Origin of the sequence: Bradyrhizobium sp. BRP56 (assembly GCF_020194035.1) — a bacterium.
Lineage (GTDB): Bacteria > Pseudomonadota > Alphaproteobacteria > Rhizobiales > Xanthobacteraceae > Bradyrhizobium > Bradyrhizobium australafricanum.
In genome coordinates this window covers 1-41,813 of record NZ_JADYVV010000083.1, presented here as the reverse complement: position 1 = coordinate 41,813, position 41,813 = coordinate 1, and the positions used below count along the sequence as shown (strand labels likewise).

Annotated in this window: 38 protein-coding genes, 1 other RNA gene and 1 pseudogene; 25 read left to right on the top strand and 15 right to left on the bottom strand. The window is 64.9% G+C overall.

Features of this window, described 5'->3' with window-relative positions:
• Positions 1–319: 319 nt before the first annotated feature.
• Together I6F38_RS37895 and I6F38_RS37890 are read right to left on the bottom strand one after the other, a co-directional pair.
• Positions 320–1,348, bottom strand: coding sequence for a peptidoglycan -binding protein (locus tag I6F38_RS37895; RefSeq protein ID WP_057016193.1), 1,029 nt, complete (start codon positions 1,346–1,348; stop codon positions 320–322).
• Positions 1,349–1,375: 27 nt separating this feature from the next.
• Positions 1,376–2,362 (bottom strand): flagellar motor protein MotA, encoded by a 987-nt coding sequence (locus I6F38_RS37890; RefSeq protein ID WP_092087987.1) that lies wholly within the window; start codon positions 2,360–2,362, stop codon positions 1,376–1,378.
• A gap of 541 nt (positions 2,363–2,903) precedes the next feature.
• Here I6F38_RS37890 and I6F38_RS37885 point away from each other — a divergent pair.
• The 3 genes from I6F38_RS37885 (at position 2,904) to I6F38_RS37875 (ending at position 8,531) form a co-directional block, all read left to right on the top strand.
• Positions 2,904–4,109 (top strand): efflux RND transporter periplasmic adaptor subunit, encoded by a 1,206-nt coding sequence (locus tag I6F38_RS37885; RefSeq protein ID WP_225163995.1) that lies wholly within the window; start codon positions 2,904–2,906, stop codon positions 4,107–4,109.
• Positions 4,110–4,115: 6 nt separating this feature from the next.
• Complete coding sequence (locus tag I6F38_RS37880) at positions 4,116–7,271, top strand: multidrug efflux RND transporter permease subunit (protein ID WP_225163994.1); 3,156 nt, start codon at positions 4,116–4,118, stop codon at positions 7,269–7,271.
• Between the two features lie 117 nt (positions 7,272–7,388).
• Positions 7,389–8,531, top strand: coding sequence for an AAA family ATPase (locus tag I6F38_RS37875; protein WP_225163993.1), 1,143 nt, complete (start codon positions 7,389–7,391; stop codon positions 8,529–8,531).
• 14 nt (positions 8,532–8,545) lie between these two features.
• Here the strand turns inward: I6F38_RS37875 and I6F38_RS37870 are convergent, their stop codons facing one another.
• The 8 genes from I6F38_RS37870 to tkt all read right to left on the bottom strand — a co-directional run bounded on the left by I6F38_RS37870 (position 8,546) and on the right by tkt (position 18,417).
• The gene (locus I6F38_RS37870; protein WP_225163992.1) at positions 8,546–9,340 is read right to left on the bottom strand and encodes an inositol monophosphatase family protein; all 795 of its coding nucleotides are present in this window, start codon (positions 9,338–9,340) and stop codon (positions 8,546–8,548) included.
• Positions 9,341–9,569: 229 nt separating this feature from the next.
• Complete coding sequence (locus I6F38_RS37865) at positions 9,570–10,652, bottom strand: HcpA family protein (RefSeq protein WP_225163991.1); 1,083 nt, start codon at positions 10,650–10,652, stop codon at positions 9,570–9,572.
• A gap of 7 nt (positions 10,653–10,659) precedes the next feature.
• Positions 10,660–11,349 carry a thiamine phosphate synthase gene (locus I6F38_RS37860; RefSeq protein WP_225163990.1) on the bottom strand — a complete coding sequence of 230 codons (690 nt, stop codon included), beginning with the start codon at positions 11,347–11,349 and terminating at the stop codon, positions 10,660–10,662.
• Positions 11,350–12,375: a class I fructose-bisphosphate aldolase gene (locus tag I6F38_RS37855; RefSeq protein ID WP_225163989.1), complete on the bottom strand. Its 1,026-nt coding sequence runs from the start codon at positions 12,373–12,375 to the stop codon at positions 11,350–11,352.
• A gap of 316 nt (positions 12,376–12,691) precedes the next feature.
• Positions 12,692–13,759: a class II fructose-bisphosphate aldolase gene (gene fba, locus I6F38_RS37850; RefSeq protein ID WP_057016199.1), complete on the bottom strand. Its 1,068-nt coding sequence runs from the start codon at positions 13,757–13,759 to the stop codon at positions 12,692–12,694.
• Positions 13,760–13,890: 131 nt separating this feature from the next.
• Positions 13,891–15,087, bottom strand: coding sequence for a phosphoglycerate kinase (locus tag I6F38_RS37845; protein ID WP_225163988.1), 1,197 nt, complete (start codon positions 15,085–15,087; stop codon positions 13,891–13,893).
• A gap of 179 nt (positions 15,088–15,266) precedes the next feature.
• Entirely contained in the window at positions 15,267–16,274 is a 1,008-nt protein-coding gene (gene gap, locus I6F38_RS37840) for a type I glyceraldehyde-3-phosphate dehydrogenase (RefSeq protein WP_016842563.1), read from the bottom strand.
• A gap of 160 nt (positions 16,275–16,434) precedes the next feature.
• Positions 16,435–18,417 carry a transketolase gene (tkt, locus tag I6F38_RS37835; protein WP_225163987.1) on the bottom strand — a complete coding sequence of 661 codons (1,983 nt, stop codon included), beginning with the start codon at positions 18,415–18,417 and terminating at the stop codon, positions 16,435–16,437.
• Between the two features lie 335 nt (positions 18,418–18,752).
• Between tkt and I6F38_RS37830 the strand changes: the two genes are divergently transcribed.
• The 5 genes from I6F38_RS37830 to I6F38_RS37810 all read left to right on the top strand — a co-directional run bounded on the left by I6F38_RS37830 (position 18,753) and on the right by I6F38_RS37810 (position 21,395).
• Positions 18,753–19,073, top strand: coding sequence for a DUF4164 domain-containing protein (locus I6F38_RS37830; RefSeq protein ID WP_018269681.1), 321 nt, complete (start codon positions 18,753–18,755; stop codon positions 19,071–19,073).
• The gene (gene zapA, locus I6F38_RS37825) at positions 19,070–19,453 is read left to right on the top strand and encodes a cell division protein ZapA (protein WP_028332812.1); all 384 of its coding nucleotides are present in this window, start codon (positions 19,070–19,072) and stop codon (positions 19,451–19,453) included. The genes I6F38_RS37830 and zapA overlap by 4 nt, the downstream gene beginning before the upstream one ends.
• A 201-nt stretch (positions 19,454–19,654) precedes the next feature.
• Positions 19,655–19,815: non-coding RNA, 6S RNA (ssrS, locus tag I6F38_RS37820), on the top strand.
• 171 nt (positions 19,816–19,986) lie between these two features.
• On the top strand, positions 19,987–20,565 hold the full coding sequence (locus tag I6F38_RS37815) for a 5-formyltetrahydrofolate cyclo-ligase (protein WP_137476855.1): 579 nt from the start codon (positions 19,987–19,989) through the stop codon (positions 20,563–20,565).
• A 2-nt stretch (positions 20,566–20,567) separates the two neighbouring features.
• Positions 20,568–21,395: a TIGR00282 family metallophosphoesterase gene (locus tag I6F38_RS37810; RefSeq protein WP_092087611.1), complete on the top strand. Its 828-nt coding sequence runs from the start codon at positions 20,568–20,570 to the stop codon at positions 21,393–21,395.
• Between the two features lie 299 nt (positions 21,396–21,694).
• Here the strand turns inward: I6F38_RS37810 and I6F38_RS37805 are convergent, their stop codons facing one another.
• Both I6F38_RS37805 and I6F38_RS37800 read right to left on the bottom strand, forming a co-directional pair.
• Positions 21,695–23,119, bottom strand: a complete 1,425-nt coding sequence (locus tag I6F38_RS37805) for a methyl-accepting chemotaxis protein (protein ID WP_225163986.1) — start codon at positions 23,117–23,119, stop codon at positions 21,695–21,697.
• A gap of 197 nt (positions 23,120–23,316) precedes the next feature.
• Positions 23,317–25,095: a methyl-accepting chemotaxis protein gene (locus tag I6F38_RS37800; protein ID WP_225163985.1), complete on the bottom strand. Its 1,779-nt coding sequence runs from the start codon at positions 25,093–25,095 to the stop codon at positions 23,317–23,319.
• A gap of 213 nt (positions 25,096–25,308) precedes the next feature.
• On the opposite strand from I6F38_RS37800, the gene I6F38_RS37795 reads away from it, so the two are divergent.
• From I6F38_RS37795 to I6F38_RS37755, 9 genes are all read left to right on the top strand, one after another.
• Positions 25,309–26,055, top strand: coding sequence for a YebC/PmpR family DNA-binding transcriptional regulator (locus tag I6F38_RS37795; RefSeq protein ID WP_225163984.1), 747 nt, complete (start codon positions 25,309–25,311; stop codon positions 26,053–26,055).
• Positions 26,056–26,227: 172 nt separating this feature from the next.
• Positions 26,228–26,755 carry a crossover junction endodeoxyribonuclease RuvC gene (ruvC, locus tag I6F38_RS37790; RefSeq protein WP_225163983.1) on the top strand — a complete coding sequence of 176 codons (528 nt, stop codon included), beginning with the start codon at positions 26,228–26,230 and terminating at the stop codon, positions 26,753–26,755.
• Complete coding sequence (ruvA, locus tag I6F38_RS37785) at positions 26,752–27,369, top strand: Holliday junction branch migration protein RuvA (protein ID WP_038386561.1); 618 nt, start codon at positions 26,752–26,754, stop codon at positions 27,367–27,369. Before ruvC ends, ruvA begins: the two co-directional genes overlap by 4 nt.
• 193 nt (positions 27,370–27,562) lie before the next feature.
• Positions 27,563–28,612, top strand: a complete 1,050-nt coding sequence (ruvB, locus tag I6F38_RS37780) for a Holliday junction branch migration DNA helicase RuvB (RefSeq protein ID WP_092087605.1) — start codon at positions 27,563–27,565, stop codon at positions 28,610–28,612.
• Positions 28,613–28,851: 239 nt separating this feature from the next.
• Entirely contained in the window at positions 28,852–29,769 is a 918-nt protein-coding gene (locus tag I6F38_RS37775; protein ID WP_225163982.1) for a metallophosphoesterase, read from the top strand.
• Positions 29,770–29,960: 191 nt separating this feature from the next.
• The gene (locus I6F38_RS37770; protein ID WP_076825032.1) at positions 29,961–30,578 is read left to right on the top strand and encodes a hypothetical protein; all 618 of its coding nucleotides are present in this window, start codon (positions 29,961–29,963) and stop codon (positions 30,576–30,578) included.
• Positions 30,579–30,678: 100 nt separating this feature from the next.
• A complete protein-coding gene (gene ybgC / locus I6F38_RS37765) occupies positions 30,679–31,128 on the top strand; it encodes a tol-pal system-associated acyl-CoA thioesterase (RefSeq protein WP_028332822.1) in 450 nt (149 codons plus the stop codon).
• Positions 31,129–31,399: 271 nt separating this feature from the next.
• Positions 31,400–31,867 (top strand): nuclear transport factor 2 family protein, encoded by a 468-nt coding sequence (locus tag I6F38_RS37760; protein WP_225163981.1) that lies wholly within the window; start codon positions 31,400–31,402, stop codon positions 31,865–31,867.
• Positions 31,868–32,066: 199 nt separating this feature from the next.
• Positions 32,067–32,540 (top strand): hypothetical protein, encoded by a 474-nt coding sequence (locus tag I6F38_RS37755; RefSeq protein ID WP_225163980.1) that lies wholly within the window; start codon positions 32,067–32,069, stop codon positions 32,538–32,540.
• Positions 32,541–32,626: 86 nt separating this feature from the next.
• Here the strand turns inward: I6F38_RS37755 and I6F38_RS37750 are convergent, their stop codons facing one another.
• A complete protein-coding gene (locus I6F38_RS37750) occupies positions 32,627–33,271 on the bottom strand; it encodes a glutathione binding-like protein (RefSeq protein ID WP_038386557.1) in 645 nt (214 codons plus the stop codon).
• A gap of 93 nt (positions 33,272–33,364) precedes the next feature.
• Between I6F38_RS37750 and I6F38_RS37745 the strand changes: the two genes are divergently transcribed.
• Together I6F38_RS37745 and I6F38_RS37740 are read left to right on the top strand one after the other, a co-directional pair.
• The gene (locus I6F38_RS37745) at positions 33,365–34,024 is read left to right on the top strand and encodes a TetR/AcrR family transcriptional regulator (protein WP_225163979.1); all 660 of its coding nucleotides are present in this window, start codon (positions 33,365–33,367) and stop codon (positions 34,022–34,024) included.
• A 90-nt stretch (positions 34,025–34,114) separates the two neighbouring features.
• A complete protein-coding gene (locus I6F38_RS37740; RefSeq protein ID WP_225163978.1) occupies positions 34,115–34,768 on the top strand; it encodes a dihydrofolate reductase family protein in 654 nt (217 codons plus the stop codon).
• A 178-nt stretch (positions 34,769–34,946) separates the two neighbouring features.
• Here the strand turns inward: I6F38_RS37740 and I6F38_RS37735 are convergent, their stop codons facing one another.
• Positions 34,947–35,912, bottom strand: coding sequence for a glyoxylate/hydroxypyruvate reductase A (locus I6F38_RS37735; RefSeq protein ID WP_225163977.1), 966 nt, complete (start codon positions 35,910–35,912; stop codon positions 34,947–34,949).
• Positions 35,913–36,439: 527 nt separating this feature from the next.
• Here I6F38_RS37735 and I6F38_RS37730 point away from each other — a divergent pair.
• The 6 genes from I6F38_RS37730 to I6F38_RS37705 all read left to right on the top strand — a co-directional run bounded on the left by I6F38_RS37730 (position 36,440) and on the right by I6F38_RS37705 (position 41,511).
• Positions 36,440–36,808: a YciI family protein gene (locus I6F38_RS37730; protein ID WP_028332829.1), complete on the top strand. Its 369-nt coding sequence runs from the start codon at positions 36,440–36,442 to the stop codon at positions 36,806–36,808.
• Complete coding sequence (locus tag I6F38_RS37725; RefSeq protein WP_225163976.1) at positions 36,805–38,085, top strand: RNA polymerase sigma factor; 1,281 nt, start codon at positions 36,805–36,807, stop codon at positions 38,083–38,085. Before I6F38_RS37730 ends, I6F38_RS37725 begins: the two co-directional genes overlap by 4 nt.
• A gap of 200 nt (positions 38,086–38,285) precedes the next feature.
• Positions 38,286–39,803: an arylsulfatase gene (locus tag I6F38_RS37720; RefSeq protein WP_225163975.1), complete on the top strand. Its 1,518-nt coding sequence runs from the start codon at positions 38,286–38,288 to the stop codon at positions 39,801–39,803.
• A gap of 198 nt (positions 39,804–40,001) precedes the next feature.
• On the top strand, positions 40,002–40,412 hold the full coding sequence (locus I6F38_RS37715; RefSeq protein ID WP_225163974.1) for a DoxX family protein: 411 nt from the start codon (positions 40,002–40,004) through the stop codon (positions 40,410–40,412).
• A gap of 33 nt (positions 40,413–40,445) precedes the next feature.
• On the top strand, positions 40,446–40,982 hold the full coding sequence (locus tag I6F38_RS37710; RefSeq protein ID WP_225163973.1) for an SRPBCC family protein: 537 nt from the start codon (positions 40,446–40,448) through the stop codon (positions 40,980–40,982).
• A gap of 118 nt (positions 40,983–41,100) precedes the next feature.
• A complete protein-coding gene (locus tag I6F38_RS37705) occupies positions 41,101–41,511 on the top strand; it encodes a VOC family protein (protein ID WP_225163972.1) in 411 nt (136 codons plus the stop codon).
• 166 nt (positions 41,512–41,677) lie between these two features.
• Here I6F38_RS37705 and I6F38_RS37700 read toward each other — a convergent pair.
• Positions 41,678–41,813, bottom strand: a pseudogene (locus I6F38_RS37700) (IS110 family transposase); the annotation flags it as partial.

The following is a 41,813-nucleotide window of genomic DNA, read 5'->3' as shown; positions in this document are numbered from 1 at the left end:
CGGACCGAGCTGCCATTGGCCGATAGGCAGGCAATCTCGCATCGGTCGTCCAGAGAGAGCTGCTTGTAAGTCCGCCCCATGGCAACACCTCCTCAAGGAAGTGTTGCACTTCGTTTGTGAACTCAGGGGACCCATTACCTCAAATCCCAATTGATGCGCGACGCTGGGGCCACGATCCCGTTCATCAACAAATGCGGTGGTTATAGGTCCCGGCATTCGCCAGGACGACGAACGGATAGTGCCGTGTGCCCGTCCTCACGGGTTCACGCAAACACAGTCGAGCCCGGCAATGACGACTGGTTGGCCAGGCGCCTGCCGCCTAGCGTTCCGTCAGCTTCAGCTCGATGCGGCGGTTGCGCTTGTAGGCCTCTTCGGTCTGCGCGGTGTCGAGCGGCTGGAATTCGGCAAAGCCGGCGGCGACCAGGCGCTGCGCCGGCACGCCGAGCGAGACCAGGTACTGCACCACCGAGATCGCGCGCGCCGAGGACAGCTCCCAGTTGGACTTGAACAGCGGGCTGTTGATCGGCCGCACGTCGGTGTGGCCGTCGACGCGCAGCACCCAGGCGATCTCGGGCGGAATCTGCTTATCGAGATCGATCAGCGCGCTCGCGACCGTTTCGAGCTCGGTCTTGCCCTCGGGCAACAGCGTCGCCTGGCCGGTGTCGAAGAACACTTCCGACTGGAACACGAAGCGGTCGCCGACGACGCGGATATCGGGACGGTTGCCGAGGATCGCACGCAGCCGGCCGAAGAATTCCGAGCGGTATTTCGACAGTTCCTGCACCCGCTGCGCCAGCGCGACGTTGAGGCGCTGGCCGAGATCGGCGATGCGGTTCTGCGATTCCTTGTCGCGCTTCTCGGAGGCGTCGAGCGCCTCTTCGAGCGCAGCGAGCTGGCGGCGCAGCGCGCTGATCTGCTGGTTCAGCAGCTCGATCTGCGCCAGTGCGCGCGACGATACGGCCTTCTCGGATTCCAGCGCCTTGTTGAGCTCGTTGGCGCGGCCCTGCGCGTCGCTGCCGGAACTCGCGAGCCCCTCATAGAGCCCCTTCATGCGGTCGCGCTCGCCTTCCGCGGAGGCGAGGCCGGCGCGCAGCTGCGCCACCTGGTCGTCGAGCGTCAGCTTGGAGAGCTTCTCCAGCGACAACAGGTCGTTGAGCTGGGCGATCTTGGCGGTGAGCTGTTCCAGTGCCTTGTCCTTGCCGGTGACCTCCTGCGACAGGAAGAACTGCACGACGAGGAACACCGACAGCAGGAACACGATCGACAGCACCAGCGTCGACAATGCGTCGACAAAGCCGGGCCAGTAGTTGAAGCCGGATTCGCTGCGGCGCGAGCGGGCGAGGGCCATGGGTGTCTCCTTGAGCTTGCTCCCCGGCTAGCTTTTCTCGGGCTGGCGGGCGAGGCGTTCGAGCAGCCGCTTGATCTCGCGGTTCTGCTCGCCCTGGCCGTCGGCCCATTCGCGGATCATCTGCTGCTCGGTGCGCATATGCGCAACCAGCCCCTGGATCGCCTCGGCAAGATTGGCCATCGCGGCCGTGGTGCTGCGGCCGCCGCCGCCTTCCTCGAGCGCGGTGCGGAGCCGATCGATCGCACCCTGCATGTTACCGGAAACGCCGGCTTCATCGCCGGAAATGCCGCGCACGGTGCCGGCGAGCCAGTCCTCGAGGTCGGTGTAGAAGCGGTTCTGGGCCTGGCTCGACTGCAGGTCGAGGAAACCGAGGATCAGCGAGCCGGCGAGGCCGAACAGCGAGGACGAGAACGAGATGCCCATGCCGCCGAGCGGCGCGGCGAGGCCCTCCTTCAGCGTATCGAACAGCGCGCCGGAGTCGCCGCCGACCTTGAGCCCGTCGATCACCTTGCCGACCGAGCCCACCGTCTCGATCAGGCCCCAGAAAGTACCGAGCAGGCCGAGGAACACCAACAGGCCGGTCATGTAGCGCGAGATGTCGCGGGCTTCATCGAGGCGGGTTGCGATCGAATCGAGCAGATGTCGCATGGTCTGCTGCGAGATCGACATCCGCCCCGAGCGTTCGCCGCCGAGGATCGCGGCCATCGGGGCAAGCAGCGTCGGGCGGCGCTCGACCGCAAGGCCGGGATCGGCGATGCGGAAATTGTTGACCCAGGCGACCTCGGGATAGAGCCGGATCACCTGGCGGAACGCCAGGATGATTCCGATCAGCAGCACCGCCCCGATCAGGGCGTTCAGCCCCGGATTGGCAAAGAAGGCGGTGACGATCTGCTTGTACAGCACGACCCCGACCAGGCCGCAGAGCACCAGGAACACCAGCATCCGCACCAGGAAGATACGAGGCGAGGACAGCTTGCTCAATTCGATCTCCATGTCGGAGCGGGAAGGAGGCATTGCCGGGTCATCCGTTCGCGAAGGCCGCATCTGCGAGCAATATGGCACAGCGGCGGAGTGAGGAAAGCCGATTCCAGGGGCAGCAAACAGGACCTTGAGTTGGAATCTCGTGGGCCGTTGCCGCTTTGCACGGCTTTCCGACCGCTCTGCGCATCACCATCCGCTGAACTGCACACCCCACCCGCAGATCGCGAAATGAGGTCGGCTTGCACGCGTCGTTCGGTGAGGCGAACGCGACGATGGTGATTCGGTCCGATGGTCTCGGTGTTGCGAGGTGCGGCATTCCGCGCAGGCAAAATGGCGGGGTTCCCGCTCACGCAGACCTTAATGCATTCCCACAGCCTGCGATGGAACCCGCTCACAATGCGGTGACAAGACAAAAGATGCCGCGAAATCAGAGTGATAGCGTTCTGTGACATTGAGCCGCCCAAAAACGCATTGCGTCGCAGCAAGCAGATTTTATTTTCATCGCAGCAACGCGAGCGGTGTCGCCGTGACACCGCCGTTCGTTTGTTCAAACCTTTCAGGGGCGATTATCTCAATGTCTGGACTTCGCGCGCAATCGGCATGCATTGCTCTGATGCTGGCCGTGACGGCGCCACTGCTTGCAGGCTGCGACGAGCCGAACACCGCAACCGCCGCCGTGCAAGCACCCGAGCCGGACGTCAGTGTCGTCACCGTGAAGCCGCAGGCGCGCGCGATGCTGCGCGAGCTGCCGGGCCGCATCGCGCCGACCCGTGTTTCCGAGGTGCGTCCGCGCGTCTCGGGCATCATCGTCAACCGTATGTTCCATCAGGGCACCGAGGTGAAGGCCGGCGATCCCTTGTACCAGATCGATCCGCGCCCGTTCGAAGTCGAATTGCAGTCGACCGAGGCGGCGCTGGCGCGCGCCAAGGCCGTGCTCGAGCAGTCCGCGCTGCAGGCTCGCCGCATCGCCACCTTGACCAGCCAGCGCGCGGCGCCGGAAGCCGAGAACGAAAAGGCGATCGCGACGCTGAAGCAGGCCGAGGCCGACGTGCAGGGCCGCGAGGCCGACGTGGCGCGTGCCAAGCTCAATCTGGATTATGCGACGATCCGCGCGCCGATCGACGGCACCATCGGCGCGGCGCTGGTCAGCGAGGGCGCGCTCGTCGTGCAGAACGACGCCGCGAGCCTTGCGACCATCCAGCAGCTCGATCCGATCTACGCCGACTTCCAGCAGTCGGTGACCGAGATGAACCAGCTCCGCCGTGCCTTCGAGAGCGGCGATCTCGACCGCATCGCGCCCGACGCGATGAAGGTGCGCCTCGTGCTCGACGATGGCTCGATCTACCCGCTGCCGGGCAAGCTGCTGTTCTCCGACGCCAAGGTCGACGCCTATACCGGGCAGGTGACGTTGCGCGGCGAGTTCCCGAACCCGCATCGCATCCTGCTGCCGGGCATGTATGTGCGCGTGCTGATCGAGCAGGGCATCGACAGCGATGCGATTGCCGTGCCGCAGCAGGCGATCCAGCGCAATGGCGGCGGCGGCAGCGAGGTGTTCGTCGTCAAGGCCGACAATCACGTCGCGGTGCAGCCGGTGCGCACCGGCTCGCTGCAGGGTGGTTCCTGGTTCGTGACCGATGGCCTGAAGGCCGGCGACAAGGTCGTCGTCGAGGGGTTCCAGAAATTCGCCGCCGGCGACAAGGTCCGGCCGCAAGCCTGGCGCGAGGTCGACGCAGCTGCAGCACCGACGGATTCGCACCAGACCGCGCACGCAGTGCGGTGATCCGACATGCCTAGCTTCTTCATCGACAGGCCGATCTTCGCCTGGGTCGTCGCGCTGTTCATCTGTCTGATCGGCGCGATCTCGATTCCGCTGCTCGCGGTCGCGCAATATCCGATCATCGCGCCGCCCTCGATCTCGATCTCGACCAGCTATCCCGGCGCGTCGCCGGAGAACCTCTACAACAGCGTGACGCGGCTGATCGAGGAGGAGCTCAACGGCGCCGCCAACATCCTGAACTTCGAATCGACCTCCGACTCGCTTGGCCAGGTCGAGATCATCGCCAACTTCAAGCCGGGCACCGACACCAGCCAGGCTTCGGTCGAGGTGCAGAACCGCCTCAAGCGCGTCGAGGCGCGGCTGCCGCGCGCCGTGATCCAGCAGGGCATCCTGGTCGAGGAAGCCTCGTCCGCCGTGCTGCAGATCATCACGCTGAACTCGACCGACGGCTCGCTGGATGAAGTGGGCCTCGGCGACTTCATGATCCGCAACGTGCTGGGCGAGGTGCGCCGCATCCCCGGCGTCGGCCGCGCCACGCTGTATTCGACCGAGCGGTCCTTGCGGATCTGGATCGATCCGGCCAAGCTGGTCGGCTACGGCCTGTCCGCCGACGACGTCAACAAGGCGATCACGGCGCAGAACGCCCAGGTCGCCTCCGGCAGCATCGGCGCCGAGCCGAGCACCGATACCCAGAAGATTTCCGCGCAGGTGCTGGTGAAGGGCCAGCTGTCCTCTCCCGACGAGTTCGGCGCCATCATCCTGCGCGCCAACGCCGACGGCTCGACGGTCCGCCTGCGCGACGTCGCGCGGATCGAGATCGGCGGCCTCAGCTACCAGTTCAACACCCGCCTCGACGGCAAGCCGACCGCCGGCCTCTCGGTGCTGCTGTCGCCGAAGGGCAATGCGCTGGCGACCGCGAGCGCGGTCGAAGCCAAGATGAAGGAGCTGTCGCGCTTCTTCCCGGCCAATATCTCCTACGAAATCCCCTACAACATCACGCCGGTGGTCGAGGCTTCGATCAAGAAGGTGTTGACGACGCTGGTCGAGGCCGTCGTACTGGTGTTCGTCGTGATGTTCCTGTTTCTGCAGAACATCCGCTACACCATCATTCCGACGATCGTGGTTCCGGTGGCGCTGCTTGGCGCCTGCGCCACGCTGATGATCGCGGGCTTCTCGATCAACATGCTGACCATGTTCGGCATGGTGCTGGCGGTCGGCATCCTCGTCGACGACGCCATCGTCGTGGTCGAGAACGTCGAACGCATCATGGCGGAGGAGGGCCTGCCGCCGAAGGAAGCCACCAAGAAGGCGATGTCGCAGATCACCGGCGCCATCATCGGCATCACGCTGGTGCTGATGGCGGTGTTCGTGCCGATGGCGTTCTTCCCCGGCTCGGTCGGCATCATCTACCGGCAGTTCTCGGTCACCATGGTGGCGGCGATCGCGTTCTCGGCGCTGCTCGCGCTGTCGCTGACGCCGGCGCTGTGCGCGACCTTGCTCAAGCCGGTCAAGAAGGGCCACGGCCATGCCAGCAAGGGCGTGTTCGGCTGGTTCAACCGCGTGCTCGACACCAGCCGCGCCGGCTATGTCAGCACGGTGCAGGCCGGGCTGAAGCGCACCGGCCGCCTGATGCTGATCTACCTCGTGCTGTTCCTCGGCGTCGCCTACGGCTTCGTCCGGCTGCCCGGCGGCTTCCTGCCGGTCGACGACCAGGGCTTCATCACGACCGACGTGCAGACGCCGTCGGAGTCGTCCTATGCCCGGACCGAAGCCGCGGTCGAGCAGGTTGAGAAGTACCTGAAGGATCGCGCCGGTATCGAGAACGTCACGTTCCTCACCGGCTTCAGCTTCCTCGGCCAGGGCATGAACACCGCGCAGGCCTTCATCACGCTAAAGGACTGGTCGGAGCGCGGCCCGAAGGATTCGGCCGCCGCCATCGTCGCCGATATCAACCGCGACCTGTCGTCGATCCGCGACGCCAGGATCTCGGCGTTGCAGCCGCCGCCGATCGACAACCTCGGCAACTCCTCGGGCTTCTCGTTCCGCCTGCAGGATCGCGGCCAGAAGGGTTACTCGGCGCTGATCGCCGCGTCCGATCGCCTGATCGCGGAGGCCAATGCCAGCCCGATCCTGCAGAAGGTCTATGTCGAAGGCCTGCCGCCGGCGCCGCAGGTCAATCTGATGATCGACCGCGAGAAGGCGGGCGCGTTCGGCGTCACCTTCGAGGACATCAACAACACGATCTCGACCAATCTCGGCTCGAACTACATCAATGACTTCCCGAACCGCGGGCGCATGCAGCGCGTCATCGTGCAGGCCGACAAGACCAGCCGCATGAACGCGGACGACATCCTCAACTACAACGTCAAGAACAGCCGCGGCCAGCTGGTGCCGTTCTCGGCCTTCGCCACCATCGAGTGGTCGAAGGGACCGACGCAGATCGCGGGCTTCAACTACTATCCGGCGGTGCGCATCTCCGGCGAGGCGCGGCCGGGCTTCACCTCGGGCGATGCGATCGCCGAGATGGAGCGGCTTGCCGACAAGCTGCCGCGCGGCTTCGGCTACGAATGGACCGGCCAGTCGCTGCAGGAGAAGCTGTCGGGCTCGCAGGCGCCGTTTCTGCTCGCGCTCTCGGTGCTGGTGGTGTTCCTGCTGCTTGCCGCGCTCTATGAGAGCTGGACCATTCCGCTCGCGGTGCTGCTCACCATTCCGCTCGGCATTCTCGGTGCGGTGGTGGCGGCGACGATGCGCGGGCTGTCCAACGACGTCTATTTCACCGTCGGCCTGATCACCATCATCGGTCTTGCCGCCAAGGACGCGATCCTGATCATCGAGTTTGCCAAGGATCTGCGCGCGCAGGGCAAGCCGCTGGTCGAGGCGACAATCGAGGCGTGCAGCCTCAGATTCCGCCCGATCCTGATGACCGGTCTTGCCTTCGTCTGCGGCGTGCTGCCGATGGCGATCGCGACCGGCGCCGGCGGCGCCAGCCAGCAGGCGCTCGGCACGTCAGTGATGGGCGGCATGATCGCGGTGGTGATCCTCGCGCTGCTCCTGGTCCCGGTGTTCTTCGTCAGCGTGCAGCGCGTGCTGGCCGGTGACCGCGAGAAGGCGCCGGGGCAGGGTGAGGTGTATGGCCCGCCCGCGCCGGCAAGGATCGGTCACTGATATCAGGGATCGGTGCTGCTCAGATCAGCGGCTTGCTTTCGCGAGCCGACCAATCCAGATTGCAGCTCTGGATTGAACGGGAAGCGTTTGGGCAACCCCCGGGATTGAGGGCATGCGATGCGGCCGAGCGATATTGCGATCTCGAATTATCGCTCGATCCGGCGGCTCTTCATGCCGATCCAGCCGCTGTCCGTGTTCGTCGGCGAGAACGGGGTCGGCAAATCCAATCTCTACAAGTCGCTGTCGCTGCTGCGCGACGCGGCAACCGGCCGGATCACGCGCACGATCGCTGACGAGGGCGGGCTGAAGTCGGTCTGCTGGTCGGGCCTGCGCAAGCGCGGCGAGGATGCAAGGCTGCGGTTGGAGGTCAGGTTCGATCACGTCAAATACGCCATCGAGCTCGGGCATCCCGGCCCGCTCGAGGCGGCATTTCCCGGCGAGCCGATGATCAAGTCCGAACGCATCGAGGCGATCCACGGCAAGCGCAAAGTCCTGATGATGGAGCGGACCAATTCACACGTCAGCGTCCGCGGCGAGAGCGGCGCCTGGAGCGAGCACAAGGATGCGGTGCTGCCGTCGGAGACCGCGCTCGCGGATTTCCTAGACGGCAAGGCGTGTCCCGAAATCGACCTGATCCGAAACTCGCTGCAGAGCTGGCGCTTCTATCACGATTTTCGCACCGATCCGGGCTCGCCGATTCGAAAGCCCTGTCTCGCCATCACGACGCCCTCGCTGAGCGCCGATGGGAGCGACCTGGCCGCCGCCTTGGCAACGCTCAGCGCGATCAGGCAGGATGCGGTCGACTTGCAGGATGCGATCGAGGATGCGTTCCCGGGCGCCGAGCTCCAGGCATGGGCGGACAACGGACGGTGCGAATTCGAGCTGCTGCAGGCGGACATGCCGCGGCCGTTCAAGGCGCACGAACTATCCGACGGCACGCTGAAATATATCTGCCTGCTCGCCGTGTTCATGGGCTATCGGCTGCCGCCGTTCATCGCGCTGAACGAACCCGAGACCAGCCTGCATCCGTCGCTACTGGCGCCATTGGCGCGGCTGATCGCCAAGGCGTCGCGCCGCGCCGACATCTGGATCGTCACCCATTCGGAGCCTCTGATGGAGGCGCTGCGGAGCGAAAGTTCGGTCCCGCTGCGCCGGGTGATCAAGGCGAAGGGCGCCACCACCATCGAGGGCCTGACCGCCGGCGGTGAATTTCGCGACCGCGAGGATGACGATGACGATGATGACGGCGACGACGACTAGATCGCGCCGTCGCGTTACTGCCCGAGCGGCTTCAGGATCTTGATCAGCTCGCCGTGCACGAACTCGTTGCCGCAGACGATGTGGCCGGTCTGCAGCGGGTCGTCATTGCCCTGGATGCCGGAGACGGTGCCGCCGGCTTCGCGCACCATCAACAGGCCGGCCGCGACGTCCCAGGCCTGCAGATTGCGCTCCCAATAGCCGTCGAGCCGGCCGGCGGCGACGAAGGCGAGGTCGAGCGAGGCGGCGCCGAAGCGGCGGAAGCCCGCGACCTTGGTCTGCAGCGCAGCCATCTCCTGCAGCGCCAGCTGGTGACTACCGCGGCCGATATGCGGCAGGCCGCAGGCCACAACGCATTCGTTGAGCTGGCGGCGGCCGGCGACGCGCAGCCGCTGGTCGTTGAGGAAGGCGCCCTTGCCGCGCTCGGCGATGTAGAGCTCGTCATTGGCGGGATTGTAGATCACGCCGGCGATCACGGTGTCCTCGCGCTTGAGCCCGATCGAGATCGCGAATTGCGGGATGCCGTGCAGGAAGTTGGTGGTGCCGTCCAGGGGATCGACGATCCACGTGTGGCTCTTGTCGCTGCCTTCGCGCTTGCCGCCTTCCTCGCCGAGGAAGCCGTAGCCGGGGCGGGCCTTCTCGAGGTCGGTGTAGAGCATCTCCTCGGCACGCTTGTCGGCGAGCGAGACGAAGTTCGCCGGCCCCTTCAGCGACACCTGGAGATGTTCGATCTCGCCGAGGTCGCGCTTAAGGCTGCGGCCGGCGCGGCGCGCGGCCTTGACCATGACATTGATGAGAGCGGAATAGAGCATGATGAGAACTTGTGACCCGAGAAATGTGAAAGTCGATCAGGCGGCGCACGCAAATCCGTCATCCTGAGGTGCGAGCGGAGCGAGCCTCGAAGGGTGCACGGCCCCGGACCGGGCCGTTCATCCCTCGAGACGCGCTTTCGCGCTCCTCAGGATGACGGATCAGGAGGGAGCGACCTAGCCGCCCGAGTTTCCGGACTGGGTGCCCTCTGGAAGTGGCGCCGTCAAGGCGTCATTTGACGTTGTTTCCGATCCATTTTCGCGCGGCTGCCTCGGCCTTGGCGCGGTCTTCCGGGCTCATATCGGCGAGGATGTCGTCGAGATCGGGGTCGCCCTTGCCGGCGGTCTTGGCGACCGTGTGCCATTTCAGCGCCTCGACCTTGTCCACCGGGGCGCCGGCGCCGGTCGCCAGCACATGGGCGAGGCGGTTTTGCGCGATCGCGCTGTTCTGCCGGGCCGCCTTGCGCAGCAGCGCCACCGCCGCCGGCACGTTCCGCGGGGTGCCGGAGCCGTTGTAGAGCGCGATGGCATATTCGACCTCGGCATCGACATTGTCGGCCACCGAGGCAGCCTGCAGCAGCCGCGCCGCCTTCTCGAGGTCCTTCGGCACGCCGGTCCCTTCCTTGTAGAAGGTCGCGAGCGCGTATTGCGCCTCGGGGCTGCCGGCGTCGGCGGCCATGCGCAAGAGCTCGGCGGAGCGGCGAAGGTCCTGCGGCAGGGTCTGGCCGTCGAGATAGAGCAGCGCAAGATTATAGGCCGCCTTGGGCTCGCCGAGCTTGGCCGACGACGCCAGCAGCTTGACCGCGGCATCCTTGTCGACCGTGCCGCCGCGGCCCGCGATCTTCATCATGGCGAGCGCGAACATCGCCTCGCGGTCGCCGGCATCGGAGGCGCGCTTGTACCACTCGTCGGCCTTGACGTAGTCGCGCTTGACGCCGAGCCCATTGGCATAGAGCTCGCCCAGCATCGTCATGGCCTTGGCATCGTTGTTGTTCTGCGCGCGCGCGGTCGCGAGATCGAACGCGGTCTTGTACATGCCGCGCTGATAGGCGCCGTAGACGAGGTCGACATTGGGGTCGTCGACGGCCTGGGTCGGGGTCGGCGAGGGCGTCGGAGATGCGGCAGGCTTCGGCGTCGCGGAGGCGGCGGGCTTCGGCGTCGGCTTCTTCGCGACCGGCGAATGCACCTTCGGCTTCGGAGCCTCCTTCTTCGCGGGCGGCGTCTGTGCCGGCGGCGTGATCGAGAGCTGCGCCATCGCGCCGCTCGCCAGCATCGTGCAGCCGAGCGCAACACCTATCGGACGCAGGCATTTCATTCCGGCGTCATCCCTCGGCCTTTCCGTCGGCCTTGGCCTTGCCGAATGTGCCGGCATGCGCCCGCGCAATCGCATCGCCGATCTCGGCGAGCGCCGCCTTGGCGCCGCGCGGATCGGACCAGATGGAGTCTCCGACCAGCACGAAATCCGCACCGGCCGCCGCAAACGCCTCGGCTTCCTCGCGCGAGGTTGCAAAGCCGATGCAGGGCGGCTCGAACAATTCGTCCCACCATTCCAGCCGCTCGGCGATGGCTTCGCGCGAGGGCCGCTGTCCGTTGGCGTCGGGCTCGCCGAACAGCACATAGTCGGCACCGGCTTCGCCCGCGGCCATGGAATCGTGGCGGGTCGCGAGCCCGCCAACGCCGACAATGCGGTCAGGTTTCAGCGACGGCGCCGCCTCTTCCATCGCGGCGACGCCGGTCAGATGCGCGCCGTCGGCGCCGGCGCGGGCCACGATATCGGGATGACCGTCGATCAGCAGCGCCGCGCCGGCGTTCTGGATCGCGGGCGCCAGCGCCTTGATGGTGGAGATCATGCTGCGCGGATCGCTCTCGCGCAGCCGCACCAGCACGGCCGCGACATCGGCCGCGGCAAGCAGCTCGGTGAGCTCGGCCGCAAGCCGCGCAGGCTCATCGACCGCCGGCGTTGCCAGATAGAGGCGCGGCGTCGGCCGCGGCGGAACGGGCTTGGTCGCCAACTATGCCGCCTGTTTCTCGAGGCCGGCGTCCCAATTGCCGGTGCTCGCGAGCCCGTTCATCCGGGCGCGATGCGAGAAGGCGCGCTGGCCCGCGGGGACGTTGTCGGGCTTGCCGGACCACGCCTTCTGCGGCGCCGCCTGCAGCGCACGGCCATAGGAGAAGGTCAGCCGCCAGGGCAAATTGCCGATCTTGTTCATGGCGTCGAGATGCGCGGTCGCTTCCTCGTCGCTCTGGCCGCCGGAGAGGAAGGCGATGCCGGGCACCGCGGCCGGTACGCAGCTCTTGAGCAGGCGGATGGTCTTCTCGGCGACTTCCTGCACCGGCGCCTGCTTCGGGCACTTCTTGCCCGAGATCGCCATGTTCGGCTTCAGGATCATGCCTTCGAGCGCGACGCGCTGCACCCGCAATTCCTGGAAGGTGCGGTTCAGCACGCGCTGCGTCACCTCGTAGCAGCGGTCGATGTCGTGATCGCCGTCCATCAGCACCTCCGGCTCGACGATCGGGACGATCTGCGCGGCCTGGCACAGCGCGGCGTAGCGCGCCAGCGCATGGGCGTTGGCACGGATCGCGGTCTGGGTCGGGATTCGCGGTCCGATATCGATCACCGCCCGCCACTTCGCAAAGCGCGCACCGCGCTCGTAATATTTCTTCAGCCGCTCGGCGAGCTTGTCGAGGCCGACGGTGACGAGTTCGCCTGGGCAGTTCGGCAGCGCCTGCGTGCCCTCGTCGACCTTGATGCCGGGGATCGCGCCGGCCTGCTCGATGAGCTTGACCAGCGGCGTGCCGTCCTTGGCATTCTGCCAGATCGTCTCGTCGTAAAGGATGACGCCGGAGATGTACTTGCTCATCGCCTCCTGCGAGCGGAACAGCATCTCGCGATAGTCACGGCGATTGTCCTCGGTCGAATCGACCTTGATGGCGTCGAACCGCTTCTTGATGGTGCCGGAGGATTCGTCGGCGGCGAGAATGCCCTTGCCCGGGGTGACCATGGCAAGCGCGATTTTGTTGAGGTCGGAGAGGTTCATCGGGGCGTCCTCCAGAGCCATTGCCTTTGCAAACCAAAATAGGCGGTTCTCGGGCAAATGCCTAGAAAACGTTCGTCGCGGCTGAGATCGCGCTTAGATTTGGCTTGTTCTGTTCACCTCGCCCCGCTTGCGGGGAGAGGCACAGGCCGCCTTCGGCGGCCGTCGGCAAAGAACGCCGAAGTCGAGCTTCGGCTATGTTGCATCGCTGGATGCAATCCGGGTGAGAGGGTACAGGTCTAACCGCGTTCGCCGCTCGTGGAAGCAGCCCCTCACCCCAACCCTCTCCCCGCGAAGGGCGGGGAGAGGGAGAGATACGTCAGGCGACCTTGGGGTCGAGCTGGCCCGCGGCGTAGCGCTTGGCCATTTCCGCCGTGGTCAGCACCTTCTTGATCTTGCTGGCCTGGCCCGCGGTGTTGAACTCCTGCAGGCGCTGCTTGCACAGCTTGGTCATCGCCTCCATCGCGGGCTTCAGGTACTTGCGCGGATCGAACTCTTCCGGATTGTCCTTCAGCACCTTGCGGATCTGGCCGGTCATCGCCATCCGGTTGTCGGTGTCGATGTTGATCTTGCGCACGCCGTTCTTGATGCCGCGCTGGATCTCGGCGACCGGCACACCCCAGGTCGGCTTCATCTTGCCGCCATTGGCGTTGATGATCTCCTGCAGCTCCTGCGGCACCGACGAGGAGCCGTGCATGACGAGATGCGTGTTCGGCAGCTTGCGATGGATTTCCTCGATCACGTTCATGGCGAGGATGTTGCCGTCGGGCTTGCGGGTGAACTTGTAGGCGCCGTGCGAGGTGCCCATCGCGATCGCCAGCGCGTCGACCTTGGTCTCCTTGACGAACTTCACGGCCTCGTCCGGGTTGGTCAGCAGCTGGTCGTGCGACAGCTTGCCCTCCGCGCCATGGCCGTCTTCCTTGTCGCCCATGCCGGTCTCGAGCGAGCCGAGCACGCCGAGCTCGCCTTCCACCGAGATGCCGCCGAGATGGGCCATGCCGGTCACGGTCTTGGTGACGCCGACATTGTAGTCCCAGTCGCCGGGGGTCTTGCCGTCGGCCTTCAGCGAGCCGTCCATCATGACCGAGGTGAAGCCGGCCTGGATCGCGGTCATGCAGGTCGCGGGCTCGTTGCCGTGGTCGAGATGCACGCAGACCGGGATCTGCGGGTAGATCTCGGTGACGGCGTCCATCATGTGCTTGAGCATGACGTCGTTGGCGTAGGACCGCGCGCCGCGCGAAGCCTGGATGATGACGGGCGCGTCGACCTCGGAGGCTGCCGCCATGATCGACAGCGCCTGTTCCATGTTGTTGATGTTGAAGGCAGGTACGCCGTAATCATGCTCGGCCGCGTGGTCGAGCAGTTGCCGCAACGTTATGCGAGCCATTCCATTTCTCCCTGTAGTGCAAGTTCGCGGATGTGAAGCGCGATGAGCTCATTTTCATCGCGCTTTTGCTCTTTGTTTGAGCATGATCTTTTCGGAAAACCGCTTCACACTTTTCCGGATCATGCTCTGGATCAACGGTTTTTCAGAACTTCGACGCCCGGCAGCGGCTTGCCTTCCATCCATTCAAGAAACGCGCCGCCCGCGGTCGAGACGTAGGAAAAATCGCCGCCCACGCCCGCCTGGTTCAGCGCCGCGACGGTGTCGCCGCCGCCGGCGACCGAGATCAGCTTCCTGGCCTTGGTGCGTTCGGCGGCATGTTTGGCCGATACCACGGTGCCGCGGTCGAACGGCGTCAGCTCGAAGGCGCCGAGCGGGCCGTTCCAGACCAGCGTCGCCGCGTCGTCGATCGCGGCATGGATGCGCGCGATCGATTGCGGACCGACGTCGAGGATCATGCCGTCGGCCGGGATCGCATCGAGGCCATAGGCATGGGACGGCGCGTTGGCGGCGAACTGGTTGGCGACGACAGCGTCGACGGGGAGGATGATGGCGCAGTTGGCGGCGTTGGCCTTCTCCATGATCCGCAGCGCGGTCGGGGCAAGATCCTTTTCGGCGAGCGACTTGCCGACGGCGACGCCCTGCGCGTGCAGGAAGGTGTTGGCCATGCCGCCGCCGATCACCAGCGCGTCGACCTTGCTCACGAGATTTTCCAAGAGGTCGATCTTGGTCGAGACCTTGGCGCCGCCGATGATCGCGACCACCGGCTTGGTCGGCGCTTCCAGCGCCTTGCCGAGCGCATCGAGCTCGGCCTGCATGGTGCGGCCGGCATAGGCCGGAAGCTTGTGGCCGAGGCCTTCGGTCGAGGCGTGGGCGCGATGCGCGGCGGAGAAGGCGTCGTTGACCCAGATGTCGCCGAGCTTGGCGAGCTCAGCGACGAAGCCGGCGTCGTTCTTCTCCTCCTCTTTATGGAAACGCGTGTTTTCCAGGCAGAGGATGTCGCCGTCCTTGAGGGCCGCGACAGCGGCGGCCGCGGGCTCGCCGATGCAGTCCTCGGCGAAGGCCACCGGGCGCTTGATCACTTTCGACAGCGCTTCAGCGACCGGCTTCAGCGATTCCTTGGGATCGCGTCCCTTGGGGCGGCCGAAATGGGCGAGCAGGATCACCTTGCCGCCCTTGTCGGAAATTTCGGTGATGGTGGGGGCCACACGCTCGAGCCGGGTGGCGTCGGTGACGCGGCCATTTTCCATGGGGACGTTGAGGTCGACGCGCAGCAGCACGCGCTTGCCCTTCACGTTGACGTCGTCGAGGGTGCGGAACGATTTTGTCATGGGGGGTGTCGAACTCCTGGGGTCATTCCGGGGCGGTGCGGAGCATCGAACCTCAGATGTGCAATTGCGCATCGGGGAATCTCGAGATTCCGGGTCTGGTCCTGCGGACCATCCCGGAATGACGGAGCGGCAAACGCGCAGATGCCCGGCGGTGAGCCGGGCATCGCGAACAGTCGAACTTAAACCAGCTTGCCGATCGCGACGGCGGTGTCCGCCATACGGTTCGAGAAGCCCCACTCATTGTCGTACCAGGACATCACGCGCACGAAGTTGCCGTTCTGCACCTTGGTCTGGTCCATGTGGAAGGTCGACGAGTGCGGATCGTGGTTGAAGTCGATCGAGACGTTCGGCGCGTTGGTGTAGCCGAGGATGCCCTTGAGCTGCTGCTCGGACGCACGCTTCATCGCCTCGTTGATCTCCTTGACGTCGGTTGCGCGCTTGGCGACGATCTTGAGGTCGATCACGGAAACGTTCGGGGTCGGAACGCGGACCGAGACGCCGTCGAGCTTGCCCTTCAGCTCGGGCAGCACGAGGCCGATCGCCTTCGCGGCACCGGTCGAGGTCGGGATCATCGACATCGCCGCGGCGCGGCCGCGATAGAGATCCTTGTGCAGGGTGTCGAGCGTCGGCTGGTCGCCGGTATAGGCATGGATCGTGGTCATGAAGCCGGTCTCGATGCCGACGGTGTCGTTCAGGACCTTGGCGACCGGCGCGAGGCAGTTGGTGGTGCAGGAGCCGTTCGAGATCACCAGGTGATCCTTGGTCAGCGTGTCGTGGTTGACGCCGTAGACGATGGTGGCGTCAGCACCGTCGGCGGGCGCCGACACCAGCACGCGCTTGGCGCCGGCGGTGAGGTGCGCGGAGGCCTTGTCCTTCGCGGTGAAGATGCCGGTGCATTCCAGCGCGACGTCGACGCCGAGCGCCTTCCACGGCAGCTTGGAGGGATCGCGCTCGGCGGAAACCTTGATCTTGTTGTCGCCGAGGCTGATCGTGTCGCCGTCGACGGTGACGGTGCCGGGGAAGCGGCCGTGCACGGAATCGAAGCGCAGCAGGTGTGCGTTGGTCTCGACCGGGCCGAGGTCGTTGATGCCGACCACCTCGATGTCCTTGCGGCCGGACTCGGCGATGGCGCGCAGAATGTTGCGGCCGATACGCCCAAACCCGTTGATCGCGACGCGGATTGCCATGCTCGTCTCCTCTAATGCTGTTGTCAGCCCCGCGGGAGCGCTCCCACGAGGTTTTTACGGCGGAACGCCCGGTTCGGCCGGGCGCGTACGGAAAAGATGAAGCTTAGGTAATCCTTTTTTGCGACAAGCTCAACCTTGGCCGACGGGTGTCAGGCCAGCGTCAGACGCGCTTCGTGGCAGCGTTAACGACGGCTTCAGCAGTAATGCCGAAATGCCGGAAAAGGTCCTTCGCCGGGGCGCTGGCGCCGAATCCGTGCATGCCGATGAATTCGCCGTCATGGCCGATCACGGCATCCCAGCCCCAGCGCACCGCGGCCTCGATCGCGATCTTGACCGGAGCGTTGCCGATAATGGCATTTTGCCGCTCGGCGGGCTGTGCCAGCAGCAATTCCAGCGACGGGACCGAGACCACCCGCGTCGCGATGCCGCGTCCGGCGAGCTGCTTCTGCGCCTCGACCGCGATCTGGACCTCGGAACCCGACGCGAACAATGACACTTTTGCGTCACCCTGCGCCGCGACCAGCTCATAGGCGCCGTGGCTGCAAGGGTTGTCGTTCGGCGCAGTGGTGCGGAGCTGCGGCAGGTTCTGGCGGGTCAGCGCCAGCACCGTCGGTCCGTCGACGCGGTTGAGCGCCAGTTCCCAGCACTCGGCGGTCTCGACCGCGTCACAGGGACGGAACACGCGCATGTTGGGCATCGCGCGGAGCGCGGAGAGATGCTCGACCGGCTGGTGCGTCGGGCCATCCTCGCCGAGGCCGATCGAGTCATGGGTCATGACATAGACGACGCCGGTGCCCATCAGCGCCGACAGCCGCATCGCGCCGCGCGCGTAGTCGGTGAACACCAGGAAGGTGGCGCCGTTCGGCGCGAAGCCGCCATGCAGGAAGATGCCGTTGAGGCACGCCGCCATGCCGTGCTCGCGGACGCCGTAATGGATGAAGCGGCCCTTCGGCGTCTTGGCACCGAACGCCGTCGCCGACTTCGCCTTGTTGTTGTTGGAGCCGGTGAGGTCGGCGGAGCCGGCGACGAATTCCATCGGCATCGCAGCCGCAATCACCTCGATCGCGGCTTCCGACGATTTGCGGGTCGCGACGTTGAGCGGATTTTCCAGGAGCCCCTTCTTGAAGGCGCGCAGCCCCTTGGCGAGCGACTGCGGCCGCTCGTGGCGAATGCGGCGTTCGAACTCGGCGCGCTTGCGGCTGCCGAGCTGCGCGAACTGTTCGTCCCACGCCTTGTGCTCGGCGACGCCGCGGGCGCCTGCCTCGCGCCAGGCCTTCAGCACATCGTCGGGCACCGAGAACGGCTCGAGCGAGATGCCGAGCTTCTCCTTGGCCGCCTTGAGCTCGTCGGCGCCGAGCGCTTCGCCATGCGCCTTGGCGGTGCCGGCCTTGTGCGGCGCGCCGTATCCGATCGTGGTCTTGCAGGCGATCATCGAGGGCTTGTTGGATTTCTGCGCACGGGTGATTGCAGCGGCGATGGCCTGCGGATCGTGGCCGTCGATCAATTCGGCGGCCCAGCCTGCGGACTTGAAGCGCTTCACCTGATCGACGGAATCGGAGATCGAGGTCGGGCCGTCGATCGAGATGCCGTTGTCGTCGTACAGCACGATCATCTTGTTGAGCCGCCAGACACCGGCGAGCGCGATCGCTTCCTGCGAGATGCCCTCCATCAGGTCGCCGTCGGAGGCGAGCACATAGGTGTGGTGGTTGACGATCTTCTTGCCGAACTCGGCGGCCAGCATCTTCTCGGCGAGCGCCATGCCGACCGCGGTCGCGATGCCCTGGCCGAGCGGACCGGTGGTGGTCTCGATGCCCCTGGTGTGGAAGTTCTCGGGGTGGCCCGGCGTCAGTGATCCGAGCTGGCGGAAATGCTTGAGCTGGTCGAGCGTCATGTCCTTGTTGCCGGTGAGGTACAGCAACGAATAGAGCAGCATCGAGCCATGGCCGGCCGAGAGCACGAAGCGGTCGCGATCGGGCCACGCCGTGTCGGCCGCATCGAATTTCAGGAATTTTGTGAACAGGACGGTCGCGATGTCGGCGGCGCCCATCGGCAGGCCGGGATGGCCGGAATTCGCCTTTTCGACGGCGTCCATGGCAAGGCCACGGATCGCATTGGCCATACGGGTGTGATCGACCTGCGTCATGATGAAAAGTCCGCCTAAAATGAGGAGCTGATTGCTGAACGGATCGGGGCGGGCAGCCGCGATACGCGCGTGGATGGCCTTACGGGTTGGGGGTGGATTAGCACCTCAATTCCGCAAGTCCAAGGCGATGAAACGCCTCAAAACGGGGAAAAGTGGCCCGAAATCGCCCTATTTCATTCAACGGTGCATAGTTCTGCGCCGCCGTTGCGCTGGGCTCGCTTGCCACGTAAATTTCGTCCCGTAAACGCTTGCCGAACCGCCAGTTTTGCCGTGCGGCAGGCCTGTCTTCCGCAGGCTACCAAGCCAACCGACTTGAAGGGTCCACGCCGCGTGTCATGAGTGATCGTCTCGCCAACGGGTCTGGCAATACCGAGGCACCGCTTGCCGATATCGATGCTGCGACAAAGCGGCTGATGGCAGCGCTTGATGCGCTGGAAAGCTCGGTGGAGCGGCGCCGCGAGGCCGACCGCGACGAGAACGAATTGGCGAGCCGCATCCAGGCGCTCGGCGCCGATCGCTCCAGGCTTGCCGACGAGCTCGACGGATCGCTGGTGAAGACGCGCAAGCTCGAGCGCGCCAATCGCGAGATCGCGGAAAAACTCGACGCGGCAATCGGCAGCATTCGCGCCGTGCTCGACGGCGGAGACAGCAGATGAGCCACATCAACGTCACCATCAATGGCCGGCAATACCGGATGGCCTGCGAGGAGGGCCAGGAGGTGCGGTTGCTGAAGCTCGCGGAAAATCTCCAGCAGCGCGTCGAATCGCTGCGCGGCAAGTTCGGCGAGATCGGCGATGCGCGGCTGACGGTGATGGCAGCGCTCACCGCCTGCGACGAACTGGTCGACGCCAGCGCACGCATCCGCAGCCTCGAGGAAGAGGTCGAGCAGTTGCGCAACGCGCGCGTTGCCGCCATCGACCGCGCCCGCGCGACCCAGACCGCGGTCTCCAACGCGCTCAACGCCGCCGCGGAGCGGATCGAGCGCACCACGCAGGTGCTCAACCGCACCATCGGCGGCGGCATCGCGATCGGGTGATCTTCGTTCGTCCCTGTTGGTCTCGGTGTTTCCACACATTCGTCATGCCCGGGCTTGTCCCGGGCATCCACGTATTTGTCTCCATGAAAAGAAAGACGTGGATGGCCGGGACAAGCCCGGCCATGACAGTTTCTTCCAGGAGGCAAGACTGCGTCTTCCTTACCGCTGGCGGATTGGGGCAACGATGGCTAGATTAGCCCCGCGAAGCTGCGTCGTGCGTCAGGAGCCATATATCCCCGGGGCCTTATCGATCCTTTAGGGAACTGTCCCTGGCCGGGTCCGTGGACCCGGACATATGGTGCCCACCTACTTTCGTAGGGAACTCCGGGATCGAGCGCTCCAACGGCCTCTGCGGCTTCGCACTGATTTTTGCTGTTGCCTTGTCGTCGCGCTGCGGCGGTTGAATTGTCTAGCAGTGTTGTGCCCCGCGATACGGGGCGTCCAGCGCGCCGCGGCCTGGCCTTAACGAAAGCTAGCGTCTCTGGAATGATGGATCGTCCGTTGTCGCGGACGACGACAGCGGAAGATGGATTATGCACGCATCTCCATCGAAGGCCGAGCTCCGGGCGCTGGCTCTCGCCAAGCGCGACGCGCTGAGCGACGAGCAGCGCGCGACGGCTGCCGAAGCGCTCGCCAAGCGCGGCGCGCCGTTCGAGATCGCGCAGGGCATGATCGTCTCGGGCTATGCGCCGATCCGCAGCGAGCTCGATCCGGCGCCGTTGATGAAGAAGCTTGCCGACAAGGGCGCGCGGCTCGCGCTGCCCTGCATCAACGCGCGCGGCCAGTCGCTGACCTTCCGCAGCTGGTCGCCGCAGGACCGGCTGATGCTCGGGCCGCTCGGCATTCCCGAGCCGTCGCCGGCCGCCGCCGAGGTGCATCCGGACGTGATGCTGGTGCCGCTCGCGGCATTCGACAAGCTCGGTCACCGCATCGGCTACGGCGCGGGTTATTACGACTATACCTTCGCGCATCTGCGCAAGGCCAAGCATGTAATCGGGGTCGGACTTGCCTTTGCTGCACAGGAAACCAAGGCGATTCCGGCGCTGTCGCACGACGTCCCGCTTGATTTTGTGCTAACGGAGCGCAAGACGTTCGATTTCCGGAGTAGCTAGCCTTGCGAATTCTCTTCGTTGGTGACGTCGTCGGCAGGACCGGCCGCACCGCCATCGCCGACCACCTTCCCGGCATGATCAGGGACTGGTCGCTCGATCTCGTGGTCGTCAATGGCGAGAATTCCGCCGGCGGCTTCGGCATCACCGAGGCGATCTATCAGGAGCTGCTCGACGCCGGCGCCGATGCGATCACGCTCGGCAACCACGCCTGGAATCAGAAGGAGGCGCTGGTCTTCATCGAGCGCGCGCCGCGCCTGATCCGCCCGCTGAATTTTCCGCGCCATTCGCCCGGCCGCGGCGCCACGCTGGTCGATACCAAGAGCGGCAAGCGCGCGCTGGTCCTCAACGCGATCGGCCGGGTCTTCATGGAGCCGTCCTCGAACGATCCGTTCAGCGCCATCGAGCGCGAGCTCGAGGCCTGCCCGCTGCGCGAGGGCTGTGACGCCATCGTGCTCGATTTCCATGCCGAGGCGACCAGCGAGAAGCAGGGCATCGGCTTCTTCTGCGACGGCCGCGTCAGCCTCGTGGTCGGTACCCATACCCACGTGCCGACCGCTGATCATCAGGTGCTGCCGGGCGGCACCGCCTATATGAGCGATGCCGGCATGACCGGCGACTATGACTCGGTGATCGGCATGCAGAAGGAGGAGCCGCTGCAGCGCTTCCTCACCGGCATTCCCTCCGGTCGTTTCGAGCCGGCGGGCGGTGTGGCAACACTGAGCGGTATCGCGGTCGAGACCGACGATGCGACCGGGCTTGCGGTGAAGGTCGCGCCGGTGCGCGCCGGCGGGCGGCTCGAGCCTGCGGTGCCGGGGTTTTGGGTGAAGTGAGTTTCAGCGCTCGCTCGCTGCAGATTTTTTCGTCATTGCGAGCGAAGCGAAGCAATCCATCTTACCACAAGCGGCGGCATGGATTGCTTCGTCGCTGTCGCTCCTCGCAATGACGGGGGACGGAGCCGCGGATTCCGCGACGAGGAGTGTTCGCGCTATTTCGGAATAATAGAAGAGTACTTCTGAGTTGCCCGACGTGTCAAGTGCAGTGTCGAGCGCCGACAGCCGCCGGCTTACTTTGCATGGGGTTGTTTTCCATATTTTGGCATTGCATCCCCCGTCCCGGCCAAGGGGCTGGTCTAGCTCTGCCGAAAACCCATCCGGAATGCGCCCCAGTGGCGGCCGTTCACGACGATCGGCGATGACAGGTCCTTCATCAGCACGAAATTGCCGCCGCCCATGTCGCGGCGATAGGTCTGCAGCAGGAACGGTTTTGTGTTGGCCGCGACCTTGCTCACCGCGCGGTCGTTGAACAGGCGGCGGTTGCGGCAATTGGCGTTGTTCCACACCGGGTCCGGCCCCTGCGGCTGCCGGTAGTTCGGATTGTGGGTCGGCAGATAGCCGCTGCGCGCCCAGGCGACGCAAAACACGATGCGCGGATCGCTCTTCTGGATCGGATCCTGGATCGCGGGCAGCACGCGGTCGGTGAAGGCGACGTAGTTCGTCAGATACTGCTTCGGATTGGTGCCGGCGATCTCGCGATAATTCTCGTCCATCAATTGCGCGAGCGTGATCTCGCCGCGCGCGACGGCATTCTCGAACAGCTCCGAGATCTGCCTTGCGGTGTCGATCACGACGCGGATCAGCGGCGTGTCACTGGTCTCCACGCCGCTGTCGGCGATGGTCACGATCAGGCTCTCGGAGAGCTCGAGCAGTTTCGCGACGCGGCTGTCGGCGTGCTTGAGGTCGCGCGAGGAGAGATCGACGCCCTTCGCCAGCTCGTTCAGCTCCGCGATCACGCTGTCGCAATGACCGAGATTGGAGGTCGCGGCGCGCGCCACGCTGCCGATCTCGGCGCCGACGGATGAAAAGCCTTCCTGCACGCGCATGATGATGCCCGAAATCTGCTGGGCGCCTTCGCCGGCGCTCTTGGCGCGCAACGAGGCATCGCTGCTCTCGCCGATCAGGCTGCCGATCTGGCCGTCGAGATCGCGCACGGTGTCGGAAATCTGATGTGTCGCCTGGCGGGTTGCTTCCGCAAGGTTCTTGACCTCGCTCGCGACCACGGCAAAGCCGCGGCCGGCATTGCCGGCGCGCGCCGCCTCGATGGTGGCGTTGAGCGCCAGCAGATTGGTCTGCTTGGCGATCGCCTCGATCGAACCGGAAACCTTGGCGACCTGGCTCAGCGCGGAGCCGACCGCGGCGAGCCGCGCCTCGATCCGTCCGACCGCCGCGACGAGCTCTGCAATATGGTTGACCGCCGTCTCGACCACATGGCGGGACTCCGCGATCTGGCCGACCGCGGCGGATGCGGTCGTTTGCACCGCCTGCGATGCGTTGGCGATGTCGTGATTGGCGGCGACCATCGTCTCGGCCGTCGTCTGCAAATGATGGAAGCGCTCGGACTGGCTGCTGACGCGGTTCGCGACTTCCTGGACGTTGCCGGCGATGTCGGCGAGTTCCACCCCGAGGCCGCCGATGCGGTCGGCGAGCTGGTCCACCAGCCGCTCGGCCAGCGTTCGGTCCGATGACGTATCCAGAACTGCAAGCTGCGCGGCCGACATATCGACGCTTCCTCCGTTACAGCGGCCTGTCGGCCGCCGCAGCATTCCCCATTCCGATCCTAAAGCGTGATTCGCGCTGCCAGTCTTGCCTGAGCGCGCACTGTGTAGTCCGGATGCAGCGCAGCGAAATCCGGGATTCCTGCCCGTGGAAACACGCATCCCGGATTACGCTTCGCTGCATCCGGGCTACGAAGCCGCTAAAGCTTGTAGGCGGTGCGGAAACCGCCCCAGTGCCGGCCGCGCACGCGGATCGGTACGTCGATCTCGCGCATCATCACCGTGTTGCCGCCTCCCATGTCGCGCGCATAGGTCTGGATCAGATAGGCGCGCTGGTTGCGGCCGGCGGCGAGGCCCGCGGCGTCGTTGAAGATGCGGCGGTTGCGGCTGTTGGCGGTGTTGTATGCCACGTCGCCCGTCCGTTGCGGCTGCGAGTAGGGCTTGTTATGGACCGGCAGATAGCCGTTCTGGTCGATCATCACGCAGAACGCCATTCGCTTGTCCCTGGCGAGGAATGCTTCCTGGAACGCCGGCAGCGTGCGCTCCGCCCAGTCCAGCATTTTGGTGCGGTACTGCACCGGGTTGGTGCCTGCGATCTCGACATAGTCGGTGTCGAACATGTCGGCGATCGTAATCGCGCCGCTCGCCAGCCCGTTCTCGAAGATCTTGTTCAGCGCGCTGCCGGCTTCGATCGCGCGGGTGACGAGCTCGGCGTTCTCCTCGTGGATCGCCCACATCCGGTCTTCGATTTTTTCGCGCAGCTCGGCGGTTGCCGCCTCGAAGCGGGCCTGGCTGCCTGCCTTGGAGCGCTCGCCGATCCGGATCCGGCACGCGCCGATCTCCTGCAAGGTCGCGTTCAGGGTCTCCTGCACCGGCAGCTTCTCGGCATCGGGTCCGCCGATCAGAATGCCGTCCATCGCGATCTCGTAGACCGGCGCGGTGACGATGCCGCGCGCGGTCGTGATCTCGATCTTGAGGCTGCAGGGCAGGCGCTCGTTCTTGCGCGGATCGCCGCGTTCGTCCTGGCGCAGCAGCACCGCGCAGCGCGCTTTCAGCTTCTGCGCGAACGCTGTCACCGCCTTGCCGGCCTTGGCGACATTGTCGCCATGCGCGGCGGCTTCGCGCGTTGCACTGTCGATCTCGCCGGCGCTGGTGCCGACCGAGACGATGAAGTGCGAAGCGGAGGCGGCATTCTGCCCCATCTCGCCGGTGATTTCATTCTGCTCGGCGACCGCGCCCTTGACGTTCTCGAACACCGGGCGGATCTTTTCGATCGCCTGCGAGATGCGGTGCACCGCGTCCGCCGATCCGGTGGCGTCCTTCTGCAACGCCTCGATCTTCCGCGTGATCTCCTCGGTCGCGCTCTGGGTCTGCACCGCCAGCGCCTTGACCTCGGTTGCGACCACCGCAAAGCCCTTGCCGGCGGCACCGGCGCGCGCCGCCTCGATCGTCGAGTTCAGTGCGAGCAGCGTGGTCTGCCGCGCGATCTGCGCGATCAGATTGACGACGTTGCCGATCGCGGCCGAGGATTCGCGCAGGCGATCGACATTGGCGGTGGCCTCGCGCGCCGCGGCCGCGGCGTCGTCGGCGAGCTGGCTCGCGCTGCGCACCTGTGCCCCGATGCCCTCGGCGGAGTGGGTGAAACGGTCGGCGGCTTGCGAGAACGTCGTCGCGGTGCTCTGTGCATCGCTGCTGCGGCCGGTCAGCGCGTCGGTGCGGGCGCGGATGGTGGCGAGCTTGGCCGCCGTCGCCTCGGCGCCGTCGGCGACCGAGCTTGCGGCGCGTTCGAGCTGGCGGATCATCGCGCCGAGCTCGAGTTCCAGCAATTCCAGGATCTCCTTGGAGGAATCCTTGGACGAATCCTTGGCCGAATCAGCCTCGGTCGAGACCTCAGGGGCTGCGGCCGCGGTTGGAACCTGCGGCGCGACGGCCGGCGCAGCCGGCTCCGGCACTTGCTTTCGAAACAAACCGAACGCCATGTGGGCTCTTTGGGGGCTGTGGAAAGTTGCGGCGGGACGGGGCGATCCTCGCATCCGGGCATGAAGTCATGGTTAACAAGTGCCTCATATTCCGGCTTGCGGTAGTATTCGTCCGCCGGAAGGCCCCGCCGATCCTTTGATTTTGACCGCGAGGGGCCTATAAGGCCGCGTTTTCCATTCCTGTTCAGACCCTAAGCTCCGAAGAGACGTCGCATGGCCGGCCATTCCCAATTCAAGAACATCATGCACCGCAAGGGCCGGCAGGATGCCCAGAAGTCGAAGCTTTTCGGCAAGCTGGCCCGCGAAATCACCGTGGCGGCCAAGCTCGGCACCCCGGACCCGGCGATGAATCCGCGGCTGCGCGCCGCCGTGGTCGCGGCCCGCGCCGAGAACATGCCCAAGGACAATATCGACCGCGCCATCAAGAAGGCGGCGGGCAATGAGGGCGAGAACTATGACGAGATCCGCTACGAGGGTTATGGCCCCGGCGGCGTCGCCGTCATCGTCGAGGCGCTGACCGACAACCGCAACCGCGCCGCCTCCGATATCCGCTCCTTCTTCACCAAGTCGGGCGGCAATCTCGGCGAAACCGGCTCGGTCGCCTTCATGTTCGACCGCACCGGCATCATCGAATACGACGCCAAGGTCGCCTCCGACGACGCCATGCTGGATGCCGCGATCGAGGCCGGTGCCGACGACGTGGTCTCCAGCGAAGCCGGCCACGAGGTCTACGCCTCGCAGGACACTTTCCGCGAAGTCGCAAAAGCGCTGGAGGCGAAGTTCGGCGAGCCGCGCAAGGCGGCGCTGACCTGGAAACCGCAGAACACCGTCGCGGTCGACGACGAGACCGGCGAAAAGCTGCTGAAGCTGATGGACCTGCTCAACGAGCACGACGACGTCCAGAACGTGTTCGCCAATTTCGAGGTGTCCGACGCTCTGATCGCGAAGATGGGCGGGTAGTTTGCTTTGTCATTGCCGGGCTTGACCCGGCAATCCATCAAAAAGCAAAGGCTTCTCTGATCGATGGATGCGCGGGTCAAGCCCGCGCATGACGATTGCGGCTATTGTGCTTTCCCGGGTATGAGGCTCCGTTTGTGTTTCGTTCTCCCGGCGCAGGCGGTATCACTAGCCCATGACATCCCAGCCGATTCGCTCTCCCGTCCGTATCATCGGTATCGATCCGGGTCTCCGCCGCACCGGCTGGGGCGTGATCGAGACCGAAGGCAATCGTCTCGTCTATATCGCCTGCGGTTCGGTCGAACCGCCGGACGATCTGCCGCTGGCGAACCGGCTGCTCGCGATCCATGAGGGGCTGGCCGCTGTGCTCGCCGACCACAGACCGGTGGAGGCGGCGGTCGAGCAGACCTTCGTCAACAAGGACGGCGTGGCCACCCTGAAGCTCGGCCAGGCGCGCGGCGTCGCCATGCTGGTGCCCGCAATGTTTGGTATCTCGGTCGCCGAATACGCGCCGAACCAGGTCAAGAAGACCGTGGTCGGCGCCGGACATGCCGAGAAGAACCAGATCCAGGTGATGCTGAAGATCCTGCTGCCGAAAGCCGAGCCGCCATCCGCCGACGCCGCGGACGCGCTCGCCGTCGCGATCACCCACGCCCATCACCGCCAGAGCACCGCGCTGCGGCTCAGGGTGGCGAGCCTATGATAGGCAAGCTGAAGGGGCTGATCGATTCCTATGGCGAGGACTATGTGATCCTCGACGTCGGCGGCGTCGGCTATCAGGTGCATTGCGCGAGCCGCACGTTGCAGGCGTTGCCGTCGCCGGGCGGCGCCGCCGTGCTCTCGATCGAGACCTATGTCCGCGAGGATCAGATCAAACTGTTCGGCTTTCGCAGCGATCACGAGCGCGAGTGGTTTCGCCTGCTGCAGACCGTGCAGGGGGTCGGCGCCAAGGTCGCGCTCGCGGTGCTCGGCACGCTGCCGCCGACCGATCTCGCCAATGCCATCGCGCTGCGCGACAAGGCGGCGGTGGCGCGGACGCCGGGGGTCGGGCCGAAGGTCGCCGAGCGCATCGTCAGCGAATTGAAGGACAAGGCGCCGGGCTTTGCCGATGTCGATCCCGCGGTGGTGCAACTGTCAGGCGCGATCGACAACAACCGCGCGCCGCGTCCGGTCACCGACGCGATCTCGGCGCTGGTCAATCTCGGCTACGGCCAGCCGCAGGCCGCCGCCGCCATCGCCGCCGCCTCGCGCAGCGCCGGTGAGAAGGCCGAGACCGCGCAGCTGATCCGGCTCGGGTTGAAGGAATTGTCGAAGTGATCAGTGGATTGGAGCGCCTCTGTTCTTCACCTCGCCCCGCTTGCGGAGAGAGGTCGGATCGCATCGCAGATGCGATCCGGGTGAGGGGGTACAGGTCTCGACACACAGTGCGCTCGCGGAAGGAGCCCCTCACCCCAACCCTCTCCCCGCAAGAGCGGGGAGAGGGAGAACAATCTCATGTTAGTCTCGCATCATGAATACGCCGTCGCGCATGGTCTCGCCTGAACGCCGCTCCGACGATGTCGGTGACACCGCGCTGCGGCCGCAGTCGCTGACGGAGTTCGTCGGTCAGGCCCAGGCGCGCAAGAATCTCTCGATCTTCATCGAGGCTGCGAAGAAACGCGGCGAGGCGCTCGATCACGTGCTGTTCGTCGGTCCGCCCGGCCTCGGCAAGACCACGCTGGCGCAGATCGTCGCGCGTGAGCTCGGCGTCGGCTTTCGTGCCACCTCCGGCCCTGTCATTGCGAAGGCCGGCGATCTCGCGGCGCTGCTGACCAATCTCGAAGAACGCGATGTGCTGTTCATCGACGAGATCCATCGCCTCAGCCCGGCGGTCGAGGAGGTGCTCTATCCCGCGATGGAGGATTTTCAGCTCGATTTGATCATCGGCGAAGGTCCGGCGGCGCGTTCCGTGAAGATCGAGCTGTCAAAGTTCACGCTGGTCGGCGCGACGACGCGTGCGGGGTTGCTCACCAATCCCTTGCGAGACCGCTTCGGCATTCCGATCCGGCTCAATTTCTACACCGAGGAAGAGCTCGAGAAGATCGTCACCCGCGGTGCCCGCGTGCTCAACATCGGCATGACGGCCGACGGCGCCAACGAGATCGCGCGCCGCGCCCGCGGCACGCCGCGCATCGCCGGCCGCCTGCTGCGCCGGGTGCGCGACTTTGCCTCCGCCGCCGATGCCGATTCCGTCGACCGCGGCATCGCTGACCGGGCGTTGAGCGCGCTCGAGGTGGACAGCGCCGGGCTCGATGCAATGGATCGCCGTTACCTTACCACCATCGCCTTGAACTATGGCGGCGGGCCGGTCGGCGTCGAGACCATGGCGGCGGCGCTGTCGGAGCCGCGCGATGCGATCGAGGACATCATCGAGCCCTATCTGATCCAGTGCGGCTATCTGCAGCGTACTCCGCGGGGCCGGCTTCTGACCTCGCACGCCTTCCGGCATCTCGGCCTCGCCGAGCCGAACCGCGACCCCTCGCAGTTCGGCCTGTTTGGCGGCAACGGCGACGAGGACTGACGCATGATCCGGAAGAGCGCGAAGCGGTTCTTCATGCTGAAGCAAAAGCCCTCCGCTCCCGAAGTCGTGAAGAGACGTGTTGATGCAGCGCATCGCACTTGCCAGTAACCTTGCCCGCTAACCATTGCGGCATCTCTGCAGGCCGTCTGCACAAACGCGGCCAAATTTCGCTCCAATCAAAGGGCCTATGATAACTCAAACGTTTTCGACAAGCGCCAGGCATCACCGATCACACGTCCATGATTTCACGTCGTCATTTTCTGCGCGGGTTCGGCGGATTGACCGCCGCCACTGCTTCGACCGCGGCCTATGGCTTGAGCGAGCCGGTCGTCCGCCTCGCGCTCACGCGCTACGACCTGTCGCCGCGGCAATGGCCGGCGGATTTTCCGCTCAAGATCGCCGCGCTCGCCGACATCCACGCCTGCGATCCCTGGATGTCGCTCGATCGCATCGCTGAGATAGTCGAGCGGACGAACGCCCTGAACCCCGACATCGTCGTGCTGCTCGGCGACTATGTCGCGGGGCTGCGTCACGTCACCCGCTTCATTCCAGCCTCCGACTGGGCCGCGGTGCTGAAGGGCCTGAAGGCGCCGCTCGGCGTGCACGCCGTGCTCGGCAACCACGACTACTGGGAAGACAAGGCGGTACAGCGCTTGGGGCGCGGCATCCCGCTCGCGCGCCGCGCGCTGGAGGGGGCGGGGATTCCGGTCTACGAGAACGACGTGGTGCGGCTCGCCAAGGACGGCCGTCCGTTCTGGCTCGCCGGTCTCGGCGACCAGCTCGCCTTCATGGCGGCGCGGCCCTATCGCCAGGTCACGCGCATCGGCATCGACGATCTCAACGCGACGCTTGCCAAGGTCACTGACGATGCGCCGGTGATCCTGCTCGCGCATGAGCCCGACGTCGCGCTCCGGGTGCCCTCGCGCGTCGCGCTGCAATTGTCCGGCCACACCCATGGCGGGCAGGTGCGGCTGCTCGGCTGGTCGCCGGCCGTGCCGGTGAAGCACGGCATGCGGCTCGCCTATGGCCATATCAAGCTGAAATGCGACGTCGTCGTCTCCGGTGGCCTCGGCTGCAGCATCATGCCGTTCCGCCTCGGCGTGCCGCCCGAGATCGTGCAGGTCACGCTCGGCGCAAAGGGGCCGCTGGTGTCCTGACTACGCTTGCGTGGGCGAGAGCTGCGCATCGGATGCGGGCCGACGGCGGTTCCGTCGAAAGTAACCGCGCTGTATCCGTTCCGGTTCCGGAGTGGCGCCTTTCGACATGGCCGCGATGAAGGATCGTAAGTTGCCGCATATTTCTGTGGACGGTACCCTTCATCCTAAGGTAGCGGGAGGGATTGCGCAAAATGCAGGATTGGTATCCCAAGAAGCTCGTCGTCGGCGTCCAGGGGACGACAGGCACCTACGAGTTCATGAAAACCGTTTTCGGCCGGGAGCAGCCGTTCCGTTACGCCGAATTTGGAATCTACATGGCGGATACCGCAAGAAACGTCTGCCAGCTGTTTCCCGAGTGTGAGCTGCATCTTTTCGATTTCAACGATGCGGTTCAGCGCGCGGAGACAAAGCTCAGCGCCTACCCCAACAAGATCTCATATTTCGGCAACACCCAGAAGTTCAACGATTCCTACAACTGGTCTCTCATGAAGCTGATCAGGCAGTATGAGGGCGCTCCGATCTATGATTATTGCTTTCTCGACGGCGCGCATACGGTCGCAGTCGACGCTTTGAACTACTTCTTGTGCGACAAACTGCTCAAGGTTGGCGGTTACATGGATTTCGACGACTATGAATGGCGTCTGAGGGGATCGTCACTCGATCCGACGAAAATTCCGGCAATCGGCGATCAATATACCGATGAGCAGATCGACGCTTTTCAAGTCAAGATGATCGTTGACGACCTGGTCAGAACAGATCATCGGTACCAAGAGGTCGTCAGAAACAAGGTATTCCAGAAGGTCGCCTGATCCAGATCGCCAGTCGATCCCAAGATTTCCTGACCGTGCTTGCGTCGGCCGGTGATTTTGCGCAATACGAACCAAAGTTTTGCGCAATCGGGGGCTGCAAATGACCTCACCCATTCTCGACGGCCAGATCCGCGACGGCCGCCACCATATGCAGGTCCGCGTCTATTACGAAGACACCGATTTTTCCGGCATCGTCTATCACGCCAATTACCTGCGCTTCATGGAGCGCGGCCGCACCAATCATCTCCGCCTGATGGGCGCCGAGCAGCAGGCGCTGTTCGATGAAGCGCAGGAGGAGACCGGCGGCTTCGCCTTTGTGGTGCGCTCGATGACGCTCGACTTCCTCAAGCCGGCACGGATGGACGACGTGCTCGACGTCGTGACCTGGCCGATCGCGGTGAAGGGCGCCTCCATCATGCTCGCTCAGGAAGTCCGGCGCGGCGATGACGTGCTTGTGAAGGCCGAGGTTCGCGTAGCCTTCATCAGCGGCGGCCGCGCGCAGCCGATTCCGAAAGCTATTCGAGCGCTGATGAAGGCCGATCTGGCTTAGAGCGTTTTCGAGCGAAGTGGGTACCGGTTCGCGTGAAGAAAACGCGTCAAAACAGGAATCCGGAGCCCCGTTCCGATACAATCGGAACGGAATAGGCTCCAGCTATCGGGCGATAAGAAACGACCCATCGACTCTGCGCGGCGCGGCGATAGATTTGCGCCTGACAAAGCGCGATCAGATGGATCGCGTTTGTCTTACATTTCGAGCATGATCTTTTCGGAAAACCGCTTCACACTTTTCCGGATCATGCTTCAACCGCGAGGGATCGCCAATGTCACGCCCGCCGCTGCCACCCTTCACCCGCGAGACCGCCGCACAGAAAGCGCGCATGGCGGAGGACGCCTGGAATTCGCGCGACCCGGTTCGGGTTGCCGGCGCCTATACCGAGGACAGCCGCTGGCGCAACCGCTCCGAGGTGTTTCAGGGCCGCGAGGCGATCGTGGCCTTCCTGACCCGCAAATGGGAGAAGGAGCAGGAGTATCGCCTGATCAAGGATCTCTGGGCATTCGACGGCAACCGCATCGCGGTCCGCTTCCAGTACGAATGGCACAATGCCGGCGGCAACTGGTTTCGCTCCTACGGCAACGAGCAGTGGGAGTTCGACGAGCACGGCCTGATGCGCCGCCGCGAGGCCTCGATCAACGACATCGCGATCGCAGAGAAGGACCGCCGCTTCCACTGGCCTGCGCCGGGCCCGCGTCCGGCCGACGTCCCGGGCCTCGGGCCGGAGCCGTTTTGACTGGCGCGTAGCCCGGATGGAGCGAAGCGAAATCCGGGGCGGCGGTCTCGTCTGCGGCTGACCCTCCCGGATTGCGCTGCGCTGCATCCGGGCTACAGCGCGTTTGTGCCGGCTTATCGAAAACGATTGCGAGTCTCGATGAGGATCGGTTTATTCTGGTCCGCGTTGCAACCTCACCGCGTCTGCCGGACCCCATTACATGCCAATTAAACGTTCTGCCGCTGCGCTCGCAGGCTTCCTCCTCGCGACCGTCTTCATAGCCGTTCCTATTCAGCCAAGCGCAGCGAAAGGTAAAATGCGCGGGCCCGAAACCTGGGGACCGATGTTCAGGCATCAGGTCGAGAGGTGTTGGAGCAAACCTGTACGTGTCGAAAACGATACCGCGAGCATGAAGGCCGAGTTCATGATCGAGCTGACACGAGAGGGCAAGCTGGATGGGCAACCTGTCCTGTCTTCCGGGAGCAGTTCAGCAACATCAGATACGGCTCGGGCCTATCAACAGAGCGCGCTCAGAGCGATTGCTGACTGCCAACCTTACACTTTGCCGGCGGAATACTACGATCAGTGGAAGAAGTTCGTGCCGGTCTTCACTGATACGCCACTCGATCGCGCAGGGAAGCCTATCGGTGGGGAGCTCGATACTCGCAAGCTTTCAATTTGCCGAGGATGCTGACGTAACAGCAAGCAGCACATTTTGCGGAAGCAGCCCCTCACCCCGACTCTCTCCCCGTAAGAACGGGGAGAGAGACGAGAGTGCCCTTACGCCGCCGCCTTATGCCGCGCGATCTCGGCCTTGTAGAGTTCGAACTCCTCCGCGAGCGCCTTCGCAACCGAAGGCCGAGTGCGCAGGCGTTCGTAATAGGCCTTCAGCGCCGGCCACTTCGCGAGCTCGATCGGCGGCGTCGCCATGGTCCAGTTGATCACCGTGACGAGATAGGCGTCGGCGACGCTGAAATGATCGAGCAGGTAGTCGCGGCCCTTCAGGTGGTCCTCGAGATAGTCGAGCCGCGAGACATATTTCTCGAGCGCATAGGTCTTGGCCTCCGGCGGCGCCTTCTTGTCGAGCAGCGGCAGGAACAGGCCCTTGTGCAGCTCGGTGCCGATGAAGCACAGCCATTGATGCAGCTTTGAACGCTCGGCGTTCGATACGGTGCCGATGCCGGCCCGCGGAAACTGGTCGGCGACATATTGCAGGATTGCGGCGTTCTCGGTCAGCACGACGCCGTCGTCGGTGCGCAGCGTCGGTACCAGCCCGAGCGGGTTGACCTTGTTGAAGTCGGAGCCGTCGTTGCGCACCGCCTTGGTCTTCGGGTCGACCTCGAGATAATTGGCCGGCTGGCCGGCTTCATAGAGCGCGACGCGGGTCGCCATCGAGCAGGCGAGGGGCGAGAAATAAAGGTCCATGGGTGCCTCCAGTGTCTGGCGCGGGTGTCCGGCCGTTGTTGATTTTTGTACTGTCTTGGATAATATTGATGGCGTCAAGGAATTAAATGCGAAATGGTACAAAAAAATAACAAGCCGCCGTCTGCTGCCAAAATCGCGGCGCCGGTCGCGCCGAAGCGCCGCGGGCGGCCGCGCGCCTACGAGCCCGATGTCGCGCTCGGCAAGGCGCTCGATCTGTTCCGGCGCGACGGCTTCGCCGCGACTTCGCTCGACGATCTGAGCGCGGCGACCGGCATGAACCGGCCGAGCCTCTACGGCGCGTTCGGCGACAAGCGCGAGCTCTACATCAAGAGCTACCAGCGCTATCGCGACGATGCGCGCGCCGCGATGGTCGACATCTTCCGCGCCGACGCGCCGCTGCGCGAGCGGCTCGAGCGCATCTATCGGATCGCGCTCGACATCTATCTCTCCGGCGAGTCCGGCCCGCGCGGTTGCTTCACCGTGATGACGGCTGCGTCGGAGGCGGTGTCGGATCCGGACATCCGCACCATGGTGGTCGAGGGCCTGACCGAGCTCGACAAGGCGTTCGGCATCTGCTTCCGCCATGCCAAGGAGCGCGGGGAGCTGCCTGACGGGACCGATCCGGCGGCGCTGGCGCATCTGGCCTCGGCCACCATCCACACCATCGCGATCCGCGCCCGTGCCCGCGTGCCGCGCAAGGAGCTCGAGGCGATCGTGAAGGGTGCCATCGACGTGCTGTGCGGGGCGAAATAGCCGCCCAAATTTTCTTACCGAGCAAATGTCGGGCGCTGTTTTTCCCGCCCGTCTTCCGTAAGGTCTCCCCACTCACGGAAGCGGAACATCATGGGAAAAGTCAGGACTTCAGTATTCACAGTCTCGATCGACGGATTTGGCGCTGCGCTGAATCAGAGCCTCGAACATCCGTTCGGCGTGGGCGGCCTGGCGCTGCCCGCGGCCTGGTTCTTCGAGACGCGAACCTTTCGCGCGATGACCGGCCAGGACGGCGGCACCACCGGTCTCGACGACGAGATCGCGCGCAAGTCGATGGAGGGGATCGGCGCCTGGATCATGGGCCGCAACATGTTCGGCCCGATCCGCGGGCCATGGCCGGATCATGCCTGGAAGGGCTGGTGGGGCGACAATCCGCCATACCACACCCCGGTGTTCGTGCTGACTCAACACGCGCGGCCCGACATCGAGATGGAAGGCGGCACCACGTTCCATTTCGTGACCGACGGCATGCTCGCGGCGCTCGCGCGGGCGCGCGCGGTTGCGGGCGACAAGGATATCCGCGTCGGCGGTGGCGTCTCGGTGGTGCGGCAATTCCTGCAGGCGCGCCTGCTCGACGAGCTGCAACTGGTGTTGCCGCCGGTCGCGCTCGGCGCCGGCGAGAGTTTGTTCGCGGGCATCGATCTGCCCGCCCTCGGCTATGCCGTCGTCTCGCATGTCGCGAGCCCGCACGCCACCCACGTCACCTTCGCGCGCAAGACGTCCTAGTCAGCCGTGCATCTTGTCCGTCATTGCGAGCGAAGCGAAGCAATCCATGTCTTCGCATACGCGGTACGATGGATTGCTTCGTCGCTTCGCTCCTCGCAATGACGCTCGAGCGCGATTCCGCAATCGCCGCTTTCGTAGCCCGGATGCAGCGAAGCGAAATCCGGGCTACGCGCTGGCGTCAATATCCCCGCTTGCGATCGACGAGGTTGTCCAGCGCGCCGCCGGCCTCGAAGCGCGCGATCTGCTGCGCGACATATTTCGAGATCTCGTCGGCGTCGGTGTCGGCGGCGTTGTGCGGCGTCAGCACCACCTTCGGGTGGCTCCAGAACGGGCTCGCTTCGGGCAGCGGCTCGGTCTCGAAGACGTCGAGCGAGGCGGCGCCCAGCGTGCCGTCATCGAGCGCGCGCAGGATGTCGGCCTCGTTCTGCAAGCCGCCGCGGCCGGCATTGATGATGACGGGCGCGCCGAGTGGGCTCTCGCGGTTCAGCTTCGCGAACGCGTTGCGGTTCAGCACATGCCTTGTATCCGGCGTCAACGGCAGCAGGCAGACCAGGATGTTGGTCTCGCGCAGGAATGCGTCGAGCCCTTCCGCGCCGTGATAGCAGGCGGTGCCGTCGATCCGCTTCTCGCTGCGGCTCCAGCCGACGACGCGAAAGCCGAGCGCGCGCAGCGCCTGCGCCGATGCGGCGCCGAGCGTGCCGAGCCCCATGACGCCGACGGTGATCGCGCTCGCCGCCCACTGATAGTCCGGCGCCCAGCGCTTCACCCGCTGCGACTCGCGCAAATAGAGCTCCTGGCGGTGATGCATCAGCACGTGCAGCACGACATATTCGGTCATGCGGTCGGTGAGATCGGAGACTGCGACCCGCACCAGCGGCACGTCGGGCAGCGAGCGATCAGCCATCAGCGCGTCGACCCCGGCGCCGAGATTGAAGATGACGCGCAGGTTCTTGAATGCCGCGAGCTCGCCCGGCTTCGGCTTCCACACCGCGGCGTAATGCACCTCGGCGGGATCGAGCGTGCCGTCCGGCAGCAGCACGACGCGGCGGTCCGGGCAGACTGCATCGAACCGCGCCTTCCAGCGCGCCGACGACCAGTTTTCCGAGCCGCCATTGATCAGCAGCGCGAGCGCGCCCTTACCCATCCCGATACCTCCAGCATTTATGTGATATAAGTCACAGAGCGGGTCCGGCCCGCTCCCATCTCCTGCCATCAACAGGGGAGAACTTCCATGCGCAAACTGATCCTGGTGTCGGCTTTCATCCCAGCCGCCGTCGCCACGGCCCGCGCCCGTGCTCGCAAACGCCGACACGCCGGCTCGGGCTCAACCGGCCGTTGCTCCAACGCAGGCCGAACCCCAGCCGGCCCCATCGCAGGCTCAGGCGCAACCCGTGGCGTCTCCGCGGCGGCAGGCGTCCCGTCCGGTGACGAGGAGCCACGTCCGCCATCGCGAGAGCAACGAAGCCAAGACGCGCCGGATCGCCGCCCGCTACGGCGTCTATTGGTAACAGCGCATTCATCGTCGCCGCGACAACGTCCCCTCCGTCGAAGCGCGCCATGAAGCCCCGATCAAAATCCACCGTCGGCACCCGGAACCTAAATTTCTTTCGCGCCCCCTGTCGGCAGCGGGCATAATCGTTCGTTCTTGCAATGAACGGAGATGCCTTTTCGATGCTGTACGCCATCCTCTGCTATCATGACGAAGACATGGTCGGCTCCTGGAGCAAGGAACACGACGCCTCCGTCATGCAGAAACTGTCCGTCGTGCAGGACAAGCTCGCCAAGCAGGGCAAGCTCGGCCCGGTGGCGCGGCTGTTGCCGACCACCGCGGCGACCACGCTGCGCAAGGAAAATCCGCCGCTGGTGCTGGACGGCCCGTTCGCCGAAACCAAGGAACAGCTGCTCGGCTTCTATCTGGTCGAGGGCAAGAACCTCGACGAGGTGCTCGACATCGCGCGCGACCTCGGCGAGGCCAATCCCGGCGGCACCTATGAGATACGCCCGGTCGGCTACTTCAATCAGGGGGGTACCAAGGCGTGAGCGTGACCGACACCGCCTGGATCGATGCTGCGTTGACGTCCGCGCGTCCCCAGGCGGTCGGCGCCCTGCTGCGCTACTTCCGCAATCTCGACACCGCCGAGGAGGCATTCCAGAACGCCTGCCTGCGGGCGCTCAAGAGCTGGCCGCAGAACGGCCCGCCGCGCGATCCCGCGGCGTGGCTGATCATGGTCGGCCGCAACGTCGCGATCGACGAGGTCCGCCGCAACAAGAAGCAGCAGCCGCTGCCCGAGGACGACCAGGCGATCTCCGACCTCGACGACGCCGAGGACGAGATCGCCGAGCGGCTCGACGGCTCGCATTACCGCGACGACATCCTGCGGCTGCTGTTCATCTGCTGTCACAAGGATCTGCCGGCGACGCAGCAGATCGCGCTCGCGCTGCGCATCGTCTCAGGTCTCACGGTGAAGCAGATCGCGCGCGCCTTCCTGGTCTCGGAAGCGGCGATGGAGCAGCGTATCACGCGGGCCAAGGCGCGCGTCGCCGATGCCAACGTGCCGTTCGAGACGCCGGGCGCGGTCGAGCGCAGCGAGCGGCTCGCCTCGGTCGCGGCGATGATCTATCTGATCTTCAACGAGGGCTATTCGGCGAGCGGCGACACCGCCGCAATCCGCGCGCCGCTGTGCGAGGAGGCGATTCGCCTCGCCCGCCTGCTGCTGCGCCTGTTCCAGAGCGAGCCCGAGATCATGGGGCTGACCGCGCTGCTGTTGTTGCAGCATGCCCGCGCCGAGGCGCGCTTCGACACCGATGGCCAGGTGATCCTGCTCGACGACCAGGACCGCAGCCTGTGGAATCAAAAGCAGATCGCCGAGGGCCTCGCGCTGATCGACAAGGCGATGCGCCACCGCCGCAGCGGGCCGTATCAGGTGCAGGCGGCGATCGCCGCGCTGCACGCCCGTGCGGAAAAGCCCGAGGATACCGACTGGACCCAGATCGATTTGCTGTACGGCGCGCTCGAGGTCATGCAGCCGTCGCCGGTGATCACGCTCAACCGCGCCGTTGCGGTCTCCAAGGTGAAGGGGCCGGAAGCCGCGCTCGAGATGATCGAGCCCTTGGCGCCGCGGCTTGCCAACTACTTCCATTATTTCGGCGTGCGCGGCGCCTTCCTGATGCAGCTCGGCCGCAACGAGGAGGCCCGCATCGCCTTCGACCGCGCCATCGCGCTTGCCAACACCACCGCCGAAGCCGCCCACATCCGCATGCATATCGACCGCCTGATGCGCGACAGCCAGCCGCGCAACGCGAAGGCGGGGAAATAGTCGTCCAAGTCGTCGCGCGGCCGTCATGCGCGGCCCTGGGCCCGTATAGCTTCCTCCTCGAAGGCGATGCTTCCCCCGAAGCCGCGATTGCCGCCCGGCGTCGAAAACGACGCCGGCTGTCGCCATTGCCTGCTTCCCTGCGGCGCACCTCCGCAGTAGCCTGCGTGAATTGCACACAAAACCATTGCCCGGAGAATGAAATGATTGATCGCCCGCTCGATGAATCGGCGCATTCAGCGCAAGGCAATCGCCAAATGAATCGCCGCGATCTGCTGTTGAACGGCAGCTCGGTCCTGGCCATGCTTGCGTTGGCGTCGATTGCGCCTGCGAACCTCACGTCTGCCGCCGCGCAATCGACCGCGCCGCGCCCCCACATCGTTTACATCGTCGCGGACGACCTCGGATGGAAGGACCTCGGATTTCACGGCTCCGACATCAAGACCCCAAATATCGACAAGCTTGCGCAGGACGGGGCCCGGCTCGAGCAATTTTACGTCCAGCCGATGTGCACCCCCACCCGCGCAGCATTGATGACCGGCCGTTATCCGTGCCGCTACGGCTTGCAAACCCTGGTCATTCCGACGCCCGCCAAATACGGATTACCGACCGATGAATGGCTGCTGCCCCAGGCGCTCAAGGAAGCAGGCTACAGGACCGCCATGGTCGGAAAGTGGCACCTTGGGCACGCCGACCGCAAGTTCTGGCCGCGTCAACGCGGGTTCGATTACCACTATGGATCGATGGTCGGCGAGGTCGATTACTTCACCCATTCATCTGCAAACGTGCGCGACTGGTATCGCGACGACAAGCCGGTGAATGAGCCGGGCTACGTCACGCAATTGTGGGGTGCGGATGCAGTCGCGCAAATCGACGCTCACGATCCAAAGACACCGTTGTTTCTCTATTTGGCCTTTACCGCTCCGCACTCGCCTTACCAGGCTCCCAAAGACTATATCGACAGGTACCGGCATATCGAAGATCCAACGAGGCGCACCTACGCCGCAATGATCACGTGCATGGACGACGAGATCGGCAAGCTGGTCTCCGCGCTCGAACGGAAGAAGATGCGCGAGAACACCTTGATCGTTTTCATGAGCGACAACGGCGGCAACCAGACCGCGCTCCTTGCCGGCGATGCGGACGTGTCGAAGCTGAAGCTGCCAGCCGACAACGGTCCGTACCGCGGCGGAAAAGGCATGTTGTACGAAGGCGGGACGCGCGTCGCTGCGTTCGCGAACTGGCCGGGGCAGATCAGTGCCGGCGAGGTGCGGGAGATGATGCATGTCGTCGACATGTTCCCGACGCTCGCCGGCCTCGCCGGCGCCGACCTCGTCAAGGGAGGCAAGGGAAAGCCGCTCGATGGGCTGAACGTCTGGGCCACCGTCAGCAAAGGCGCCCCCTCGCCCAGGCAGGAGGTGGTCTACAACATCGAGCCGTTCCGCGGCGGCGTACGCGTAGGTGACTGGAAGCTGATCTGGCGGACGCCGCTCCCTTCGGCGACCGAGCTGTACAATATCCCGCAAGACCCGTCGGAAAAAGCCAACCTGGCCGAAAGCAATCCGCAGAAGGTCAGGGAGTTGCAGTCCCGCATCGAACAGCTCGCCAGGGAGAGCGCGAAGTCTCTGTTTCTTGCCGACGCGTTCGCGGCGGTCAAAGGGGCGGCTCACGGGCCGCCTTCGCTGCCCAGCGAGGAAGCCTTTTTCACGCAAGGTGACTGAGGGCGAGGGGCTGAGGCCACCCCCGTCGAAGGGGCAAACCCCATTGGATCTGGCCGGATGCCCGTGATTCAAGCTCCCGCACCGGAAGCTTCGATCATGCATTGCGACGACATCCAAAAATCTTCATCGGGGTTGTCGGCCCCGCATTCCGCCGTTCGTCTTGATGACAGAGCATCACCAAGCGTTACGGAGCCTGTCATGCCGACGATCGTCGACACCGAAGTCTCAAAGCCCGCCCGCATCACCGGCCGCGTCATGAGCGGCGTGGTCGTCCTGTTCCTGCTGTTCGACGGCGCGATCAAGCTGGTGCCGTTGTCGGTCGTCACCGAGACCATGGACAGGATGGGCTTCGGCGCGAGCGATGCGCTGGCGCGCAACCTCGGCATCATCACCATCGTCTGCACGCTGCTCTACTCGGTGCCGCCGACCTCGATCCTCGGCGCCATCCTGCTCACCGGCTATCTCGGCGGCGCGATCGCATCGCATGTGCGGATCGGCAGCCCGCTGTTCACCCACACGCTGTTCGGACTCTATCTCGGCCTGATGCTGTGGGGCGGGCTCTATCTGCGCGACGGCAATCTGCGCGCAATGCTTCCATTTCGCCGGTGAGGTATTGTTCAATCCATCCCTGTGGAGACTGACATGTTCGAGACCATTGCCATCATCGCGATTGTCCTCGGCGTCGCGATCGCCGTCATCCTCATCCTCGCGGCGACCAAGCCGGGCACGCTCCGCGTCACGCGTGCGATCAGCATCAACGCGCCGGCCGAGCGGATCTTTCCATTGATCGACGATTTCCATCAGTGGACGCTCTGGTCGCCCTACGAGAACCGGGATCCGGCCATGAAGCGGATCTATGGCGGCGCCGGGCGCGGGCAGGGCGCGGCCTATGCCTGGGACGGCAACAAGAATGTCGGTGCCGGCCGCATGGAGATCCTGCAATCCTCCGCGCCGTCGAAGATCGTCATCAAGCTCGACTTCATCAAGCCGTTCGAAGGCCACAACACCGCCGAGTTCACAATGCTGCCGCAGGGAAATGCGACCAGCGTCACATGGACCATGTATGGTCCGGCCGTCTTCATGTCGAAGGTGATGCAGGTGTTCATGAACCTGGATCGCATGATCGGCAGGGATTTCGAGGTCGGTCTCGCCAATCTGAAGAAACTGACTGAGAAGTAGCGCGTTTTCGAGCGAGGTGGTTACCGGTTCGTGTCGGGAAAACGCGTCAAGGTAACAATCCGGAGCCCTCGTTCCGATACCATCGCGACGAGGCTCGAATGACCCAAGGGAGCATGCGATGCAGGTCAACCCCTATCTCTCCTACGACGGCAATTGCGGCGCCGCGCTGAAATTCTACGAGAAGGTTCTCGGCGCCCGGATCGAGGAAACTTTTCCCTACGGCGAAGGCAGTGCGGAGATGCAGACGCCGCCCGGCTGGAAAGACAAGATCATGCACGCCCGCCTCACGATCGACGGCGAGATCATCATGGCCTCCGACGCCCCGCCCGGCCACTTCCAGAAGCCGCAGGGCTTCCACGTCGCGTTGCAGGTCGAGGATCCCGCGGAGGCCGAACGCCGCTTCAAGGCGCTGTCCGAGGGCGGTACGGTGACGATGCCGTTCGGCAAGACCTTCTTCTCCAACGGCTTCGGTATGTGCGTCGATCAGTTCGGCATCCCCTGGATGGTGAACTGCCCGCAGGGGATGTAGGCTGGCGGCTTATTCCGCCGAGCTCATTCCCTACCCGTCATGCTGAGGAGGCCGTGGAGCGGCTGTCTCGAAGCACGACGGCCCGGCTGTGGCCGTGCATCTTTCGAGGCTCGCCCAGCGGTGCAAGTGCACCGCAAGGCTCGCACCTCAGCGACTGTGTTCTTCGTCAAGCGGATTGCCATGGTTTTTGGTCCCTGAGCATGGCGTTGAGGGTTGTGAGGACTTTGCGTGCAACGGCGATGAGGGCGACCATCTTGGGCTTTCCAGCGGTCACCAGGCGTCGGTAGAAGACCTTGAGCTGC

Coding starts and splice junctions, on each gene's coding strand:
- I6F38_RS37895 (WP_057016193.1), bottom strand. CDS start 1,348: ATGGCCCTCGCCCGCTCGCGCCGCAGCGAATCCGGCTTCAACTACTGG.
- I6F38_RS37890 (WP_092087987.1), bottom strand. CDS start 2,362: ATGCCTCCTTCCCGCTCCGACATGGAGATCGAATTGAGCAAGCTGTCC.
- I6F38_RS37885 (WP_225163995.1), top strand. CDS start 2,904: ATGTCTGGACTTCGCGCGCAATCGGCATGCATTGCTCTGATGCTGGCC.
- I6F38_RS37880 (WP_225163994.1), top strand. CDS start 4,116: ATGCCTAGCTTCTTCATCGACAGGCCGATCTTCGCCTGGGTCGTCGCG.
- I6F38_RS37875 (WP_225163993.1), top strand. CDS start 7,389: ATGCGGCCGAGCGATATTGCGATCTCGAATTATCGCTCGATCCGGCGG.
- I6F38_RS37870 (WP_225163992.1), bottom strand. CDS start 9,340: ATGCTCTATTCCGCTCTCATCAATGTCATGGTCAAGGCCGCGCGCCGC.
- I6F38_RS37865 (WP_225163991.1), bottom strand. CDS start 10,652: ATGAAATGCCTGCGTCCGATAGGTGTTGCGCTCGGCTGCACGATGCTG.
- I6F38_RS37855 (WP_225163989.1), bottom strand. CDS start 12,375: ATGAACCTCTCCGACCTCAACAAAATCGCGCTTGCCATGGTCACCCCG.
- fba (WP_057016199.1), bottom strand. CDS start 13,759: ATGGCTCGCATAACGTTGCGGCAACTGCTCGACCACGCGGCCGAGCAT.
- I6F38_RS37845 (WP_225163988.1), bottom strand. CDS start 15,087: ATGACAAAATCGTTCCGCACCCTCGACGACGTCAACGTGAAGGGCAAG.
- gap (WP_016842563.1), bottom strand. CDS start 16,274: ATGGCAATCCGCGTCGCGATCAACGGGTTTGGGCGTATCGGCCGCAAC.
- tkt (WP_225163987.1), bottom strand. CDS start 18,417: ATGACGCAGGTCGATCACACCCGTATGGCCAATGCGATCCGTGGCCTT.
- I6F38_RS37830 (WP_018269681.1), top strand. CDS start 18,753: ATGAGTGATCGTCTCGCCAACGGGTCTGGCAATACCGAGGCACCGCTT.
- zapA (WP_028332812.1), top strand. CDS start 19,070: ATGAGCCACATCAACGTCACCATCAATGGCCGGCAATACCGGATGGCC.
- I6F38_RS37815 (WP_137476855.1), top strand. CDS start 19,987: ATGCACGCATCTCCATCGAAGGCCGAGCTCCGGGCGCTGGCTCTCGCC.
- I6F38_RS37805 (WP_225163986.1), bottom strand. CDS start 23,119: ATGTCGGCCGCGCAGCTTGCAGTTCTGGATACGTCATCGGACCGAACG.
- I6F38_RS37800 (WP_225163985.1), bottom strand. CDS start 25,095: ATGGCGTTCGGTTTGTTTCGAAAGCAAGTGCCGGAGCCGGCTGCGCCG.
- I6F38_RS37795 (WP_225163984.1), top strand. CDS start 25,309: ATGGCCGGCCATTCCCAATTCAAGAACATCATGCACCGCAAGGGCCGG.
- ruvC (WP_225163983.1), top strand. CDS start 26,228: ATGACATCCCAGCCGATTCGCTCTCCCGTCCGTATCATCGGTATCGAT.
- ruvA (WP_038386561.1), top strand. CDS start 26,752: ATGATAGGCAAGCTGAAGGGGCTGATCGATTCCTATGGCGAGGACTAT.
- ruvB (WP_092087605.1), top strand. CDS start 27,563: ATGAATACGCCGTCGCGCATGGTCTCGCCTGAACGCCGCTCCGACGAT.
- I6F38_RS37775 (WP_225163982.1), top strand. CDS start 28,852: ATGATTTCACGTCGTCATTTTCTGCGCGGGTTCGGCGGATTGACCGCC.
- I6F38_RS37770 (WP_076825032.1), top strand. CDS start 29,961: ATGCAGGATTGGTATCCCAAGAAGCTCGTCGTCGGCGTCCAGGGGACG.
- ybgC (WP_028332822.1), top strand. CDS start 30,679: ATGACCTCACCCATTCTCGACGGCCAGATCCGCGACGGCCGCCACCAT.
- I6F38_RS37760 (WP_225163981.1), top strand. CDS start 31,400: ATGTCACGCCCGCCGCTGCCACCCTTCACCCGCGAGACCGCCGCACAG.
- I6F38_RS37755 (WP_225163980.1), top strand. CDS start 32,067: ATGCCAATTAAACGTTCTGCCGCTGCGCTCGCAGGCTTCCTCCTCGCG.
- I6F38_RS37750 (WP_038386557.1), bottom strand. CDS start 33,271: ATGGACCTTTATTTCTCGCCCCTCGCCTGCTCGATGGCGACCCGCGTC.
- I6F38_RS37745 (WP_225163979.1), top strand. CDS start 33,365: ATGGTACAAAAAAATAACAAGCCGCCGTCTGCTGCCAAAATCGCGGCG.
- I6F38_RS37740 (WP_225163978.1), top strand. CDS start 34,115: ATGGGAAAAGTCAGGACTTCAGTATTCACAGTCTCGATCGACGGATTT.
- I6F38_RS37735 (WP_225163977.1), bottom strand. CDS start 35,912: ATGGGTAAGGGCGCGCTCGCGCTGCTGATCAATGGCGGCTCGGAAAAC.
- I6F38_RS37730 (WP_028332829.1), top strand. CDS start 36,440: ATGCTGTACGCCATCCTCTGCTATCATGACGAAGACATGGTCGGCTCC.
- I6F38_RS37720 (WP_225163975.1), top strand. CDS start 38,286: ATGATTGATCGCCCGCTCGATGAATCGGCGCATTCAGCGCAAGGCAAT.
- I6F38_RS37715 (WP_225163974.1), top strand. CDS start 40,002: ATGCCGACGATCGTCGACACCGAAGTCTCAAAGCCCGCCCGCATCACC.
- I6F38_RS37710 (WP_225163973.1), top strand. CDS start 40,446: ATGTTCGAGACCATTGCCATCATCGCGATTGTCCTCGGCGTCGCGATC.
- I6F38_RS37705 (WP_225163972.1), top strand. CDS start 41,101: ATGCAGGTCAACCCCTATCTCTCCTACGACGGCAATTGCGGCGCCGCG.